43 protein-coding genes (2 of these 43 cut by a window edge) are annotated in these 57,671 nt (G+C 45.5%); 29 read left to right on the top strand and 14 right to left on the bottom strand.

Annotation, left to right across the window (positions count from 1 at the left end; genetic code table 11):
* The 7 genes from AB5903_RS01130 to AB5903_RS01100 form a co-directional block, all read right to left on the bottom strand.
* A protein-coding gene (locus AB5903_RS01130) for a DUF4458 domain-containing protein (protein ID WP_368117600.1) crosses the window boundary here: on the bottom strand, positions 1–2,489 show its 5' portion. 139 nt of this gene lie to the left of the window's left edge; the window shows 2,489 of its 2,628 coding nt (coding positions 1–2,489); its start codon is at positions 2,487–2,489; the stop codon falls past the left edge of the window.
* A 23-nt stretch (positions 2,490–2,512) separates the two neighbouring features.
* Complete coding sequence (locus tag AB5903_RS01125) at positions 2,513–4,468, bottom strand: BACON domain-containing carbohydrate-binding protein (protein ID WP_005655760.1); 1,956 nt, start codon at positions 4,466–4,468, stop codon at positions 2,513–2,515.
* An 11-nt stretch (positions 4,469–4,479) separates the two neighbouring features.
* A complete protein-coding gene (locus AB5903_RS01120) occupies positions 4,480–5,391 on the bottom strand; it encodes a DUF4984 domain-containing protein (RefSeq protein WP_162487333.1) in 912 nt (303 codons plus the stop codon).
* A gap of 22 nt (positions 5,392–5,413) precedes the next feature.
* On the bottom strand, positions 5,414–6,943 hold the full coding sequence (locus AB5903_RS01115; protein ID WP_040316032.1) for a RagB/SusD family nutrient uptake outer membrane protein: 1,530 nt from the start codon (positions 6,941–6,943) through the stop codon (positions 5,414–5,416).
* A 29-nt stretch (positions 6,944–6,972) separates the two neighbouring features.
* On the bottom strand, positions 6,973–9,921 hold the full coding sequence (locus tag AB5903_RS01110; protein WP_005655755.1) for a TonB-dependent receptor: 2,949 nt from the start codon (positions 9,919–9,921) through the stop codon (positions 6,973–6,975).
* 415 nt (positions 9,922–10,336) lie between these two features.
* Entirely contained in the window at positions 10,337–11,197 is an 861-nt protein-coding gene (locus tag AB5903_RS01105; RefSeq protein WP_022104196.1) for a DNA/RNA non-specific endonuclease, read from the bottom strand.
* Positions 11,198–11,252: 55 nt separating this feature from the next.
* The gene (locus AB5903_RS01100) at positions 11,253–12,932 is read right to left on the bottom strand and encodes a SulP family inorganic anion transporter (protein ID WP_060386051.1); all 1,680 of its coding nucleotides are present in this window, start codon (positions 12,930–12,932) and stop codon (positions 11,253–11,255) included.
* 417 nt (positions 12,933–13,349) lie between these two features.
* On the opposite strand from AB5903_RS01100, the gene rbr reads away from it, so the two are divergent.
* Positions 13,350–13,928, top strand: a complete 579-nt coding sequence (gene rbr, locus AB5903_RS01095) for a rubrerythrin (RefSeq protein ID WP_005655746.1) — start codon at positions 13,350–13,352, stop codon at positions 13,926–13,928.
* Between the two features lie 145 nt (positions 13,929–14,073).
* Here the strand turns inward: rbr and AB5903_RS01090 are convergent, their stop codons facing one another.
* The 4 genes from AB5903_RS01090 to nadB all read right to left on the bottom strand — a co-directional run bounded on the left by AB5903_RS01090 (position 14,074) and on the right by nadB (position 20,371).
* A complete protein-coding gene (locus tag AB5903_RS01090; protein WP_368117599.1) occupies positions 14,074–16,263 on the bottom strand; it encodes a DUF3857 domain-containing protein in 2,190 nt (729 codons plus the stop codon).
* Between the two features lie 14 nt (positions 16,264–16,277).
* Positions 16,278–17,987 carry a transglutaminase family protein gene (locus AB5903_RS01085; RefSeq protein ID WP_368117598.1) on the bottom strand — a complete coding sequence of 570 codons (1,710 nt, stop codon included), beginning with the start codon at positions 17,985–17,987 and terminating at the stop codon, positions 16,278–16,280.
* A 236-nt stretch (positions 17,988–18,223) separates the two neighbouring features.
* Positions 18,224–18,793, bottom strand: coding sequence for a Crp/Fnr family transcriptional regulator (locus AB5903_RS01080; protein WP_005655737.1), 570 nt, complete (start codon positions 18,791–18,793; stop codon positions 18,224–18,226).
* A gap of 6 nt (positions 18,794–18,799) precedes the next feature.
* Positions 18,800–20,371, bottom strand: coding sequence for an L-aspartate oxidase (gene nadB / locus AB5903_RS01075; RefSeq protein ID WP_005655736.1), 1,572 nt, complete (start codon positions 20,369–20,371; stop codon positions 18,800–18,802).
* 108 nt (positions 20,372–20,479) lie between these two features.
* On the opposite strand from nadB, the gene AB5903_RS01070 reads away from it, so the two are divergent.
* The 3 genes from AB5903_RS01070 to dacB all read left to right on the top strand — a co-directional run bounded on the left by AB5903_RS01070 (position 20,480) and on the right by dacB (position 23,885).
* The gene (locus tag AB5903_RS01070; protein WP_005655734.1) at positions 20,480–20,875 is read left to right on the top strand and encodes a PH domain-containing protein; all 396 of its coding nucleotides are present in this window, start codon (positions 20,480–20,482) and stop codon (positions 20,873–20,875) included.
* An 84-nt stretch (positions 20,876–20,959) separates the two neighbouring features.
* Positions 20,960–22,321 (top strand): dihydrolipoyl dehydrogenase, encoded by a 1,362-nt coding sequence (lpdA, locus tag AB5903_RS01065; protein WP_040316029.1) that lies wholly within the window; start codon positions 20,960–20,962, stop codon positions 22,319–22,321.
* Between the two features lie 133 nt (positions 22,322–22,454).
* Positions 22,455–23,885, top strand: a complete 1,431-nt coding sequence (dacB, locus tag AB5903_RS01060; RefSeq protein WP_368117597.1) for a D-alanyl-D-alanine carboxypeptidase/D-alanyl-D-alanine-endopeptidase — start codon at positions 22,455–22,457, stop codon at positions 23,883–23,885.
* Positions 23,886–24,032: 147 nt separating this feature from the next.
* Here dacB and AB5903_RS01055 read toward each other — a convergent pair whose 3' ends face one another.
* Together AB5903_RS01055 and AB5903_RS01050 are read right to left on the bottom strand one after the other, a co-directional pair.
* Entirely contained in the window at positions 24,033–25,529 is a 1,497-nt protein-coding gene (locus tag AB5903_RS01055) for an acetyl-CoA hydrolase/transferase family protein (RefSeq protein WP_005655726.1), read from the bottom strand.
* A 50-nt stretch (positions 25,530–25,579) separates the two neighbouring features.
* Entirely contained in the window at positions 25,580–25,960 is a 381-nt protein-coding gene (locus tag AB5903_RS01050) for a hypothetical protein (RefSeq protein ID WP_005655724.1), read from the bottom strand.
* 332 nt (positions 25,961–26,292) lie between these two features.
* Here AB5903_RS01050 and miaB point away from each other — a divergent pair, with 332 nt between their 5' ends.
* From miaB to AB5903_RS01020, 6 genes are all read left to right on the top strand, one after another.
* The gene (miaB, locus tag AB5903_RS01045; RefSeq protein WP_022103385.1) at positions 26,293–27,660 is read left to right on the top strand and encodes a tRNA (N6-isopentenyl adenosine(37)-C2)-methylthiotransferase MiaB; all 1,368 of its coding nucleotides are present in this window, start codon (positions 26,293–26,295) and stop codon (positions 27,658–27,660) included.
* Positions 27,661–28,339: 679 nt separating this feature from the next.
* Positions 28,340–29,977, top strand: coding sequence for a fimbrillin family protein (locus AB5903_RS01040; RefSeq protein WP_368117596.1), 1,638 nt, complete (start codon positions 28,340–28,342; stop codon positions 29,975–29,977).
* A gap of 67 nt (positions 29,978–30,044) precedes the next feature.
* Positions 30,045–31,976 carry a fimbrillin family protein gene (locus AB5903_RS01035; protein ID WP_272709635.1) on the top strand — a complete coding sequence of 644 codons (1,932 nt, stop codon included), beginning with the start codon at positions 30,045–30,047 and terminating at the stop codon, positions 31,974–31,976.
* 190 nt (positions 31,977–32,166) lie between these two features.
* On the top strand, positions 32,167–34,887 hold the full coding sequence (locus AB5903_RS01030; RefSeq protein ID WP_005655716.1) for a TonB-dependent receptor: 2,721 nt from the start codon (positions 32,167–32,169) through the stop codon (positions 34,885–34,887).
* Positions 34,888–34,920: 33 nt separating this feature from the next.
* The gene (locus AB5903_RS01025; protein ID WP_005655714.1) at positions 34,921–36,306 is read left to right on the top strand and encodes a DUF5689 domain-containing protein; all 1,386 of its coding nucleotides are present in this window, start codon (positions 34,921–34,923) and stop codon (positions 36,304–36,306) included.
* Between the two features lie 13 nt (positions 36,307–36,319).
* Complete coding sequence (locus AB5903_RS01020) at positions 36,320–37,354, top strand: hypothetical protein (protein WP_016660944.1); 1,035 nt, start codon at positions 36,320–36,322, stop codon at positions 37,352–37,354.
* Positions 37,355–37,432: 78 nt separating this feature from the next.
* Here AB5903_RS01020 and AB5903_RS01015 read toward each other — a convergent pair whose 3' ends face one another.
* Positions 37,433–37,888, bottom strand: coding sequence for a DUF3836 domain-containing protein (locus AB5903_RS01015; protein ID WP_005655710.1), 456 nt, complete (start codon positions 37,886–37,888; stop codon positions 37,433–37,435).
* Positions 37,889–38,317: 429 nt separating this feature from the next.
* On the opposite strand from AB5903_RS01015, the gene AB5903_RS01010 reads away from it, so the two are divergent.
* From AB5903_RS01010 to tyrS, 19 genes are all read left to right on the top strand, one after another.
* Positions 38,318–39,235 (top strand): class I SAM-dependent methyltransferase, encoded by a 918-nt coding sequence (locus AB5903_RS01010; protein ID WP_016660943.1) that lies wholly within the window; start codon positions 38,318–38,320, stop codon positions 39,233–39,235.
* 22 nt (positions 39,236–39,257) lie between these two features.
* On the top strand, positions 39,258–40,139 hold the full coding sequence (locus tag AB5903_RS01005; RefSeq protein WP_005655706.1) for an ABC transporter permease: 882 nt from the start codon (positions 39,258–39,260) through the stop codon (positions 40,137–40,139).
* 65 nt (positions 40,140–40,204) lie between these two features.
* Positions 40,205–40,447 (top strand): DUF3098 domain-containing protein, encoded by a 243-nt coding sequence (locus AB5903_RS01000; RefSeq protein WP_005655705.1) that lies wholly within the window; start codon positions 40,205–40,207, stop codon positions 40,445–40,447.
* 2 nt (positions 40,448–40,449) lie between these two features.
* Complete coding sequence (locus tag AB5903_RS00995; protein ID WP_005655703.1) at positions 40,450–41,304, top strand: undecaprenyl-diphosphate phosphatase; 855 nt, start codon at positions 40,450–40,452, stop codon at positions 41,302–41,304.
* Positions 41,304–42,014: a tRNA pseudouridine(55) synthase TruB gene (gene truB, locus AB5903_RS00990; protein WP_005655702.1), complete on the top strand. Its 711-nt coding sequence runs from the start codon at positions 41,304–41,306 to the stop codon at positions 42,012–42,014. Before AB5903_RS00995 ends, truB begins: the two co-directional genes overlap by 1 nt.
* A 101-nt stretch (positions 42,015–42,115) precedes the next feature.
* Entirely contained in the window at positions 42,116–43,174 is a 1,059-nt protein-coding gene (gene queA, locus AB5903_RS00985; protein WP_005655700.1) for a tRNA preQ1(34) S-adenosylmethionine ribosyltransferase-isomerase QueA, read from the top strand.
* A 119-nt stretch (positions 43,175–43,293) separates the two neighbouring features.
* Positions 43,294–43,743: a 2-amino-4-hydroxy-6-hydroxymethyldihydropteridine diphosphokinase gene (folK, locus tag AB5903_RS00980; RefSeq protein WP_034535821.1), complete on the top strand. Its 450-nt coding sequence runs from the start codon at positions 43,294–43,296 to the stop codon at positions 43,741–43,743.
* 40 nt (positions 43,744–43,783) lie between these two features.
* A complete protein-coding gene (locus AB5903_RS00975; RefSeq protein ID WP_005655697.1) occupies positions 43,784–45,400 on the top strand; it encodes a DUF6377 domain-containing protein in 1,617 nt (538 codons plus the stop codon).
* Positions 45,401–45,609: 209 nt separating this feature from the next.
* On the top strand, positions 45,610–48,585 hold the full coding sequence (locus AB5903_RS00970; RefSeq protein WP_016660939.1) for a TonB-dependent receptor: 2,976 nt from the start codon (positions 45,610–45,612) through the stop codon (positions 48,583–48,585).
* A gap of 19 nt (positions 48,586–48,604) precedes the next feature.
* Positions 48,605–50,302 (top strand): RagB/SusD family nutrient uptake outer membrane protein, encoded by a 1,698-nt coding sequence (locus AB5903_RS00965; RefSeq protein WP_005655694.1) that lies wholly within the window; start codon positions 48,605–48,607, stop codon positions 50,300–50,302.
* A 7-nt stretch (positions 50,303–50,309) separates the two neighbouring features.
* On the top strand, positions 50,310–51,581 hold the full coding sequence (locus AB5903_RS00960) for a histidine-type phosphatase (protein ID WP_175456002.1): 1,272 nt from the start codon (positions 50,310–50,312) through the stop codon (positions 51,579–51,581).
* Between the two features lie 329 nt (positions 51,582–51,910).
* Positions 51,911–53,203 (top strand): methionine adenosyltransferase, encoded by a 1,293-nt coding sequence (gene metK / locus AB5903_RS00955; RefSeq protein ID WP_186909968.1) that lies wholly within the window; start codon positions 51,911–51,913, stop codon positions 53,201–53,203.
* A 177-nt stretch (positions 53,204–53,380) separates the two neighbouring features.
* Positions 53,381–53,968 carry a TIGR00730 family Rossman fold protein gene (locus AB5903_RS00950; RefSeq protein ID WP_272709733.1) on the top strand — a complete coding sequence of 196 codons (588 nt, stop codon included), beginning with the start codon at positions 53,381–53,383 and terminating at the stop codon, positions 53,966–53,968.
* Complete coding sequence (locus AB5903_RS00945) at positions 53,965–54,696, top strand: DUF4271 domain-containing protein (protein WP_016660934.1); 732 nt, start codon at positions 53,965–53,967, stop codon at positions 54,694–54,696. The genes AB5903_RS00950 and AB5903_RS00945 overlap by 4 nt, the downstream gene beginning before the upstream one ends.
* 4 nt (positions 54,697–54,700) lie before the next feature.
* Positions 54,701–55,453: a uroporphyrinogen-III synthase gene (locus tag AB5903_RS00940; protein WP_005655679.1), complete on the top strand. Its 753-nt coding sequence runs from the start codon at positions 54,701–54,703 to the stop codon at positions 55,451–55,453.
* 164 nt (positions 55,454–55,617) lie between these two features.
* Positions 55,618–56,040 carry a ribonuclease P protein component gene (gene rnpA, locus AB5903_RS00935; protein WP_368117595.1) on the top strand — a complete coding sequence of 141 codons (423 nt, stop codon included), beginning with the start codon at positions 55,618–55,620 and terminating at the stop codon, positions 56,038–56,040.
* Positions 56,037–56,258 (top strand): membrane protein insertion efficiency factor YidD, encoded by a 222-nt coding sequence (gene yidD / locus AB5903_RS00930; RefSeq protein ID WP_005655675.1) that lies wholly within the window; start codon positions 56,037–56,039, stop codon positions 56,256–56,258. The genes rnpA and yidD overlap by 4 nt, the downstream gene beginning before the upstream one ends.
* The gene (locus AB5903_RS00925) at positions 56,255–56,902 is read left to right on the top strand and encodes a TatD family hydrolase (protein WP_005655674.1); all 648 of its coding nucleotides are present in this window, start codon (positions 56,255–56,257) and stop codon (positions 56,900–56,902) included. The genes yidD and AB5903_RS00925 overlap by 4 nt, the downstream gene beginning before the upstream one ends.
* 78 nt (positions 56,903–56,980) lie before the next feature.
* Positions 56,981–57,671 carry the 5' portion of a tyrosine--tRNA ligase gene (gene tyrS / locus AB5903_RS00920; protein WP_005655672.1) on the top strand. It continues 602 nt past the right edge of the window, so 691 of the gene's 1,293 nt are visible here — the first part of the coding sequence; the start codon lies at positions 56,981–56,983; the stop codon falls past the right edge of the window.

Genomic DNA, 57,671 nt, shown 5'->3' with positions numbered 1-57,671 from the left:
ACGTTAAATTCCATCAGTATGCCTGGGAAATCTTCTTCCGAAATTATCCGGATGTCATTGCCCGATACATCCAGAAAACGCAAACCGAATACCTGGTCCATACCGCTTGGGAATTCTTTCAGACAACGTGTGTTGCCATCTCTGTCGGTCTGGCTGGAGATATAAAGTTTGTACAGTCTTTGTACATTGAATACCTCTATCGGAAATTTAGAGAAGCAGTTTTGACTCAGATTCAAGCCAGTCAGGTACGGGAAAGTCTCTACATTGAATTTGTAAGGAATGTAGCGCAAATTGTTGCCCGAGAGGTCCCATGCCTGAAGATTCTTGAAGTACTGGAAACCGTCTGTATAAGTAATGGAGTCCAAATTACAGTTCATTGTTTCCAAGTTTTGGATGGATACGCGCTCGGGAGACTGGCCGTTTTCTGTAGCTTTGGCAAAAGCAGAAGGGAAGTAGCTTACTCCGTTTTTAACCTCGCCAATCGGATTCCAGCTCAATGAAAGCGTTTCAGTGCGGATACCCTTGAAGTCTTCCGGGAACTTGGAAATCCGGTTGTCTGTAAAATCAATGGTTTCAGCTGCATATTTGCCGTCTATTGCACCTTGATTAAACAATAACGGGAATTCTTCGATGTGGTTGCTGACAATTGAGAATTTTTCAATGTCATTGGTTCCGCAGAAAAACTGCTCTACTTTGGTAATCAAATTATTATCAAAGAATGCTTGTATAGGTGCAAACTTCGGAGCAAATTCAGCATTTTCTTTTTGGGGCAATTTAGTCAGTTTATTATCCGTCATGTCGAGCATAACAAGATTTTCTGCATCTAATATATCCATTGGGAATTCGGTCAGTCCGCATTCCTGTGCATAGAGTATCTGTAGGTTCTTAGAGCTATTGAACAGTGCATTCAAACCTTCCATCATCTGTTTACCGTCCGTATCACCTTCGATGGAAGTCGTACTGAGGTTCAATGCAATGATATTCTGCATCTTCTTCAATGCTTCGGGGAATTCTTCCAACTTACAGTTATAGAGTTCCATATCTGTCAGGTTGGGCAATTCTACCAATTCCTCAGGAAGATTGGTAATCCGGCCATTGGCGATATACAGAATTTCCAACTTTTGCAAGTTTTTGATAGTGGTAGGAATGCTTGTAATTCCGTTGAATATATCGCCCTTGTTCACATCGTATGTAGCATGCTCGGCATAAGTATAAGCCTGTTTCTTCTGGTTGCACATGGGAGATGCTTTGCGGCGAGGATGACGCAGAGCCAGTTCTTCGCGGGCAATGGACAAACGGTTTTTCCGTAAATCCACTCCTTTGTGATAAAGACTGTATTTACTTAATTTGTAAGAAACACTTTCGGTTTCATATAAGTCATCATCATGTTTTCCCAACCACAGGCTTTCCAGTTCGGTCAGTTTACCCAATGCCTCGGGAATGTCTCCTTTGGCATTGAACGAACCCAAGTCCAATGATTTCACACGGCCGTCAGCATTTACTTGTACACCCGGTTGATTACCCCATTCATCGATGGGACGACCATCGAATTTCCAGTTGGATTTGGCTACATAAGTTTCGCCCGCATAACTCCAATTTGGACCATCCATTGCTTTCCAAATTTCATAAAGAGCCATATAATCGGAAATGGCTTTCATGTTTTCAGGATAGGTTACATCAATGTCCTGTTTGTTAAGTACATTAGGAGCTACGGTAATCTCGATGTTCGGATTGGTAACGAGCAACAGATTCTGGCGCTTCTTGTCATAATACTTCACTTCCGTAACGGTATATTCACCTGCAACCAGTGAAAGTGTATCAGTGTGGAAATAATCCGCATCGGTTGCCAAGTATACTTTTGCTTGTGAGGTACGTGCCACTTGGCTACCCATTTTGTACGTAACGTCTACCTCGGCTATCTGGTCGTACTGGAACAGTGTCTCATCTTTTGCAGTTGCGCGTGTAGATGCGTTGTTCACCTTATCCATCTCTTCCTGATAATTGGAGAGGTCCTTTATCAGATTAAAGCTGATTTTACCTCGTAAGGTAGCTTCTACATTAACATCTATTTCTGTGAGATGTCCTTGTGCGACTTGGAAGTTTAAATCGCCCGGATAGCCGTATGCTAACTCTTCCGGTGTATCTTTGCCCGGTTTTACTGCACCGTAAATAGTGTAACTCATCAATTGATAGTCACCGGTCAGTAATTCTATTTTTTCTGTTATCAAGCCTGCACCTTCAGCTTCCGGTACGGAAGAAAGTCCTAAAGTTTGAACGACAGTCAGACCATCACAGTCCAACTCGAGTTCTATCTTTTTAGCATCTGCCATATCGTTTAAGGCACGTGTGGTACCCTCGGCAAACAGACGTAACTGCAAGTATCCTTTTCCTCCTGCAATTACAGCATCATCCTCATCGGAACATGCTGTAACTGCTAACAAGGAGAGGAAGGAAAAGAATAAGTAGGTTATATTTTTCCTTAAATTCATCGTTGTTTTTCTCTTATAAATCATTATTCTTTACCTTTTTGTGTAATAGTAAACTTACACAATAATTCATTTCCTGTATCTGCTACAAATCCGCAAGATCTCTCTGTGCGTGGTGATGGGCTTTCATTTTCAGTAATTGTCAAAGTGCTACTAACACTACCATCTTCATTACCCTTAATTGTAGCAGTAACGAATGAATCCGGGGCGTCTGGAGCATAAGAAGCTATACCGTCCCAACCTTCTTGATAAGGTTCGCCCGTTATTCGATAATAGAATCCTAAACCGTCAGTTTCCATATCGATATTATTTGCTTCGAGCACTACTTGGAATTCACCGCCTGTTGCGGGAACTGTAATATTACCATCTTTTAATTCATAGATGGTACCACCTAAAGAAAGTCCTTTAACAACAAATTCATAGTTTTTCTTCAATCCTTTTTGCTCGACTTTGATGAATTTGTCTTCGTATTCGGGAAGTAGTTCACCATCCTCGTCAAATAGATCTGCAAACGTTTCAACTGTATTCGGAACAACAAATAATGCCAAGTAACGTTTTTTAGATGCAGCGTTAGGATCCATAGGGCTCTCATATATGTAGCGATCTTTTAAAATCAAATCATACTCTTGGCTTTCTATTTTACTTCGGGTAGCAGGTTTAGGTCTAACCATTGCCCACCATTCATCTGCATTATCATCTTTCCCATTTATATACGTATTTGTAGGGCGGTTATTTACCATTTTAGCCAAATAACAGTTAGTATTGTCTCCTGCCTTTACACTAAAACTTTTAGAAATACCTTTGCCAAAATCATCTATTTCTGTATTTCCTTCAGCCTCAAAAGTATAATATCCGTTTTCAGTATTTTGCTGACCGAAACCTTCTGCATTAACCGAAATATAATCATTCCCGGCTCCATTAAATTTAACAGTCAATGGAGTAAATTCGATTTCTCCGGTTTTGTTTCCAGTAATTTTTAGCGATGCAGGCTCATATTTTTCTGTATCCAGATACTCGTCTTTTAATGAAAAGATAAGAGTTTGTTCAGATGTAAAGAAATCCGCTTCACCAAATGGAGCAATTCCCTCTTGGTCGGTTATACTCTCGCCTGTGATATTTTCGATAACCAGCCATTCGGGCAAGTCGGAGAATATTCCTTTAAAATTGGAAGTAACCGTTACTATTTTTTTAAAATTGTCATCTATGTCTCTTTCAAGACTAAACTCGCTTATTTCTTCATCATTAACAGTAAAGGTAACCGTGGGCACAATGTTTACTTTTACTTTATAAGACACAACTACGGGAGTTGCTTTGGTTGCACTTTTGTAAGTAAATGAAACGGATGCTTCTTCCGAAAAAGAAGAGAGTTTTTGGGGATCTGCGTAGAAGCTTATATTTTTGCTGACGCCATTGTCACCAGCTTCTGTAATTTCGTAGCTTAACCACTCTTCTGCGATTTCGACCGTCCAGTCATAATTGCTGACTACTTCTACAGTACCTGCGATGCTACCAGCTTCATTATTGATCTTCAGTTCCATACTATTGTCACTGTTACCGTCACCGTCGGGCGTGTTGAACACCAGTTCGGCATCAATTCCGTGTTGAACAACTGTTACTACAACAGGTTCTGCGTTATTATTGCCGGCAATGGTTATTTTTGCCTCACGGTTGGCGACTTCTTTGTTTTCTTTTACAGTGACGAGAATAGTATGTTCACCGGCCGTACCTCTTTTTTTGTCAAGAGATAACCAGCCGTGAGATGTTTTAGCTTTCCATTCTCCTGTAGCGGTAAACTTTATATCGAAGGTGATAGCTGTAGCGCCTTCGGCAGGTTTTGCCAACACAGCTTCACTCTCATTGGAGGACAGTTCTATCTTTGAAGATAAAGAACTCTTGTCGTCGTCATCACTACAAGCTGCAAATATTGCCAGTGTAAGGCATGCGGCAAACATTGCTTTTAAATAAAAAAATGTAGTTTTCATACTGTGTTATTTTAGTTTTCAGATAGTGCTCTGAGGCTCAAAATAGAACCTCCTGTATTGATTTCACCGTTGTCCATTTCCCAGGCTTCTTCTTTGGTGATGCATTTGAAGATGTATTGGTATACGCCAAAACTACCTACTTGCGGGATATACATTTCCAGATAAAGAATAAAGAAACGGTCGGGTACATTGAAGTACGAAGGATACATCTCTACAGAGCGTAAATAAATGGTACCGTAATTGCTGTCTTTAAACGCTTCCTGTTCAGGTACGTTAATGACATAATTCAGCGGGTCGCTGTCATCGAAAATGAGTCGGATGGGATACAGGTCGCTGAAAGCGTTCTTTAATTTGATTGTATGGTCATCCACCACTTCGGCATCCACACGTATCTGCTGCAATTGGTCACCGAACGGGAAAGAAGCGAGCATATATGTGTAAGCGCCCGGATACATGAAATTATCCATACTGAAAGGATAGCATTTCTGCATATCCACACGCGTTACATTACCGTACAGGTCGAGTTCTTCGTCTTTCGGTTCCAACAATCGCAGGCTAATAACCAGGCTGTCTTCACGAGCTACATTGGCGTATGTCGGTTTCAGTTTTACTATACCCACACGTTCACCGGCTTTGATAGTGATATTATTGGTGCCATCTACAAAATCGAAATGATAGCCGCGTATGGCTGTAGATTTCTCATTGATGATTTCTACAGCATAGTTGCGGTCATAGTCTGTGGCATTGGTAGCCGATACGGGTACTTCAAACACCTTGTCGTCTTCCAATACAGGCATGGTATAGACAGAGTCGGAGAACATTACGTAGTCTCCGCCGTTGTACACCACGTCTTCCGACTGGCAACCTACAGCCAGCAGTGCCGTTAAAGGCAATGCCCATAGAACTTTTAAAAGTTTCTTCATTTTTGCTAATCGGGTTTTATTGTTAATTATTACTTCCATTACTTCTATTGCCTTTTACCACTCCGTTGGTAGCCTCAATCTCATTTTTGGGGATAGGCCATGTAAAGAGCGGATGGTCTTTCGTACGTTTCAGTTCATTGTTGCTCGGTCCGTCCATTGTATAAAGCTGTTTTTTGCGTACCAAGTCAAGTCCCCAGCGCTTCATGTCCGAAAGACGGAAACCTTCCATGTATAATTCGCGTATGCGTTCGTTGCGGATTTCCTTAATGAGGTCTTCACCTTCAGCACTAAAGCTGCCGAACGACTGATAACGTTTGCGTTTCAGTGCTGTAAGGTCTTGGGAAGCTTCCGTAGCTTTTCCTAAATTGTAATAAGCTTCGGCGCGAATCAGATATACTTCCGAAAGGCGGAGAGGTTTCGGCATGTTGATGAAATTCTGCTGCAGACCACCATCCAAATTCGGGTTGCCCGGATATTTTACAATCATGTAAACAGTGTTTCCGGCCGAATTTTCCTGTTGCGCACAGAATACGCTCGTACGGAAGTCGTTGCTTTCATATAAATTCAGAATTTGCTCGGAGAAGATATATTGCGGGTTGTAAGTAGCTCCGTTATAGTTAAGGAACACATTGCCCAGGCTTCCTCCATAGCTGTCGGATGACATGGCTACTTTCCAGATGATTTCATCGGCTTCATCATATCTCCACATATATTGATATTCGGATATCTGAGTATCGCCTACAGTAGCATAGGGAGTAGTGGCATCGGCCAATGTATAGATTTTGCTTCCGATAACTTTGGTAGCTGCTTTCACGGCACCTTCATAGTCGAGCATATATAGGCAGACACGTGCACGGAGCGCATTAACGGCACCGATACTGAAGTAGGGAGAGTCGGCAACCGAACGTTCGGCCGGTATATATTTCTCGGCTTGTTCCAGGTCGTCCAGTACTTGTTTGTAAGATTCGTACAGTGTGGAACGCTTTACCTTGGGAACCGCTTCGGCATACGTCATCGGAAGTGAGATACCCATATCCGGAGTATCTTTGTTTTCTTCCGTATATGCCTCACAGAAAGTACGGATTAAATCGGCAAAAGCCAGCGCACGGGCAAAATATACATCACCCAAACGCTTTTCGAAAGTCTTTTTATCTTCTTCTTTCGTCAGTGTTTCATACACTTGGTCTTTGTAGTCCAGAAAGAAGTTGCAGCGGGCTACAATCTGGTAAAGTCCTGCATAAATGCTTTCCACGTCAGTATCGTTGGGTTTTATTTCCCAGCGGTAGGCAGCCGTATACTGTCCCATGTTGGTGGAAGAAGCATATGCCATATCTGCCTGAATATCGGGCAGGATAGTCAAAGGACCACTATAAAGCGCACCGTTTTTAAACGCGCTATAAATACCGGTCACAACTTCGCTGCAATCGTCCAATGTCTTCATGGCGTCTTTTTCCGGAATAGCCGAGTCCGGATAGCGGTCCAGAAAATCACTGCACGATGTCGCTCCCAAAGCAAACAGGAAGCAAAGCGATGCTATTTTTATTTTTTTCATATATATGCTGTTATATAATTTATTACACATTAAAAACCTATCTCAAGTCCTATGGAGAACTGGCGAGACATCGGATATTGCGCCGCATAGATGTTCATGCTCGATTCCGGGTCCATGCCCTGGAACTTCGTGAATGTAAGTAGATTTTGTCCTTGTGCATATACGCGGATATTCTCAACTACTTTCAACGGAGCAAGCAGGTTGGCGGGCAATGTATAAGAAACCATCAGGTTTTTCCAACGCAAGAAAGACGCGTCTTCCAAGAAACGGCTGTCCAACTGTGCGGCGATGCCGTAACGAGGAACTGTGGCTACGTCGCCCGGTTTCTTCCAGCGGTCGTAAAGCATTTTCTTCGACTGGTTATAGTTGACGAACGTACCGTTGCTTTCATTGAAATAGCGGTCGTTGTTCATCATCCAACGGTCGGCCACCCAACTGAACTGAGTAGATACGGTAAGTCCTTTCCAGGAAAGGGATGTACCGAAACCGCCCTGCCAGGGAGCGATATAGCTTTTACCTACCAGCACTTTGTCTTCGTCCAGACATTCGTTGGTGAGGTTACCGTTTTTGTCGTACCACAAAGCATCACCATTGGCGGGGTTGACTCCAGCGAAACGGTTGGTGTAGAACTCACCGAAAGAGTGTCCTTTTTTCAGGAACAGACCGGTGGTAGAGAGTTCGTATTCATCGCGACCCTCATAGAGTTCCTTGATTTCATTTTTGTTGTAAGATGCGTTGGCTGAAACAGTCCAAAGGAAATCTTTGAATTTCAGCACATTTACATTCAAGTCCAGGTCTACACCGCGGTTAACCATGGCACCCATGTTGCTCCAGCGGGTGGAGTATCCGCCTACTACGGAAACGGGAACAGCCATCAGCATGTCCGAGGTATATTTGTTATAGAATTCCGCAGTCAGGTTAAATCTGTTCAGGAATCCCAATTTCATGGTGATGTTCAGGATAGTGGTCTTTTCCCAAGTTAAGTCTTCGTTTCCTTTGGAGTAAGGAGCAAGACCCGGAAGAACCTGGCCTTCGAGTCCGTAGATAGGACCGCCTGCCACTAATGCCAGATGATCATAGTCGGGGATGGAAGAGTTACCGGATGTACCGATGCTGGCAAGTAGCTGTGCGTTGTCCAGCCAAGATACATTTTCCAAGAAGCTTTCGGCTTTTGCATTCCACATTGTACCTACCGACCAGAAGTTGGCCCAACGCGAATTGGTACCGAAACGTGAAGATGCATCCCGGCGTGCGCTGAGGTCAACGAAGTATTTACCTAAATAGTTATATTCCGCACGACCGAAGAAAGAGAGGTAAGTACTGCCGCTTCTTGAATCGGTAGGAATATCGGCACGGGTTGCAGCAGACAGGTTCACAAGATAAGAGTTTGTCTGTCCGCGGCCTATTACGGAGAAAGCGTCAGATTGGTTATCCACAGCTTCCTGTCCCAATAGCACATTGAAGTGATGATCGTCTTTGATGTCGAACAAATAAGAGATGGTATTGGTCCAGGTAAGGTTCGTTGCACGGGAGAAACCGCGGCCAATGGCACCTTCACCCTGGTTGCCGACAAAGTCGGGAGAAGTTTCGTTGTTGCTTCTCATATCCAGGAAGTCTATACCTCCCAATGTACGGAGCGTTAAACCGGGGAGCGGACGCAGTTCGGCAAAAGCCGTGGCAATGACTTTCCATTTGTTCGTATCGTTCCAGTTAGTTGTCTGCCACTCCATAGGGTTAACATTGGAACCAGTCCAACTTCCGTCGGCGGCAGAAGCCCAGCTTCCGTCTTCTTTATAAGGGTTCCAGTAGGGAAGCATCAGGCGTGACGCGGAAATAGGAGTAGAGGTTGTGTACTCTCCTTCCTGAGCTTCGCTTATTTTTTCGTATGCGAAAGTGGCGTTGCTTCCTACTTTGAACCAATTGTTGATTTTAGCTTCCAGGTTGGCACGGAAAGTATAACGGTCGTAGCTGGACCCAACGGCGATACCGTCTTGCGAAAATATATTTCCTGAGATGAAGTAGTTAAATCCGCCTTGCGTAGCTCCGCTTGTTTGGATTTCGGTGCTGTAGAAACTTGCAGCATCGTTATATACTACATCACGCCAGTCTATGTTTGTGCGTTCCAGCAGTTCACGGTCGTATGAACCCGCCTTACGCAATCCTATTTCTTCTTCATAGTTAAGTCGTTCGGTCGTATTCATTACGTCCCATTTGCCATAGGCAAGTGAAGATACACCGTATTGTGCACGTACTGCAATCTTACCGTTATCTCCTACACGTCCGCGTTTGGTGGTAATCACAATTACACCGTTGGCTGCACGTGCTCCATAGATGGAAGTGGAGGAGGCATCTTTCAATACCGATACGCTTTCTATATCACTGGGGTTGATAGCTGAAAAGTCTTCTGACGAAACGGCTACTCCGTCCAGGATAAATAAAGGTTCTGTACCAGCATTGATAGAGTTGATACCGCGGATTTTGAAATTAGCTACGGCACCGGGTTCACCGCTGCTGGACAAAACCTGTAATCCTGAAGCTTGTCCTTGCAGTGCCTGGTCGAAACTTGGAGTAGGAACAGCTTCCATGATTTTGTCTTTTACAACCGACATTGAACCTGTTGTTGTTCCTTTCTTACGCACACCGTAAGCCACAACTACCACTTCATCTACCATTTCCGCACTGGATTCCATCTTCAAATCAAAGCGGGTGGCAGCCGTAAACTCTTTTTCTACAGTTTTCATACCAATATAAGAAAACTGTAAACTCGTAGGTGATTTTGTCACCATAATACTATAATTACCGTCAACATCGGTAATTACACCATTTGTTGTACCTTTTTCTATAATGGACACACCAATAACCGGTTGATTGTCATCAGCCGAGATGATTTGTCCCGTCACCCGAAATCCATTTTGTGCAAGCACATAAGGAATCTCGAATAATGTTAAAAGTACAAACCAAAGAATTGATTTTCTCATCCTTGTCTTTAAATTATTATTGATTAAAATTGAATTGATAAATGCCTAATGTTGTAGAATTTCAGAAAGTAATTATCTAAAAATTAAGTGTCATCACGCTTTTTTATGTTTCTCCAAACAAAAATTCTTTTTGACACTGTATACAAATTCATTTTATTTTGTTAAAATTAAGCCTGTTATTATCGGGGCGCAAAGATATTAAATTAATAATAATAAGGTTTGAAAAAAAGAAAATAATAAGGTGATAAAATGTAAGTATATAGAAACGATATATTATATAAATATAAAGTAAAATATCGTTTAAACGCTTTTACTATTACATTTTGATAAATACAGAGGGAGTTGTATGTATAATATATGCTACATACAATGACATTATGTTGTTTAAATTTGCAAGCTTAAAAAAGGTTAACAGTTAGCGAAAGCTCCATAAATTTAAATCTTGCATGGCTTCAACCTTTTTCTCAACATCATCCGGCAGAGCAGGAAAAAAGTCAATGCCAGTGATGCGTTCCACTTCATCCACGCTGTTGACATAGTTTTTTAACGGATGATTTCCTGATAAATTTTTAAAGATAAAGCCAATGGCTTTAGGATGCCCGTTGCGGGTACTGAGTATGACTTTGAAGAAAGCTTCGGGCACGGTAACTTTGTGTTTCCTGCCTATGGTACGGTGTTTTTGCCGGTAAAGAATCGGACCGCATACGATGTATAGCTTTCCTTCTTTTTTTGTCCACAGGCGGCAGGCATCTTCCAGTTCTTTCCAGTCGCCCCGGTTCAGATTGTGGTTTTGGGGGCAGATGTTGGTCATGTAGAAACTTTCCTGCATGGCTTTCCAGTGCCAGCGGTTGTCGCCGGCAGGGCACATGTGTCCGCGGTCCATGCCGGAGCGTTTATAATCGTCGGTAGTCACAGCTTGGCTTTCGGGCAGGTCGGGGTCGGGCAGGAATTTGTCGGTACGGCTTTCCCGCTCTATCAGTTTTTCGGGTGTCAGTTCCCATGCCACCCAGTTGGGTATCTTATGTTCGCGGTTGTACGAAGTGGTATAGCCCTTGCGGTGCAATATCTGTTCGGGTACGTTTTTCAGGGGAGCGGGAAGCAGGGGGCTTCCGGTGATGGCGGGTGTTGCTTTTTGCGTTATCCTCTCTTTAATTACAGGAAGCTTGTCTTGCAGCGCACGGGCTATCGGTTCACGGCAGATGAGTGCCAGACATGCCAGCACTATCAGGTAAATCACTCCTTGAGATTGCTTCTTGCTGCTTTTTCTTTTTGCCATGACGATACGGTTTTCTTTTCCTGTTATTAAAGAGAGGCGGTTTGCAATTGCCGGGTCATTCAACCAGTTTGTGTGCCCGTTCCAGTGCCACGTTGATGTTGGGGCAGATATTCTCTTTGCCTAAAAGCGTGTAGAAATCCGCCTTTTCCAATACCTGATGTACCTTTGTGTTTACGCCGGAGAGCACGACGGTTATCTTTTCTTTCTGAGACATTTTGCAAAGGCTTTCTAGGTTATGGATACCCGTGGAGTCGATGAAAGGAACCTTGCGCATACGGATGATGCGTACTTTGGGGCGGTCGCCGAGCTGTGCCATCACTTCCTCGAACTTCGTTGCAATGCCGAAGAAGTAAGGGCCGTTGATTTCGTACACCTCTACGCCTTTCGGAATAATAAGATGCTCTTCGTTCGTTGTGATGTCCGTTTCGGCGTTCGGGTCTATTTCATCCTTGATAACCGAAATTTCGGTCGTCTCCATTACACGGCGCATGAAGAGCACGCAGGCGATGACCAGACCCACTTCGATGGCAACTGTAAGGTCGAAGATAACCGTCAGGAAGAAGGTTATCAGTAACACGGTAACGTCCGATTTCGGGTTCTTCAACAATGCCTTGAACACGCGCCAGCCACTCATATTATAGGACACAACCACCAGTACGCCTGCCAGGCAGCCCATCGGAATGTATTGCGCCAGCGGCATCAGCAGCAGAAGAATCAGGAGCAGCACCACTGCATGTACTATACCGGCCACGGGCGATTTGCCGCCGTTGTTGATATTCGCCATTGTGCGGGCAATGGCGCCCGTAGCGGGGATACCGCCGAAAAGGGGAGTAGCCATATTGGCAACGCCCTGGGCTATCAGTTCGGTATTGGAGTCGTGCTTGTCGCCGATAACACCATCGGCTACGGTGGCGGACAGCAAGGATTCTATCGCTCCCAGTACGGCAATCGTGATGGCAACGGGAAACAGATTCTTAATCGCTTCCCAGTTCAGCGCGGGCATTACGGCATCGGGCAGTTCGGCTTTGATGCTGAAACGGTCGCCGATAGTGTCGATGCAGTCGATGCCGCCATACATCTTCATCAGGTACACGGCTACGGTCACTACGATAATGGCGATGAGCGAGCCGGGAATCTTCTTCGAGAACTTCGGAGTGATGGCAATGATAACGATGCTGGCGATGCTGACAGCCGTATTCCACCAGTTGACGGTATCGAAATGACGGAAATAAACCAGCCATTTCCCGATGAAGTCTCCCGGAACTTTCTCTCCGCCGAAATTCAATCCGAATACATCCGCAATCTGGGTGGTGAAGATAGTAACGGCGATACCGCTTGTAAAGCCTACGATAATAGGATAGGGGATAAACTTAATGACTGCCCCCAGTTTGAATACTCCCAGAAGAATGAGGATGACACCCGCCATCAGTGTGGCGACAATCAGCCCGGCCTCTCCGTATTGCTGGATAATGCCGTAGATAATGACGATGAACGCACCGGTAGGGCCGCCGATCTGAACTTTACTTCCTCCTAACAGGGAGATGATAAAACCGGCGATGATTGCCGTGATAATACCTTTCTCGGGCGATACGCCTGATGCAATACCGAACGCAATGGCAAGCGGCAAGGCAACGATACCCACAATGATACCGGCCATCAGGTCTGCCATGAAGAGTTCTTTCGAGTAATTTTTTAAAGCCGTGTATAGCTTTGGCTTGAATTCGAACGCTTTCATTTTATTTTAGAAACTTTGTTTTACCTGTGAGGATGCACCGATCCGATTTCGATACGTTCTCTTTTTTTGAAAAGAGATTGCAAAATTAGGTAAAATAATGCAAACAGCTATAATTATTCCGCTCTTTTTGTTTTTATGCACCGTTTCGGGCACGATGACTGATTGTTTTTTGTGGGTGCTTGAACATAAACAAGGTGTTTCTTGTTATTAACATCAGACTGCTTGTTATTAATCAGAAATAAAAAATAGCTTCATTGGATTTATGGAACGAAATAGATTTTACCTATTAGGCGGTAGATAAATCCAATGAGGCAAAGTGGGGTTTTATTAAAACTAAATTCGTATTTTTGTCTTGTAAATAAAGGAAATACGAACAATCTATCTATACGTAATTACATTAACTAATAAAAAAGAATTATGAGCAAGAGTATCAAAGGAACTCAGACAGAAAAAAATCTGTTGACTTCATTCGCCGGTGAATCACAAGCAAGAATGCGCTACACTTATTTTGCAAGCGTGGCAAAGAAAGAGGGTTACGAGCAAATCTCCGCTATCTTTACCGAAACAGCCGATCAGGAGAAAGAACATGCGAAACGTATGTTTAAGTTTCTGGAAGGCGGTATGGTAGAAATCACCGCCTCTTATCCTGCAGGAGTTATCGGCACTACACTGGAGAATTTACAGGCTGCCGCTGCAGGCGAACATGAAGAGTGGGCGTTGGACTATCCTCACTTTGCCGATGTTGCCGAGCAGGAAGGCTTTCCTGAAATTGCCGCCATGTACCGTAATATTTCCATTGCAGAGAAAGGACACGAAGAACGCTACCGCGCTTTTGTACAGAACATTGAAAATGCTACTGTTTTCGCTAAGGAAGGCGAAGTAGTATGGCAGTGCCGTAACTGCGGTTTCATCTACACAGGCAAGGAAGCTCCTCAGGTATGTCCGGCTTGTTTGCATCCGCAGGCTTATTTCGAGGTGAAGAAGGAAAACTATTGATAGTCGGTACATCTGTCCGAATACTGGATTCAGGCGCGGATTATACGAAGGCATACAGAATATTTTGTCTGTTATATTCGTATAATCCGCGCCTTGATTCCGGTTCATTCGGCGACCGGTTTTCGGCCGCTTTTTATCTGTAATATTATTTCTTTAGTACTACGGAAAGCGCTTCATAGGCTTTGGAAGCATCTTGAATCTGAAGCAGTTTTTCCCAATTGGCAGCCGGTTCTATCTTATGATTATATCGTTTGAGGATATTCAATATAAGTTTGCCGTTTTCTGTAACAGCTTTTGCAATGAAAGCACCACATTCGTTTTCTACTTTTACATTTAACTTCTCTACTCCTTCGGGAGCCGCTTTGTACCCTTCCGGAAGATTTACAGTGATATTCCATTGGAAAGTGCGGGGAGCGGACATATAAATGTCGGCGGAGCGTTTACGTTCCTTACCTTCAATCTGCGTCTGTTCACCTATGAGTCTGCCTGCGGAAAGCACGTAATTAGGTCCTGCTTTTCGGATATAGCCATCCATTGTATAACGAACGTTATAAATAAAGGCTGCGCTGTCCGGACGATTACCCAAACATTGCATCTGATAGCCGAGCAACTCTTTGGCATTTTCGCCGTGGTAGAAGTCTATTTCCCATTTATAATCTTCCTTTTCCTGTTCGCGGCCCTTTCGGAATGCTTCTCGAAGATCATCCGCGTATTTCTTGCCTACTTCTTCGGCAAACTCCTTATCAATGCTAAGCAGGCGCCGATAGGCTGCATCCACATCTTCCAGCTTAACCAATGCAGACTGCATGTATTCTTTTTGTGTTCCGGTGCGGTATTCGTTCCGGCTGACGGTGAGCAGCGTATTGTCGATGTCGGCCTGTATGGTAGTGATGTTTTGGTTATCATCGGCTGTACCTGCCGGCAGATTGAAATGTTCCCGCTCGGCCTTTGTATTCAGCTTCTTGGCTTTCTTCTTATCCGGTTCCAGGATGGCCTGTCTGCCTTGATAGCGGGCAGGAATTTCATGGGGAATAAGGTAGGCTGTAGGCGGGAGATAGTATTTCTGACTTTCAGGAAGTGCAAGAAGCCAGGTGGTATTGCGGTAATTCGTCAGTTTGTCAAGCGGTTCTTTGTCTTCGTTGGTAACCATTCCAAACAGATTGGGAACATCCACCCAATCCAGCAATCCCTGAAAATAGATGATGAACAGCTCGTTGTTGCAATCACTTTTAATGTCCGATAACAATGCAAAACGATAGTAATTGTAGATGAAATCTGCTTTTTTTTCGTCTGTCCAGTCTTTTTTCTTTATTTGCTTTACGTTGCGGAGAAGCCGGATACCTTTCTTGGGGCTACTTAAACCGCCATATCCGCTATATTTTTGAGCTTGCTTTATAAATTCCCAGTCGTCTTCCTGTATGGCAGCCGCATCAGGATTGGGTTGTAGTCCTTTTTCTGTGGTGCTTTTTGGAATATAGGTGTATTTTTTCATCTTGCTATTGGTAATGTACATCAATGTCATTGGAGTTTGCTGCATAGGGTTATACCATAAGTCGGGTTCGGTTTGTTCTATATCCTTTACAGCCACATCAAGCAGGATGTTTCCGTTTTCGTCTTTGCTTTGTTTAAAGTCCGGTGCACCGTTCAGAGTACGGTACTGGGTAGTAAGTTTGTCATCTATCTCGCAATGTACTGTATAGGAAAGCATCGGGTGGCTTTGGCGAAACCGGAAGACGAATGGGTCGAGATTGTGGTTTTCCAATGAAGTGTAGTTGAAGAAGAAAATATCTATCTTATCACCGATTTCCAGTCCGGGTACGGCAAGTTTCTGAAGTTGTTCCTGGTCTTTCTTACCTTCGGTGGCTGTCATGTATTCGTCGGTGCTTACTTCGTTTACGGTACCGTCTGGTTTGATGATGCGTACGCCCAGTACTTGCTGGTAGTTTTCGTCGTACCGCCAGTCTTTTTTACGTATTTCCGCTTTATAATCAAATTCGGAGTACTCTTTCAAAGCGGCTTTATCGTTAATTTGCACAAGCATACGATATAAGTCGCGACAATTTACTTCACGGTCGATATAATGAAATCCTCCGAGGAAGGCGCCGACGTTGAAGCGGGTCTTTTTGGTGATTTCCAACCGGCTGTGTGCTGCCAGAATGACGGCTGACTCATCTTTATATTTATCGGGAACAGCCGTGTTGGTAAATTCGGGCAGTTTCAATGCCCAGACTTCTTTTCTCGTTTCCTCTGCAAAGAGTTTGTATTTCTCTTTGTCATCGGCATTGGCATTAGGGGTGGTTAATAAAAGTGCCAACACCCCCATCAGGAATAACATGTTCTATTTCATTATTATTGTTTTTTGAGGATGATTTGTTCGTGGGATGCATCAGCCCATTTCCGCAAGTGTGTATTCCAGATTGTAATTTCGTTGCGGGGAATACGTTTTTCGGTTATCTCCATTATTTTCCGGAAAATGATTTTGTTTCTTTCTGTTTTGTAAGAGCAACAGAGTATACCTTGCGGCGTATGGATTGAGATGCCTTTGGGGCAATAAGAAAGTACGTAGCCTGCGGGTATTTCCAGTTCTGTGTGGCGTACGATGCGGCAACGGAGCGGGAGCTCGTAATCATGGATGCGTTTGGCGGTGTCTATCGGTTGGTCAAACAGGTCATTGTGAAGGTCCAGCTCTATGTAAAACTCATTATCGGCTATTTGTACAGCACTGCTGTTTATTACTTCTCCGGTCAGAGCAGCCCATTCCTGTTGAGGTTCCTGCTGTATCCAACTGACCGAATTAATCTGATAATTGTGATTATCTCCGGTCAGGATACGGGGAAGATACTCTTTCCGACCGCTTTTATCGTTTTCATGGTAGGCTGTGAGGAAAAATTCTTTCATGTCTCCACTCCAGCTACGGGTTACATTGCCCTGCAATACTTTGTTCGTTTGCTTGTCGGATAGGCTACAGATATAGGACAAACTGTCTGTAGATGCACTGCTGTTCAGCATGGGCAATGTGTGCACGATACAGTTTTCTCCATTTTCTATTACAGCTTCCCTTCCTTGTATGCTTTCGGGTATGAATTCCGCGTTTATATATTCGTTGGTGGCATCCAGATAATAGGTCTTTCCCTGGTAGATAAGGCTGCATATCATGTGATTGACGGATGCAAGTGTAGCTATTTCGCTCATCCGGTAGGGGATGTCTACAGTGCCTATATCGGTAAGGCGGGCATCAAAACCTTGTGCTTTCAGCAATGTACGGAGCAAGATTGCCATTCCTTTGCAGTCGCCGTACCGTTTACGCAACACTTCTGCGGGAGTATCGGGTTTGTGTCCCAATATACCTGCTTCAAAAGCGATATAACGGATATTTTGTTGTACCCAGGCATATGTGTTACGTATTTTTTCCATGTTCGTACGGCAGCCTTCGGTGATTTCTGCTAATAGACTGTCGAGTTCGGGTATGTTGCAGTCTACTTGTGCCAGTCCGTTAGACCACCGGTACATATCGTGAACATCTTTAAATGAGCCGGTTATCAGTATGTGCGGGTATATTTTACCCGATGCCGGCATATGTTTTTCGTCTTTCATGGCCGGCATGTCCGTCACGGTATAAGTGAATAAGGAGTCTCCGGCACTGTTGATGCCGCGTTCACAGTGAATAGAAGGAGTAAAATTCCTTTCTGTCAACCGGAAATGGGAGAGGGATTGCGGAATGATGAATGTTATTTGCTTTGTTTTTATAAAATAATCCTCACCCAAATAGATTCGTGTAAAATAATGCAGGTCATGAAAAGTACGTTTAAACGTAACTTCCGTCTTTTTTCCTTTACGGTCAAGATTGATGTTGAAGAAGCAAACCTTGCTGTCGTCGAAGAAGACATTTTCCGGCGTGATGCTTTTATATTCTGCCTTTCCTCCGCCTTTGGCGGAAGCTCCGTCCAATGAAATGAATTCTCCGTAGTAGGTGTAGGGTTGCAATGCAGTTCCCATTCTTGTGGCTTCATAGGATGTTTCTTTTCTGTTGCGTACGGTAGGAATACCGTCTTCTTCCATAAAGATATAGGAGTCGCTGCATTGTGTAATGACAATGTTGTCATCAAGTGTTTGTCCGTGTAAGTTGCAAACGTACAAGCACAAAAGTATACATGTATAGATACAACTGCTTTTCATGTCAGTCTGCTATAAGATTAGATAATAGGTATTTACAAAGATAGCAGTTTGTAATATTTTGACAAAAATAAATATATTAAAATTGCAATTTCTTGCCTTGAAGCAAGAAATTAATCTTTTTATCCGAAAGTTATTTCCCGTCGGATGCGGCTTAAGGTATATGGAGAGATATTCAAGAAAGAAGCGATTTCCTTCAGACTTATCTGGTGAACGATGTCGGGACATCTTCTCAATAATTCTTGATAGCGTATTCTAGGAGAATTCGGATATAGACTCAATAGCCGGTGATAAGTCATACAGAACAGGTTTTCTGCAATCTTACGGCCTAATAACTGGTTTTGCTGGCTTGCTGCCCAAAATGCTTCCAATTGGTTATAAGATAATTGATAGACGGTACTCGCCTTGATTGCTTCCGTATAAACAATGGCGGGTGTCTGTTTTGTGAATGACTCATAGTCTACCACAAAATCCTTTTCAAAACTGTAGCCAATGATATGTTTGTCTTCTTCCGTATCAAGGTAGAAGTAACGGAAACCTCCTTGGGAGATATAGGCAATGTTATGGCACACTTCACTTGCCTGACAAAAGAACTCTCCTTTCTTGTAAAGACGTTTTTTCCCGTTTTGCAGGAAATGTTTAATCAAAGGAGAAAGTTCCAAAAAGTTCAGATACTCGTTGAAGTGTGCCATAACCGTTTATTTCTGCGGATGCGGATAGTCTATCGTATAGTGCAGTCCGCGGCTTTCCTTGCGCTCCATGGCCTGGCGGGTAATCAGGTATCCTACGTTAATCATGTTGCGCAGTTCGCAAAGCTCGCGGGTGGCCTTGCTGCTCTTGAACAGTTTTTCCGTCTCCTCGTAAAGAATATCCAGGCGGTTCCATGCGCGGGTCAGGCGGGTGTTGCTGCGGACGATGCCTACGTAGGATTCCATAATCTGGTTCACTTCCTTCATGCTTTGCGTAATGAGCACACGCTCTTCGTTGGAGATGGTGCCCTCGTCGTTCCATTCGGGGATGTCTTCGTTGAAATCATAACGTTCCAATACGCTCAACGCATGCTTGGCGGCTGCATCGGCATAAACTACCGCTTCAATCAATGAGTTGGAAGCCAGGCGGTTGCCTCCGTGAAGACCGGTGCAAGAGCATTCGCCGATGGCATACAGGCGGCGGATGCTGGACTGTCCGTCCAGGTCTACCTTGATACCGCCGCAGAGATAGTGTGCCGCAGGGGCTACCGGAATGTAGTCTTTCGTAATGTCGATGCCTATGCTGAGGCATTTCTTATAGATATTCGGGAAGTGTTTCTTGGTTTCTTCGGGGTCTTTGTGGGTGACATCCAGATACACATGCTCGTCGCCGCGCTGCTTCATCTCGTTGTCGATGGCACGTGCCACGATGTCGCGCGGGGCGAGTGAAAGACGCGGGTCGTACTTCTGCATGAATTCCTTGCCGTCCATGGTACGGAGCACGCCGCCGTAGCCGCGCATGGCTTCCGTTATCAGGAAGCAGGGGCGGTCGCCCGGATGATAGAGGGCGGTGGGGTGGAACTGGATAAACTCCATGTCCTTCACGGCGCCTTTGGCGCGGTAGACCATGGCGATGCCGTCGCCCGTGGCCACCAGCGGGTTGGTGGTGTTGCGGTATACAGCTTCGCAACCGCCCGTAGCCATGATGGTTACTTTGGAGAGGAACGTATCCACCTCTCCGGTATTTTCGTTCAGCACATAGGCGCCATAGCATTTGATGCCCGGAGTATAGCGGGTGACGATAATGCCCAAGTGGTGCTGCGTAATGATTTCCACCGCAAAGAAATTGGTAAATACGGTGATGTTGGGGTGCTGCTTCACGGCTTCAATCAGGCTTTCCTGTATCTCCGCACCCGTATTGTCCTTGTGGTGCAGGATGCGGAATTCCGAGTGTCCGCCTTCCTTGTGCAGGTCGAATTCTCCGTTATCTTTTTTGTCGAAATTCACTCCCCATTTAATGAGTTCACTGATTTGTCCTGGAGCATTGCGCACTACCTTTTCTACGGCTGCACGGTCGCTTATCCAGTCTCCGGCAATCATGGTGTCTTCGATATGCTTGTCGAAATTGTCTACCGCCAGGTTGGTGACGGAGGCTATCCCGCCTTGTGCGAAATAAGTGTTTGCCTCTTCCAGGCCGGCCTTGCAGATGAGGGCTACTGTTCCTTTATGCGCCACTTTCAGCGCAAAACTCATACCGGCAATTCCGGAGCCGATAACGAGGAAATCGAACTTTCTTACCATAGTTTCGTGTATTTAACACCGCAAAACTACAAAATAAGTACGTTCCTTGTCTCCCTTATGGGCATTAATTCGTAAAAATACCTACCTTAGCGGCAAAAACCGGATAAAATGAATCGAATTTTTCATGCGCGTATCGCTGCCGGACAGTATTTGTTTGTTGCTTTGGCAGGTGTAATAGCCGTTTACGGCCTTTGGGAAAAGCAAATTCTCATCGCTGTCCTTTTTATGCTTCTGCTGGTTGTCAGTATCGAGAAGTTGATTCATACTACCTATACCGTTACTGCCGACAATAAACTGTTGCTGTTTTTCGGCCGGTTTTCACGGGGGAAGGAAATCCTGCTGAAGGATATTACGTCGGTAGAGCGCGCTTCCTCCATGCAGATAGGCGGATTTGCCGTTATGCGCTATGTCCTGGTGAGGTATGGCGAGGGTAAGTGTGCAGCGCTTCTTCCCGTCAAAGAGGAAGAGTTTATCCGCCTGCTTGAGCAGCGTATGTCGCAATAAGATGATAATTATGTAAGGCATTACGCTTTTTTTTCTGAATTTCTTGTCGTATCTTGCATGCAGAAATCCATAAATGTAAGAACTATGAAATATCAAGTTGCCATTATCGGCGGCGGTCCTGCGGGATATACGGCTGCGGAAACAGCCGGAAAGGCCGGTTTGAGTGTTGTGCTTTTTGAAAAGCGGAATCTTGGCGGAGTGTGTCTGAACGAGGGGTGTATTCCTACCAAGACTTTATTGTACTCTGCAAAAACGTATGACAATGCATGCCACGCATCCAAATACGCGGTCAGCGTGTCGGAAGTTTCGTTTGATTTGTCCAAGATTATAGCACGCAAGCAGAAGGTTGTGCGGAAACTGGTGTTGGGTGTCAAAGGAAAACTGACTGCCGGCAATGTAACCATTGTGACCGGCGAGGCTTCCGTCATAGATAAGAATCATGTTCTGTGCGGTGACGAAACTTATGAATGCGATAATCTATTGCTCTGCACAGGTTCGGAAACATTTATTCCGCCCATTCCCGGAGTGGATACGGTGCCTTACTGGACGCATCGCGATGCGTTGGACAATAAGGAGCTTCCAAAGTCACTGGCCATTATCGGTGGTGGGGTAATCGGTATGGAGTTTGCCTCATTCTTCAACAGCCTGGGGGTAGAGGTCACTGTCATCGAGATGCTGGACGAGATATTGGGTGGAATGGACAAGGAGCTGTCGGCCATGCTTCGTGCGGAGTATGCCAAGCGCGGCATTAAATTCATGCTGGACACAAAGGTGGTGGCACTGTCCGAAGTTGCGTCCGGAAATGGAGACACGCAGCAGATACAGGTAAATTATGAAAATGCCGAAGGTGCGGGTTGTGTAATTGCGGAAAGATTATTGATGAGCGTCGGCCGCCGTCCCGTAACGAAAGGCTTCGGATTGGAGAACCTGAATTTAGATAAAACGGCGCGCGGAAATATACAGGTGGACGGACAGATGCAGACTTCCGTTCCGGGGGTATATGCCTGCGGGGATTTAACCGGATTTTCTTTGCTGGCCCATACCGCTGTGCGCGAGGCGGAAGTGGCGGTACATGCCGTACTGGGGAAGAAAGACTGTATGAGTTACAGGGCTATTCCCGGTGTAGTATATACCAATCCTGAGATTGCGGGTGTGGGAGATACGGAAGAGGCCTTGCAAAGAAAGGGTATTCCTTATCGTGCCGTCAAGCTGCCTATGGCTTATTCCGGTCGCTTTGTCGCGGAGAATGAGGGCATTAACGGTATGTGCAAGTTGTTGCTGGCGGAAGATAATACCGTTTTGGGAGCACATGTGCTGGGCAATCCGGCTTCGGAGATTATCACGCTGGCCGGTATGGCTGTCGAACTCAAACTGACGGCCTCGGAATGGAAAAAGATGGTATTCCCGCATCCTACGGTAGGCGAAATCTTTAAGGAAGCGCTTTGATAGACAAAATACGGGGTGTTATGAAAATCGTGAAGCTGATGACTTGCGATTCTGCGGCGGTTATCGTTTCTTTGTTGTCCGGTTGCCGGAAATAGCCGGATAACAGAGAAACTGAATGATAGCTTGTAAGAAGATGAGAAAATATTGTTTATTCCCGATTGTATTGATTTTGACGTTTATTCCCTGTGTATTGCCTGCACAGGGAATATCACCTGAAACAAACTCTTTGTCTTCGCAACTGGATACATTGATAAAGTATCAATTGCCCGCAGGCTCCAATGTATCTGTTTCAGCATACGACCTGACCGCCAATAAGGTTCTGTATGATTATCAGGCGGATAAACTTTCCCGTCCGGCCTCTACGATGAAGCTGCTGACTACGATTACGGCGCTTGCGCGTCCTGAGGCGGACGAGCCTTTCCGTACGGAAGTCTGGTATAAGGGAGTGATTGAGCGTGATACGCTGAAAGGGGATATATACGTTGTCGGCGGCTTCGACCCTGAGTTTGACGACGAGGCGCTGGATTCTTTGGTAGGCAGCGTGGCGCGGCTGCCTTTCTCTGTGGTTCAAGGCAGGATATATGGCGATGTTTCCATGAAAGACTCCCTGTATTGGGGAAGCGGCTGGCTGTGGGACGATACGCCCCATTCTTTTCAGCCGTACCTGTCGCCGCTGATGCTCGATAAAGGAGTGGTTACGGTGACCGCTTTTCCCGGTGCACAAGGTGATGCGGCACGTTTGGAATGTACGCCCGCTTCGTCTTATTACACGCTGGCCAATACAACGAAAACCCGTACTCCCTCTGCCGGACGTTTCCGCGTATCCCGCAACTGGCTGGAGAACGGCAATGAACTGGCGGTATCGGGTAATGTGGATGGGAGGCGTACCGGTACGGTGAATATCTACTCTTCTCAGGATTTCTTTATGCACACCTTCCTGGAGCGTTTACGGGCAAAAGGCATTCATTGTCTGTCGGATTATTCTTTCCGCGAGTTTCAAAAAGACAGTGTTTCAGTGCGAATGGCATCTTATAGCACTTCTGTACAGGCGGTAGTCAACCGGATAATGAAGGAGAGCGACAATCTGAATGCAGAAGCTTTGTTATGCCGTTTGGGTGCACAGTTTACGGGCGGCAGGCATGTTTCGGCTGCGGACGGGCTTTCGGCTGTCCGTCAGTTAATCGGAAAGCTGGGTTATCTCCCCGACCGCTATAATCTGGCAGACGGTTGCGGGCTTTCCAACTATAACTACATCTCCTCTGAACTTTTAGTCGCTTTCTTGAAATTCGCTTATTCACGCACGGATGTGTTTCAGAAACTGTATAAGGCGTTGCCTATCGGAGGAGTGGACGGAACACTGAAGAACCGTATGAGGAAAGGGACGCTTTCTTATAAGAATGTGCATGCCAAGACCGGTTCTTTTACGGCTATAAACTGCCTGGCTGGTTATTTGAAGGCGAATAACGGACACCACATTGCTTTTGCCATTATGAATCAGAATGTGCTTTCCGGCAGGGAGGCGCGTAAATTCCAGGATGCAGTCTGTGACATGCTTATCCGATGAATGGCCGGTTGGTGTGAACTTTATTTTTCAGGCACGGAATTACGCAGGTTGCACGGATTTTTTCAGTTTAATCCATGCTGCACTTTTCATCCGTGCAATCCGCGTAATCCCGTGCCTGAAAGGTCTTTTTAACGGAAGGAACTGTCTTTATTTATACTGTGCCCAGTCCACATTCTTCATATCCCCGCTTTTTGCCAGTTCGGCGTGCATAGCCAGAGCGGCACGCATGGAATGAGGAGTCTGCGCTTTGCCGTCGGTCAGTTTCAGATAATCCCACAGGATATTCTTGTAGTCCGGATGAACACAGTTCTCGATGATTGCCTGTGCACGTTCTTTCGGGCTCTTGCCGCGCAGGTCGGCAACACCTTGTTCGGTAACGATGATGTTGACATCATGCTCGCTGTGGTCCACATGGGATACCATCGGTACGATGGCGCTGATTTTGCCTTCTTTGGCTACGGACGGGCAGGTGAAGATGGAGATGTAGGCGTTGCGCGTAAAGTCGCCCGAACCGCCGATACCGTTCATCATCTTCGTACCGCCGATATGGGTGGAGTTTACGTTTCCGTAGAGGTCAGCTTCGATGGCCGTGTTGATGGAGATAATACCTAAACGGCGCACCACTTCGGGACTGTTGGATATTTCCGACGGGCGGAGAACCAGCTTGTCGCGGAAGAAGTCCATATCCTCGTATATACCGTTCAGGCAGTCGTTGGTTACGGTCAGTGAGCAGGCGCTGCCAAACTTCACGCGGCCTTCGCGAATCAGTCCGATAACGGAGTTCTGGATAACCTCTGTGTACATCTCGAATGCCGGAATCGTCTTGTCACGTCCCAAAGCACCTAATACTGCGTTGGCGATGTTGCCTACGCCCGACTGTAACGGGAGGAAGGTGGAAGGGATGATACCGCGTTTCATATCTGCGGCAAGGAAGTCGGCTACGTTCTGTCCGATTTTGTCGGTCAGCGGGTCGGCAGCGGCGAAAGAGCGGGCTTCGTCCGGCCAGTTGGTTTCCACGATGCCCACAATCTTTTTCGGGTCTACCTGGATGTAAGGCTGTCCGATACGGTCGCTCGGCTTGAAGATAGGTATTTCGCGGCGGTAAGGCGGGTCGAGCGGTTCGTAGACGTCGTGCAGGCCCATGGCGTTTTTGCTGTGTGCTGCATTCAGCTCTATGATAATCTGGTCGGCAAGGCAGCAGATAGTGGGAGCGATACCTCCGGCAGCAGTCAGGTAGATTTTACCGTCGGGAGTCACCTCGCAGGCTTCGATGATGGCGACATTTACTTTTCCCATGAAACCGTAGCGTACTTCTTGCGCCATTTGCGACAAATGGATATCATTGTAGGCAATCTCGCCGTTGTTCACCGCTTTGCGGAAATCGGGATTGGTTGTGTAAGGAGCACGGTAGCGGATGGCTTTGACGCGTGAGAGGACACCGTCACAGGAGTCGCCGGTTGAAGCTCCTGTAAAAATGCCTACCTGGAAAGGGTTTCCTTTGGCATGTTCCGCTTCTGCTATTTTTGCCAGTTCAGCCGTAACGGCTTTGGCTGTGCCTGCGGGAGTAAATCCGCTCAGGCCGATATTGTAGCCATGTTTAATCAGGCTTGCAGCTTCTGCTGCTGAAATGTAATTAAATGCCATAATGTTATAGTTATTTTTTCGTGTAAGGAATCAACTTATTTTCAATCGCATTAATACTTTCGTTGTAATATCTCTCCCCAGATGATGGCTTTGCGTGCCTCTTCTGCCGAGTGTATTTCAAATTGGGATGAGGCCTCGGTGGGTTCGGGAGACATATTGTCGGTGTTTGGACAGACGGGAGGTTGTTTGGGAGCGGACTTATGTTTCTTTGCGGCTTTCTTTCGCGGCGCGCTTACTTCCGGTCCGGGGTTTTCGGGGTTATATCCGTCATAGGGTACGCCGTTCCAATTTTCCGGAAAAGGACTTTCTGCATCAGGCATAGGCATGGCGGGACCGTTGCCGGTACTGGTTTTCGCTTCTTTCCTGGCCTGTCTTACGAAGCCGATAGCAATGATGCCTATCACGAACAGAAATTTGAAGATGTCTTCCATAAGTCTTTCTTTGTTTTTTACATCGCCAAAGGTAATTATTTAATCTGATTGTAACCAATAAATTGGCATTAAAAAAGGGCAGCTTCACAGCTCCCCTTATTTTTTTTAACCTAAACCTTAACTATGAAAAAATCTAATGTTTCTTTCATTTCACAAAAATGGAAATTTATTCTAATAATGCCAAATTAACACTCGGAAAATGTTTAGTCACTTAACATTAATTAGTAGAAATCTGTCAATTAGAGGAAGTTAAGTGTTATTTTTCCACAGTTTCACTGCTTTATTGAACGTGAAGATGTATCTTTGCGGCGAAACTAAAAAAATAAGAAACAATGGAAAATATGACGGGAGCAGACTTTAAATCTGCAACTGCTGATGACAACAGAAAGTTGTTCATCGAGACGTACGGCTGCCAGATGAATGTGGCAGACAGTGAAGTGATAGCCTCTGTGATGCAGATGGCGGGGTATTCGGTAGCCGATACACTGGAAGAGGCGGATGCGGTATTCATGAATACCTGTTCTATCCGCGACAATGCCGAACAGAAAATTTTAAACCGGCTGGAGTTTTTTCATTCGCTCAAGAAGAAAAAGAAGAATCTGATTGTCGGTGTGTTGGGATGTATGGCGGAACGTGTCAAGGACGACCTGATTACAAACCACCATGTCGACTTGGTGGTGGGGCCGGATGCTTATCTCAGCCTGCCCGATTTGATTGCGGCTGTGGAAGCCGGTGAGAAAGCCATTAACGTGGAGCTGTCCACAACGGAGACCTACCGCGATGTGATACCTTCGCGTATCTGCGGCAACCACATCTCCGGCTTTGTCTCCATCATGCGCGGTTGCAATAACTTCTGTACCTACTGCATCGTCCCCTATACGCGCGGACGGGAACGCAGCCGTGATGTGGAAAGTATCTTGAATGAAGTGGCGGATTTGGTGGCTAAAGGCTATAAGGAAGTGACCCTGCTGGGGCAGAATGTCAACTCGTACCGTTTTGAGAAGGCGGACGGGGAGGTTGTCACTTTCCCTATGCTGTTGCGCACCGTAGCAGAGTCTGCACCGGGCGTACGCATCCGCTTCACTACTTCGCACCCCAAGGATATGAGCGATGAAACCCTGCAGGTTATTGCGGAAGTGCCCAATGTGTGCAAGCATATCCACCTGCCCGTGCAGAGCGGAAGCAGCCGTATCCTGAAACTGATGAACCGTAAGTATACCCGTGAATGGTATCTGGAGCGTGTAGATGCTATCCGCCGTATCATTCCCGACTGCGGTTTGTCTACGGATATATTTTCCGGTTTCCATTCCGAGACGGAAGAAGACCACCGGCTTTCTCTTTCCCTGATGGAAGAATGCGGTTATGATGCCGCCTTTATGTTCAAGTATTCCGAGCGTCCGGGTACGTATGCCAGCAAGCATTTGCCGGATGATGTGCCGGAAGAGGTGAAGATCCGCCGTCTGAATGAAATTATCGCTTTGCAGAACCGCCTTTCTGCCGAAGCCAACGCCCGCTGCGTGGGTAAAACCTACGAAGTATTGGTGGAGGGAGTGTCCAAGCGTTCGCGCGACCAGCTCTTCGGACGTACCGAGCAGAACCGGGTAGTGGTTTTCGATAGGGGTACGCATCGCGTGGGCGATTTTGTGAATGTGAAAATCACGGAAAGCAGTTCGGCTACGCTGAAAGGAAAAGAAGTGTGATTTTGCGGTAATATTGCCGGTAATTTTACCGGTAATATTACCGCAAGTGATATATATAATATATATATAAATATAATAATACCAGTCAGTATAAATACTGATCGGTTTGAAGCGTAAAAAACGCAATTTTACTATCCTGCAAGGTCCGTTTCCGGAATGCCGCGGGTTTGCTTCCGAAATACCGTGAGTTTACTCCCGAAATGCCGTGTGTTTGTCATGAAAACGCCCGGCATTTGTGTTTGAAATGCCTGGCATTTCAGGAGCAAACTCACGGCATTTTCTTTTTAAATAATTCACTTTTCAAAAACAAACTACAGGTTATTCATTTTTAGATATTTCGATTGACGCTATCTTTATTGTTAAATGGATTTTTTATTATTGATGCTCTGTTTTTTTACTTGATATTTCTAACCTGTATAGTTGTTGTTTTTATCCTATTCTTTTTATTTTCTTGTTTATTTCCCGTTGGGTCTATAATGGGAAGGGTTTATATTTGACATTATATTTTCATATTATTGTCATATTTTTGGTAAAAAAGGACTTTTTTACTGTATGCTATGCAGATTTTGTTCCGGGTCTTTATTTATGTGTATTTTATTTTATAATTTTATGCACTTATTTTAAAAAAACAGAAAACAGTTCAATAAAAACAATTGTAAGATATTTAATATTTTTCAGTATGACAATTAAAAGTGCAATCGGATTTCTATCCTTGTTTATCGTTCTTCAGGCTTGTGAAAGTAAATTTGCTGAATTGCCGCAGGGTAATCAGGCTGCGGAAGCCACATTTACATCTGTCATAGATGACAGGGTGATGTCGAGAGCGGTCAATGCTTCGTGGGAAGCGAATGATGTGATCGGTCTTTTTATGCTCGACAATGCCGATAAAAAGGTCCTTAAAGCCAATGCAGCGTATGTCACCGCACGGGGTGACGGCAATTTCGTGGGAAAAGCGGGCAATGCCGTTTATTATCCGGAAGACGGAACGGCGGTGGATTTCATTGCTTATTATCCGTATGATGAGCAAGTGACGGACCATACCCAGTATGTCCTTGACGTGACAGACCAGAGCCGTCAGCAGGATATAGACCTGATGGCAGCTGTTAACCTGACAGGCAGAACTGCGACCTCCCCTACCGGCAATCTTCAATTCCGCCATTTGCTGGCAAAACTGGTGCTGAATCTGAGCAGTGCCGACGGCAGTTCGCTAACGGGCATCAAAGCAACGGTGCAGCCACTGATAAGCAAGGCTACCATAGACCTTTCGAAAGAGAGTGATAACATTGAATTGGGAAATGAAAAAAAAGCTGTTTCCATGTGCGTCAATAAAGAGTGTACGCAGGCGGATGCTGTGCTGATACCGCAATCCTTTGAAGGAAAACTGAAAATTACATTATCCGTCAACGGGAAAGATAAGGAGATTGAAACAAATATAGCGGGAAATATTGAGGCAGGAGCAAGGTATACGCTTAATTTGAGAATCAGTAATACAGGGGGAAATACAACGGTAGACCCTGAAGCGCCTAAGTATGCCAAGTGGTTTGAGACACCGGTTATAACGAAAGCACAGATGGAAAATCATGATTTGATGTATGTTACTCATAATACGGAGCAAAAATATAAGGGTACTGCCCGACCGGATATGGAAGGACAGATGATACGTAATTATAGTATGCTGTATGATAAAAAGATGAAGATGGCACATTGGGTGGCTTATCCTTTGCATCGGTGCTATACCGAGAAAAATGTAGACCGAAAGGATAACTGGGTTTCTGATCCTCTTGTGGGGGAGAATGAATTTCAAGCTGTGGTTTCAAAATCCTATGGTGGGAAGATTTATAGAAGAGGACATCAAATACCGAGTAATGACCGTGTAGCTACCATGGAGATGAATAATCAGACATTTTATTTTACCAATCAGACTCCGCAAAGACAAGACAAATTTAACGGAGCTATTTGGATGAATTTGGAACATAGAATTAATAGTTGGTCTACGGCTTCGGATACAGTTTATGTTGTGACCGGTGCAGTACCGCCTTCAGATGATGCTACTTGGATAAAAGAAAAATCTATAAAGGATAATGATGGCAAGGATATTCCTATTCCGTCCTATTATTTTAAGGCTGTGGCGCGTAAGATAGGCGGCAAGTATCATACGATTGCTTTCTGGATGCAACATAGGGACTATACAGATTCTCAATCCTATATGAAATATGCGGTTTCCGTCAGTGACTTGGAAAAGAACACCGGGTTTGAGTTCTTCCCGGGACTTGATGAGAGCACAAAGAGCCAATTGGATTTATCCAAATGGCAATAATCCTACTGTACAAAGGTACTCAATTAAGACAACATAAAAACAAAACCAATCTCAAAAACAAATCATTATGAGAGTCAGTAATTTATTGATTATGGGCGCATTGTCAGCCCTTGTTTTTACGGGATGTACTAACAATGATGACAATAGTGAATGGTTGGACAGTAACAGCGTTACTTTCAATTCCCGCATTGACGGCCTGCAGACCAAAGCTTCCAAAGACGTTTGGAGCAATGGTGATGAGGTAGGTATCTTTATGACGACGCAAACTGCTGAATTTGCCAACAAGAAATATGTTGCATCGGACGGCGGTACGCTTACGGCTGCTCCGGGACAGACATTGAGGTATCCGGAAGAAGGAACGGCAAATTTCATTGCTTATTATCCTTATTCCGCATCTTTAAACGGTAAGACTTTAGCCGTGTCTGTAGATAATCAGGCAGACCCTGCCAAAGTAGACTTGCTTTATTCTGATAATGCCAAGGCAATTGCTGCCGGAGAGGCTGTAGACCTGGCTTTCAAACATAAACTGAGTCAGATTGTGATTGCTGTCGGTAGCGATGAGACCTTTCCCGATATAAGCGGATTGAAAATCTCTCTTTCCGGAATGAATACACAAGCCGATTTTAATCTGGCTGACGGTACGCTGGCAGCTAAAGAGAGTAAAGCCAATATCGAGATGAATGTCAGTGCCGATGGCACTACTGCTGAGGCGATTATCCTGCCTACCACTACACTGGATGGCGTCAAGATGACATTCGTGCTGGACGGTAAGACTTTCGAATGGCCTGTTTCCGTAAATGGTGGTGCCGGTTTTGAGGCCGGATATAAGTACACGTACACTGCTACTTTGTCCACGGAAAACGGTAAACCTGCCGTTACTATGGGCGGAGCAAGCATTGAATCGTGGACAGACCAGCCTGGTGGCGATATTAATGTGGACTTTGGTGAAGGTGGCGGTGAGCAGCCGGAAGGAGTGGTATTTATTGAAACTTTTGGTACACCGGAAAAAAATGGTAACCAATGGCCATTGGTAAAAGATTATACAGGGTTTGATAATCCTAAAGAAATGTTTGAGGATGCTACGGGAAAACTTAGTGTGCGTACTACTGGTACTGATAAAAAAACTAATGTTTGGTTCTCCACAAATGTAGAGCATTCATTGAAGATAAAGAACATTGATATGAAAGGAGCTACTACTGCGACTTTGGAATATGAAGTTGGGGCAAATGTTTATGATCCGGGTGCCAGCCAGGACTTGGCTACTTTAAAGGTTCGTTGTAACGGTGTAGACCTTGCCGTACCGAGTAAAGTGGTAAGTAAAGAGAATAACGAAGCTAATCTTCCGTTCAAATTAGTTATTGAGAATGTTGCAGTAAGTGATAAAACTACATTGGAATTCTATTGTACATCAACTGATAATACTTGTGGTTTACGTTTATTTAGTGTTAAATTATCTTCAGGAGAAGGTGGAGGCACTGTTGAACCGGAGCCGGAACCGGAACCAACGCCGGGTAATAATCTTTTAATTAACCCTGGATTTGAAGAATGGGGAGAACAACTTCCTATCAAATGGGATAATAGTAAATATAATACAGGTAAGATTGTAAAGGAGGCAACCATAAAACATAGTGGAGATTATTCTTTGAGACAAACATCAGGTAGTGGGACAAATAAAATACAGCAGGAAGCTGAGATTTTGGGCGGAAAGAAATATCGCTTGTCCTATTGGTTCTTAGATAATGATGCCAAAGCCAGCAGTCGTTATTGGTTTGCTTTGGTTGATGCTAATGGGAAAACTGTTAATGATTTGAATGCCGAAATACAGCAAGAGGAATATTCTGTCGACAATCCTGATTGGCAACAAGTAAAAATTGAGATTACAATGCCTGAAAATGTGGTTAAAGTACGTTTTGAGGCAAGAACTTATAGAAATACGGATACAAATGAAGCAGGCGGCTATATCTATTATGATGATATGGAGTTAATCCAGCTTGATTAATCCAACCTTTTTCTTCTTTGTATTTTGCATAGTGTGTCAAAATCTTCTTATCATAGACTATACAGGTAAATATAGATATGGATGGTAATCAATTCCTTAATCTTGTGTTTATCTGTGTACCTATAGTAGATTTTGACACATTATTATCAGAATAGTTTTTAACCCCTCATTATTATACCCCAATTAACGTATGAAACTAAAATTACTGTTCTTCATTACATTCTTCTTCCCCTGTCTCGCCTTTGCTCAAAGTGCAGGTACGGTGAAAGGCAGTGTAGTCGGAGCAGTGAGCAATGAGCCTGTACCCGGAGTCATCGTCACTCTGACCGGGCAGGACAGACAGGTTACTACCGATGCAAACGGTAATTTCATTCTCCGTAATTTGCAGCCGGGAAGCCATGTCATACAGCTCAACTCCGTATTGATTACTCCGAAGAGTGTAACCATTGAAGTGGAAAAACTGGGCGTTACAGAACTTGAGCCCATTAAGGTGACCGAGCTGAATGCCACCGAAGACATCTCCATGATTGGCGTGATAGACGCAGGCATGGTGGATGACGATGTGGAGAACGCTTCGCAGGATGTGAGCTCCACCGTAATCCTCTCTAACGATGTCTTTCTGAACCGCGCCGCCTACCAGTTGTCGCCCGCCCGTTTCTCGCCGCGCGGCTATACCGGTTCGCAGGAACTGAAATACATCAACGGCGTGGAGTTTAATGACCAGAACCGCGGAGTGTTTAATTATGCCTCTGTTGGAGCATTGAATGACATGACCCGCAACGGTGACGTAACCAACTTCACCGCACCCTCTACCTTTACTTTCGGAGCACTGGGCGGTGCCGAAAATATAAATATGCGTGCATCGTCCTATACTCCCGGCGGCAAGGCTACCGTGAGCTATACCAACCGTAACTACTACCTGCGGGGCATGTTTACCTATTCCACCGGACTCAACGAAAAAGGATGGGCGTTTACCGCATCGGCAGGTGGCCGCTATTCGCACGAGGGAAACATAGACGGTACGTTTTACAACAACCTGGCTCTTGCTTTCTCTGCCGAGAAGCAGTGGCAGGGCGGCAAGCACAGCCTTTCGATGACCGCTTTCGTATCGCCCGTACAGCGCGGACAGCAAGGTAACTCATACCGTGAGGTCTACGAGCTGACCGACAACTACCTTTACAATCCTAATTGGGGATACCAGAATGGCAAGAAACGCAATGCGAAAGTAGTGACCGCATTCGACCCGACCGCCGTTATCTCGCATATCTGGAAGATAGACGATACTACAACGCTCACCACTGGTGTGGGTGCGCATTATGCACGCTATGGCAATACGGCGCTGAACTGGTATAACGCTCCCGACCCGCGTCCCGACTACTATCGCTACCTGCCCTCTTATTTTGAAGACGAGGATATGCAGATGCAGTACCGTGACTTATGGCGTAGCGGACGTCCCGATTTCACCCAGATAAACTGGGACAACCTTTATCTGGCCAATGCCAATAACCTGCGTGCCGGTAACGGTGCTGCCGTATATATGGTGGAAGAGCGCCGCAGCGACCTGTTGGAGACCTCGTTCAACTCCACACTGAACAAGCAGTTTAACCGTCATCTGGGTTTGACGGCGGGAGTAGGGGCGCGCTTTACGCAGTCGCGCCAGTTCAAGACGGTAGACGACCTGCTGGGCAGCAACTATGTACTGGATATCGACAAGTTTGCCGAACGCGATTTTTCGGGCGACCACGACAAGTTGCAGAACGACTTGAACCGTCCGGACCGTAAAGTGTATAAGGACGGTATCTTCGGTTACAATTTCAATCTGAACATCTACTCGGCAAATGCCTGGGCGGTGAACCGCTATACTTCGCGGCACTGGGACTACTACTATGGAGCCAAGCTGACTTATACCAATTTCCGCCGCGACGGAAAGATGCGCAACGGACGCTATCCGGACAGTTCCTATGGCAAGGGTATCCGTCATCAGTTTACCGATATTACCGTAAAGGGCGGTCTCACTTATAAGTTTAACGGGCGCCATATGCTGACCGCCAACATCAGTTACGGCAGCGAAGCGCCGCTGCCCAATGAGGCGTATATCTCACCCCGTATCACCGACCGCACAATCGACAACATGAAGAGCGGACGCATCTTCAGCGCCGACCTCAACTATGTATTCTCCATGCCCCAACTGGCTGGACGTATCGGTGTTTTCCAAACCAATTTCTACGACCAGATGGAGCGTAACAGTTATTACGACGGCATAGAGGGCACATTCATCAATCACGTGTTGTACGGTGTAAACCGCATTCACCGCGGACTGGAACTGGGGGCTACCTACAAGTTGGACGACCATTGGAGCTTCGACCTTGCAGGAACCATTTCCGAATATTATTACAGCAATAACCCCGACGGTGTGAAGCACTCCGAAAACGGTAAGATAACGGATCAGGAAAAGGTGTACATGAAAGATGTTTATGTGGGTGGAATGCCGCAGTTTGCCGGCACTTTCGGTGTGCGTTACTTTGTGAACTACTGGTTCCTGGGAGCCAATGTCAACGGTTTTGCCCGCAATTATATCGAGGTTGCACCGTTGCGCCGCCTGTCGTCCAACTATGCTTCCGTCAATCCCTACAATCCGGAACAGATGGAGGCCTACCGTACACTGACTACGCAGGAACGTTTTCCGGCAGCTTATACGGTGGACATTTCGGTGGGTAAGATATTCTATCTGCCCGGACGCCAGTCTGTCAACTTCAACCTTTCGGTAAACAACCTGCTGAACAAGAAAGATATATGTACGGGCGGCTATGAACAGGGCCGTTCCGACCTGAGCTATCCTACGCGTTTTGGTGGCAAGTATTACTATATGCAGGGACTGAATTGTTTCCTCAACGTAAGTTATCGTTTTTAACCAATCCTATATAATCAGAAAAATTATAAGAATATGAAACTTTTCAATAGAATCAGCTTATTGCTTATCTCTTCTCTTGTGTTCGCAGCCTGCGAGCGCGATTATGATGCGCCGCCTTTGAACGAGCCCAAGTATGATGGTCCGGCAGCCAATACCACGATAGAGGAACTGCGTGCTATGGGGGCAACAGTAGGGGAGGATGCTCCCTATACCATTGGCGAGGAAAAAGTGATGAAAGCCGTTATCACTGCCAATGACGAGTCGGGAAATATCTTCAAGAAGATTTATTTGCAGGACGAAACCGGCGCCATCGAAATGGAAGTGGACCAGAACAGCGTGTATAATTACTATCCCGTAGGGCAGACGGTTTATATCGACCTGAAAGGATTGAGCCTTTCCATGTATGGCGATGAGTTGCAACTGGGACACCCCGACGGGTATCTTTACCGTACACCGTGGGAAGAGTTTCAGGCACACGTGAAGAAAGACAGTTGGGCAAATCCGGAGAATGTGACTCCGCTTGTAATAGATGATATCAGCAAGGTGAATGCCGATGTGAACGGCTATAAGTTCAAATTGGTGAAATTTACCGGCGTAACATTCCAAAATGGCGGAAAAGGCACTTTTGCTCCGGAGGATGACTATGGGGAAGAGAACATAGAGGACAGTCACGGGAATGTCATTATGATACGCACCAGCTCGTATGCCAACTTTGCAGCCAATCAGCTGCCGAAAGGAAAAGGAAGCGTAACCGGTATCCTGGGACGTTTCAAAGGAGGCTGGCAACTTACGGTAAGAAGTGCGGATGATGTGGCGGACTTTACGGAAACTCCGGGGGGAGATGAGACGCCGGAACAGCCGGAGGAGATGGTGACAATCCTTGAAGAGTCTTTTGGCAAGGAGAGCGGGCAAGGTGCATTTACCATAGAGGATGTCCAGCTTCCGCAGGGAAGTGATTATGTGTGGAAAGCGTCTAACTATAATGAAACTTATTATATGATGGCAAGCGCCTATGTTAATGGCGCTAATCAAGCCTCTGAAAGCCGTCTTGTTTCTCCTGTACTTGATTTGACAGGCAAAAATAGTGTAATCTTGACTTTCGACCACACCTTTAAAACATTTGCTGCCGATACGCATTTGGAAGATTTGAAACTGGAAGTAAGAGAAGAAGGGGGAGACGTATGGACAGAAGTCGGCATTCCTACCTATTCTACAGGAACAGATAATAAGTTCGTTGCTTCCGGTGATATTAAATTGGATACTTATACAGGTAAGAAAATTCAATTTGCGTTCCATTATAAGAGTTCGACGGCTAATGCTTTGAGGTGGCAGATACAAAAAGTAAAAGTAACAGCGGTTACCGGTGGCAATACCGGTAACGGCGGAACAGTTATCGAACCTACTCCTACCGGTAATTAAAAAATTGCGCTTTATGAACAGACGACTCATATTGTCAGCTTTTTTGGTATTATGCCTGTCCACCGGCTTGCTCGCACAGGGCAAGCTGCGTGTATATGCTGCCGCCTTTTATAATCTGGAGAATCTGTGGGATACGGAAGACAATCCGGATAATCCGGGCGATGATGACTTTACTCCGGGCGGTAAGTACGAATGGACACAGGTCAAATACGAACAGAAATTGCAGAATGTTGCCAAGGTGATTTCACAATTGGCGCGTGACTATTGTCCTGCCGGACCTGCCATTATCGGCATCTCCGAAGTAGAAAACAAAAAAGTCCTGGAGGACCTCGTAAAGACAGAGCCTATCGCCTCATTGGGCTACCGGATAGTGCATTTCGAGAGTCCCGACCACCGTGGCATCGATGTGGCTGCCCTTTACAATCCGCGACTGTTTACTTTTGTGTCTGCACGTACTTATCCGTTTGCCAAGCCCGACATGCCGGGCTATAAAACACGCGACCAGCTTTTGGTGAGCGGTATACTGGCAGGAGAGCCTTTTCACATGATTGTAAACCATTGGCCGTCACGCTATGGTGGTTCCAAATCATCACCCTTGCGCGAGTTTGCAGCCGGCATCACTCGCCATATAGCCGACTCGCTGCATGCCGATAACCCGCAGGCAAAGGTGATAATTGTAGGCGACATGAATGACGACCCCGATAACAAGAGTTGCAGCCAAGTGCTGGGAGCTGTGAAGAGCATCAGGGAAGTGAAGCCCGGCGGTTATTATAATGCTACCTGGAAGCTCTTTGAGCAAGGCATCGGTTCGCTCTGTTACCAGAATCGGTGGAACTTGTTCGACCAGCAGATTGTTTCGGGTAATCTGATAGGAAAGGACCGCAGTACATTGAAGTTTTGGAAATCGGAAGTCTTTAACCGTCCGTTCCTTATCCAGCAGGAAGGAAAGTATAAAGGCTATCCGTTGCGCACTTTCTCCGGAACTACTTTCCAGAACGGATACAGTGACCATTTGCCTACTTTGACTTATTTTGTAAAAGAACTCTGAGTAAGGTACAAAGACGGGGAGTACGAACCTCACGGACCGTACTCCCCTTATTAATGTATTGTTAACTTTAATTTTTCATTATTCTGCCATTGTCAGTAGGTTTACCGTGTGGTATATGCGGTTGCTTTTGTAGGCTACCGGCATATTCTCCGCATTCATTTCGTACACGCTCTTTCTCACATCTTTATCATAAGACTGATGCTTTTCGTTCCAGCGGGCGTAGGATAAGGTGATTTCATTGTCGGCATACTGATAGGACATCCTGAAATAAGGCATCCATTTTTCTTTGACGCTGTCCCATTTGGAGGCGGTTTTATTTGTCAGGCGGTTTTCGTCATCGTATGTAAATTCATAACGCATGTGGTTGTAGAGGTAAGTTCCGCTTTGTCTGAAGATGGTTTTTGCCACTATCAGGTCATTCTGTACTTCCTCATTGGTAATGAATCTGTCCTGGGCTTTGACTTCTGAGTTCATGATACTTACGATAATCATTGCTACGAATGCGACTGCTTTGAATAAATTTGTAGTTTTCATAATCTTTATTTTTTTATTGTTACTATTCCTGTTTTACCGTTAGACGTGACTGCCGATATAAAAAGTTGCTTTTTCCGTCTTTTTTTCTCGAACGTCTTCGCATTATAAAAGTCAATAACCGTGCCAATAGATTAACTGTTTGATTAACAGTGTATTTCTTGTTTTTATCTCTGTTCATTATCGGACAGTTGTCCGCCTAAGAACGGACACAAAGGTGATAACCGGTCCGTTTTGTGAAGAAAACCTGAGTTGGGATTTCTCTGTCTTTTCAATATCGGGTTGCAGTAGGGCGGACTTTTATTTCATGTTAATATTAAATCTCCTTAATGAAAGCCTTGTAAATCACTTTTTATTTGTTATTTTGCACCAAATTTAGGATTAATGCGGTCTGTCCGTTTCAGGCTGCATTTCCTTATCGGTAAACGTTCGATGAATAAACTCACTATAAAAGCTTGTCCGGTATGTGGAGGAACGCATTTGGAGCGTACCTTGACCTGCATAGACCATTATGCTTCGGGCGAGGCATTCCATTTGTGCCGTTGCCGGGATTGCGGTTTTATCTTTACTCAGGATTTTCCTGTGGAAGCGGAAATCGGACGCTATTACGAAACTCCCGATTATATTTCCCACTCGGATACGAAAAAAGGAGCGATGAACTCCGTATACCACCGTGTACGCAGTTATATGCTGAAGCGGAAAGCGCGTCTGGTAGCGCATGAAGCGCATCGCAAGACGGGGCGTCTGCTGGATATAGGTACGGGTACCGGTTACTTTGCCGATACGATGAACCGTGCCGGCTGGCAGGTGGAAGCCGTTGAAAAGAATGCCGGAGCGCGTGTGTTTGCCAAAGAACATTTCGGATTGGAAGTGAAGCCGGATACTGCGTTGAAGGATTTTGAGCCGGGGAGCTTCGATGTCATCACGTTGTGGCATGTAATGGAGCATCTTGAAGCATTGAACGGGACTTGGGAAACCTTGAATTCGTTGCTGACGGACAAAGGTGTGCTGATAGTGGCCGTACCCAACTGTTCTTCATATGATGCCAGAAAGTACGGTGCATATTGGGCTGCCTACGATGTTCCCCGTCATTTGTGGCATTTCACTCCCGCTACTATCCAGAAATTAGGCTCCAGACACGGCTTTATTCTGGCAGAGCGGCATCCCATGCCGTTTGACGCGTTTTACGTGTCTATGTTGACGGAGAAGAACATGCGTCGTTCGTGCCCGTTTCTGCGCGGCATGGTTGTCGGTACGCTGGCATGGTTCCATGCGTTGGTAAGGAAAGAACGCAGCAGCTCCATGATTTACGTATTCCGTAAGAAAAAGAGCGAAAAAACGGTAGAGTGATAAATGTGAGAAGGGATTGAAAATGAATAAGAAAGCTAAAAACAAGTCTGTGCCCTGTTTTGATATGCAGTTCATCACATCCAGCATAAGCACTACGTTGGTGTTGCTGCTGCTGGGGCTGGTGGTGTTCTTTGTATTGGGCGCTCACAACCTTTCCGTATACGTAAAGGAGAATATCAACTTCTCCATTCTCATCAGCGACGACATGAAGGAGAGCGATATACTGAAGTTGCAGAAAAAACTGGATAAAGAACCGTTTGTGAAGGAAACGGAGTATATCTCCAAAAAGCAGGCGCTCCGCGAGCAGACCGAGGCAATGGGAACAGACCCGCAGGAGTTTCTCGGCTATAACCCTTTTACGGCGTCCATTGAAATTAAACTGCATTCCGGTTACGCCAATTCGGACAGCATCGCCAAGATAGAGAAGAAAATCAGGAAGAATACGGATATACAGGAGGTGCTTTATCAGAAAGACCTGATTGATGCGGTGAATGAGAACATCCGCAATATCAGTCTGATGTTGCTGGGGCTGGCAGTCATTCTGACTTTCATCTCTTTTGCCTTGATAAACAATACAATCCGCCTGACCATTTACTCCAAAAGGTTCCTTATCCATACGATGAAGCTGGTGGGGGCAAGCTGGGGCTTCATCAGGCGTCCGTTCCTGCGGCGCAACTTCCGGATAGGCGTATTGTCGGCTGTCATTGCCGATGCCATTTTGTGGGGAGCCGCCTATTGGCTGGTTTCTTACGAACCGGAACTGATCAGGGTTATCACTCCGGAGGTGATGCTGCTGGTGTCTGTTTCCGTACTGGTGTTCGGAGTGCTTATTACCTGGTTGTGTGCATTGCTTTCCATCAACAAATATCTGAAAATGAAGGCAAGCACCCTGTATTACATATAACACTGCTTTCCGAAAAGCAAAGTTTCAGATAGTAAATAGTAAATCGTTAAATAGTAAATAAACAGATGAGTAAACAGAAGTTCGCTTTCGACAAGACCAATTTTATTTTGCTTGCTGTCGGCATGGCGGTAGTGATACTTGGTTTTATCTTAATGACCGGTCCCGTATCCACACCGACACACTTTGAGCCGGATATCTTTAGTGTAAGACGCATTAAAGTGGCGCCGCTGGTATGCCTGCTGGGGTTTGTCTTTATGATATATGCAGTATTACGTAAACCGAAAACAGAAGATAAAACAGAAGAATAACTATGGGAGATTTGAGTACGCTTGAAGTGATTATTATCGCTATTGTAGAGGGACTGACGGAATTTTTGCCGGTTTCTTCTACGGGACACATGATTATTACACAAAATCTGTTGGGCATAGAGAGTACGGAATTTGTGAAAGCCTTTACGGTAATCATACAGTTCGGTGCAATCCTTTCGGTGGTCTGGCTGTATTGGAAACGTTTCTTCCGTCTGAACCATACTCCGGTTCCGGCAGATACTTCCGCGCTGAAACGCTTCCTGCATAAGTTTGATTTTTACTGGAAACTGCTGGTGGCGTTCGTTCCGGCGGCTGTGCTGGGATTTCTGTTCAGCGACAAGGTCGACGAAATGCTGGAGAGCGTGACCGTAGTGGCTGTGATGCTCGTGATTGGCGGTGTGTTCATGCTGTTCTGTGACAAGATATTCTCGAAAAACAGTGAGGATACCGTTCTGACGGAGAAGAAAGCCTTTAATATCGGTCTGTTCCAGTGTATTGCGATGATACCGGGTGTGTCCCGTTCCATGGCAACGATTGTCGGCGGTATGGCACAGAAGATGACGCGTAAGGCTGCGGCCGAGTTCTCTTTCTTCCTGGCTGTTCCCACGATGTTTGCAGCTACGGTATATAAGATGCTGAAACTCTTTCTGGACGGAGGAACGGAGATTATCATGAATAATCTGCCGGCGCTGATAATAGGCAATGTGGTGGCATTTGTGGTGGCTTTGCTTGCTATCAAGTTCTTCATCAGCTTTGTAACGAAATATGGTTTCAAGGCATTCGGATGGTATCGTATCATCGTCGGAGGAATCATCCTTCTGCTGTTGCTTACGGGACACAATTTAGAGGTGGTGTGATGATGGATTTTAAAGAGGGAGAAGTTCTGTATTTCAATAAACCGCTGGGGTGGACATCGTTCAAGGTCGTAGGGCATGCGCGTTACCACATTTGCCGGCGGATGAAGGTAAAGAAGTTGAAAGTAGGCCATGCCGGTACACTCGACCCGCTTGCCACGGGCGTGATGATAGTATGTACGGGCAAGGCGACAAAGCGGATTGAGGAGTTCCAGTATCATACCAAGGAGTATATCGCCACCATTCGGTTGGGCGCTACCACCCCTTCCTATGATTTGGAGCACGAGATAGACGCTACCTATCCTACGGAGCATATCACGCGGGAGCTGGTGGAGGAGACATTGAAGAAGTTCACAGGCGAGATACAGCAGGTGCCGCCTGCTTTTTCGGCTTGTATGGTGAACGGCAAGCGCGCCTACGACCTTGCCCGCAAAGGTGAGGAGGTAGAGCTGAAACCCAAGTTGCTGGTGATTGACGAGATTGAACTGCTGGAATGCAACCTGCCGGAAATAAAAGTCCGAGTAGTATGCAGCAAAGGCACTTACATCCGCGCCTTGGCACGCGACATCGGTGAAGCGCTGCATAGCGGCGCTCATCTCACGGCCCTGGAACGTACCCGTGTGGGGGATGTCCGCATAGAAGACTGTCTGAATCCGCTTGATTTCAAAGAGTGGATAGACGGGCAGGATTTAGTTATGAGTGATGGGTTATAAGTTATTGCTACGAAGGAGTATACTGCTGGATAACTCATGCCATTTATGACTAAAAAATATACTGAAATAAACAATAAATAACTTATAACTCATAACTGATTATGAAACTGTCGCAATTTAAGTTTAAACTTCCTGAAGAGAAGATTGCCTTACATCCTACAAGGTATAGAGATGAGTCGCGCCTGATGGTACTGCACAGAAAGACGGGCGAAATCGAACACCGTATGTTCAAGGATATTTTGGATTATTTCGATGATAAGGATGTATTTATCTTTAATGATACGAAGGTGTTTCCTGCCCGGCTGTACGGCAACAAGGAAAAGACCGGTGCACGTATCGAGGTATTTCTGTTGCGTGAGTTGAATGAGGAGTTGCGCTTGTGGGACGTGCTGGTAGACCCTGCCCGCAAAATCCGTATCGGCAACAAACTCTATTTCGGTGAAGATGACTCTATGGTAGCCGAGGTGATTGACAATACCACTTCGCGCGGACGTACCCTTCGTTTTCTGTATGACGGGCCGCACGACGAGTTCAAGAAGGCATTGTACGCTTTGGGCGAGACGCCGCTGCCGCACAGCATCATCAACCGTCCCGTGGAACCGGAGGATTCGGAACGTTTCCAGTCTATCTTTGCCCGCAACGAAGGTGCTGTAACGGCTCCTACGGCAAGCCTGCATTTCAGCCGCGAGCTGATGAAGCGCATGGAGATTAAGGGAATTGACTTTGCCTATATTACATTGCATGCCGGTTTGGGCAACTTCCGCGACATCGATGTAGAGGACCTTACCAAGCATAAGACGGATTCCGAGCAGATGATTGTTACGGAAGAAGCCGTAAAGGTTGTAAACCGTGCCAAGGATTTGAACAGGCAGGTGTGTGCCGTAGGTACTACGGTGATGCGTGCAATAGAGAGTACCGTCAGCACAGATGGCCATTTGAAGGAATATGAAGGCTGGACGAATAAGTTCATCTTCCCGCCGTATGACTTTACGGTGGCCAATGCGATGGTATCCAATTTCCACATGCCGCTTTCCACGCTGCTGATGATTGTTGCCGCTTTCGGCGGTTACGAGCAGGTGATGGAAGCCTATAACGTGGCATTGAAAGAGGATTACCGTTTCGGTACTTATGGAGATGCGATGTTGATAACAGACAGGTAAAATAGCGGTTAGGGATTAGCGGTTAGTGTTTAGTGATTAGCACTATGCGGGCATGTTGCGTTATTACGCCGTAGGGCACTAATCGCTAATCACTGAACACTAATCACTAAACTTAAATGATGTACGTTTACTTTAGCTTAGGAACTAATCTCGGCGACAAGGAGCACAATCTCCGCCTCGCTGTCCGGAAAATAGAAGAGCGGGTAGGGAAAGTCGTTTCCCTGTCCGCTTTTTATGCTACTGCTCCGTGGGGCTTTTCTTCGGAGCATACGTTTCTGAATGCGGCGGCCTGCGTGGAAACGCTTCTTCCGCCTTTGTCCGTGCTTCATCTCACCCAGGAAATAGAACGCGAGATAGGGCGTACGCATAAGTCTGTAGGCGGAGTCTATAGCGATCGGGTGATTGATATCGACCTGCTTTTATACGATGATCGGGTGCTGGATACTCCCGAATTGAAGCTGCCTCACCCGCTGATGCACGAACGCCGCTTTGTGATGGAACCGTTGGCGGAGATTGCACCGGACCTGGTGCATCCGATATTAAAGAAAAAGATGCGGGAGTTGTTGTGAAAAATAGTATCTTTGTTTCCGTGCATAAATAAGTTTGTTCATGTTCAGATATTCGGCTTTCATACTGTTCCTTTTTTGTTTTTATTCCGGTTTGGCGGCCGCGGATAAGACTGATGACGATGCCTTGCTGTTGCAGCTGGATAAGATGATTGAGCAACGGGAGGTCTATCAGGAGAAGGTGGAAAAGGAGATTACAGAGCTCCGCAAGATGCTGGATTATGTGGGAGACGATAAAGCTAAGTTTGATATTCTGGGCGATTTGTTTGTTATGTACCGCTCCTTTAAAGTCGATACGGCGCTGATTGTAGCGGAGCAAAGGCTGCAATTGGCAGACAGGTTGGGTGAAGAGTATGTTAATCAAGGATTAATGAACCTGGCCGACGCTTTGAATAAGATAGGAAAACATGAAAATGCGTTGAATGTTCTTGACAGGGTGAAAAGAACCGGGGCGGTACGGAAGGATACTTACTTTTATTATCTGTATCATACTACCTATCTGTCCTGCTATAATGATGAAACGGAGGCTTCCAGGAAGCGGCTGTTTATGCGGCAGATAAAGGCTTATAAAGATACTTTGATAGCTATCAGCGACCCTAATACGGCCAGTTATGTGACCAATCAGTGCGGTCGCCTGGGTTTGCAGGGAAAATGGGATGAGGCTATCCGGATACTGACCGGATATTATGAACACTGTACGGATACGAACCCCGACAAGGCGAGGGTGGAATATCTGTTGGCGGAATTATATTTGGGCAAACGTGACATACAGCAGGCAAAGCACTTCCTTATCCGGGCTTCCATTACCGACATAGCGAATGCCAAGAAAGTATATATGTCTTTGCAGCAATTGGCAATCCTGCTTTTTCAGGAAGGAGACATTGCAAGAGCCTATAATTATATCTCCTGTTCACTGGAAGATGTGAGCTTCGGGAAAGCCCGTTACCGCATAATAGATATTGCCGAATATCTTCCTATTATCAAAGCGGCTAATGACAGCCGCATCAAGGCTGATAGAGACAGGGTCTTGTTTTTTCTTTTGGCTTTATCCGTACTTGTTATTGCATTGGTAATCGTTTTCTTTTTCCTTCGTAAGAAAAATCATAATCTGCTGAAGGTAAAGAAGTCGTTGGCCGAACAGAACCAACGCTTACAGGAAGTGACCGGAAATCTGACCCGGATGAATGAAGAGATTAAAGAATCCAACCATATTAAGGAAGAGTATATCGGTTTGTTATTCAATATCTGTTCCGAATATATTTATAAGCAGGAGAATAACCGCAAGAGTTTACTGAAAATCGTCAATACCGGTTCTATGGCGGATATTTCCAAAATGCTTCATAATCAGTCTTCGACAACGGAAGATTTCAAACTGTTCATCAGTAAGTTCGATACTATCTTCCTATCTATATTTCCGGATTTTGTGGAATCGTTCAATGCTCTTTTGAAAGAGGATGAACGTATACAGGTGAAAGAAGGCGAGTTGCTAACTCCCGAATTACGTATCTATGCACTTATCCGTTTAGGTATCAACGATAATTCCAAAATTGCCAACTTCCTTCACTATTCGCTTCAAACCGTATATAACTATCGTTTGAAAATGCGGAATAAAGCGATTGTTCCCGGAAAAGACCTGGCTGTTCAGGTACAAAAGCTTTAAAAAACACTTCCTCCGGACTTACTTTTACAACATATAGTGTGTTTGGTATGTCGTTGTAAATAAATGTATTATCCTATATAATACTTTCCTTTCACTTACTTTTTCATTCAGTGTCTTTGTTCGGCGAATTTGTAATATCTACTTTCGCTCACAATCTAATTCATACCGGATTTTCGGTATACTTTGTTACACTTTAATTTAAAAACATTATGAAAGGCAAGAAAAATCCAGAGACTTTTGGAGGAAAGTGGCGGTATCTGTTTATGATACTCGCTTTGGTTTTCAGTGTAGGGGTTTCTGCACAAAAGACAGTTGTGAAAGGCAATATCCTTGACAGGGACAATCTACCCGTTATCGGAGCCAATATTTTGGAAAAAGGGACGACAAATGGAACAATCAGTGATGTAGATGGTAACTTCACAATCACTGTAAGCAGCCCCAAAGCTGTTTTACTCATTAAATACATCGGCTATAAAGATGTGGAAAAGGCGGTTTCTCCAATGATGAAAATTGTGATGGAGGAAGATAGTGAGATGCTCGAAGACGTAGTCGTTATAGGTTATGGAAGTGTGAAGAAGTCTGATGCGACAGGGTCGGTAACCGCTATCAAGCCGGATGATTTCAATAAGGGACTGCGAACTACCGCCCAGGATGCATTGGTAGGTAAAGTGCCGGGCGTAAATGTTGTTGCAAGCTCCGGCGCTCCGGGAGCGGGTGCTACTATCCGCATCAGAAGCGGTGCATCGCTTTCCGCATCCAATGATCCGCTAATCGTTGTTGACGGTGTACCGGTGGATAACTCCACTATCGAAGGTGGTGGAAACGTAATCGGCGGTATCAACCCGAACGATATCGAGACATTTACCGTATTGAAAGATGCTTCGGCAACTGCTATCTACGGTTCCCGGGCATCTAATGGCGTGATTGTGATTACTACTAAGAAAGGGTCCGATTCCAATCTGCGTTTCAACTATTCCACTAACCTTTCTGTAAGTACCATTACGGAAAAATTGGATGTGCTTTCTGCCGATGAATTCCGTGAATTTGTTCCTACGGTATCGGGTGTCCCGGGTTCTGTAACTTTAGGGACGGCTTCCACGGATTGGCAGGATGAGATTTACCGTACGGCATTCGGACAAGAGCACAACTTTTCCGTTTCCGGCAAGGTGAAGAAAAATGCACCTTATCGTCTGTCGGTAGGCTATAATAACCAGAACGGTGTGGTGAAAACAAACAACTACGAACGCTTTACTTTTAATGGCGGTATATCACCCAAATTCTTTGATAACCATCTTACCGTTGATTTGAATGTTAAGGTTTCGTATGAAGACAATCAGAAAGTAGATGAGAGTGTCGTTAATAATGCATTGCGATATGACCCTACCCGTCCTGTTATGACCGGAAGTGCAACGGGTGCTGATGAACCGGGACTGGGTTATTTCATCTGGATGAATGGAAACTCCCCCATGGCTATCCAAACCGATAATCCTGTGGCACAGCTTGAATTGCAGGATTTGCATAATAAAGTGACCCGCTCCATCGGTAATGCTGCTATCAATTATAAGGTACATCGTTTGGAGGATTTGCAGTTGAATGCGAATTTGGGTTATGATGTGCTGAAAAGCAAATATACCAAGAATGTGCCCGATATGGCCGGTATGATGTATACATCTAACATGAAAGACGGTACAGGGCTTGTGTATGATTCTAAACAGAACAAGCGTAACTACTTGCTGGACTTATATGCCAACTATGCTCATGTATTCAATGAAAAACATAATTTCAGCGCAATGGCGGGATACGGTTGGCAGCATTTCTGGAAGAAATTCGATGCAACCACTCTTTCTCCGGAAGGAAAAGAACTGTTTTCGCCCAATCATTATGAGTCTGAATATTACCTGCTCTCTTTTTACGGACGTCTGAATTACTCGTATGACAACCGCTATATGATTACCGCCACTTTACGTTCGGATGCGTCTTCGCGTTTTGCCAAAGATAACCGCTGGGGATTATTCCCTTCCGTAGCGTTGGGATGGAAAATCAGTCAGGAAGCATTCTTGCGCGACTCGGAAGTGTTGTCAGACTTGAAACTGCGTTTGAGCTACGGTCAGACCGGACAGCAGGATATTCTGAATGACTATCCGTATATGACTACCTTTACGGTATCTTATCCGGAATCTTGTTATCAATTCGGAGACAAATGGTATTATACCTATCGTCCGAACGGTTATGACTCGGATATTAAATGGGAGACTACCGAAACCTACAATATCGGTTTGGATTACGGTTTTCTGAACAACCGCATTTACGGTTCTGTCGATTATTACCAACGCCATACGAAAGACTTGCTGAATACTATCAATGTAATTTCAGGAACCAACTATTCTTCCGTCATCACAACAAATATCGGCGAGATGGATAATAAAGGTGTGGAATTTGCCATCAATGCAGTGCCGGTACATACAAAAAACTGGAAATGGACAGTAGGCATGAATTATACGTGGAATGATTCTGAAATCACGAAGCTGAATGTTATCGATTCGGATGCCAATTTTGTGCAGACAGGAGCCATTTCCGGTACGGGCAAGACAGTTCAGGTGTTTATGGTAGGTCAGCGTCCTTATACTTTCTACCTGGCAAAGCAGGCCTATGACGATGATGGCAAACCTATGGAAGGGCAGTATGTGCAGCCGGATGGTTCCATCTCTGCCACGGAAACCAAATATGCTACGGACAAAAGCGCATTGCCTACTTCCTATCTGGGATTCAATACCCAGCTTACTTATAAGAATTGGGATTTTGCCATCAGCGGACACGGGGCATTCGGCAACTATGTATACAATTATGTGGCTGCCGACCAGTATGTACAATCCGTGTACAGCGATCAGGGCAACTTCTCCAACATATTGCGCAGAACCAAAGATTCCGGTTTCCAGAACCAGCAGCTTTATTCGGATTATTTCCTGGAAAAGGGCAACTTCTTCCGTATTGACAATATTTCTTTGGGATATACGTTCCAGAAGTTATGGAATAGCTCCAGCTCTTTACGCCTGACGTTCGGTGTACAGAATGTTGCTACCTTTACAAGCTATTCCGGTATCGACCCGGAGATTTACAGCGGCATCGATAAAGAGGTATATCCCCGTCCGCGCGTATTCTCATTAAGTGCTAATTTAAATTTCTAACGGCTTAAAACTATACAATATGAAAAATATAATTGCTTATTCGTTTATTTTGTTCTTCGCGGGCATAAGTCTGGTTTCTTGCTTGGGCGACCTGGACACGATGCCTTTGGATGATAACCAGCTGGTAAGTGAAAAGGTATACCAGACAAAAGACGGCTACACCGGTGTTTTGGCAAAGTGTTATGCATCACTGGTTCTGACAGGGCAGAAAGGTGGTGACGGAGGTGACGGCGACCTCGAAGGTGCTAATGAGGGCTATTCCGGTTATGTGCGCCTGTTGTTTTATTTGCAGGAGTTGAGTACGGATAATTTTTTGATGCCTTCCTCTTCCAACGGTTTGCGTAAATGTTTGAATTTGCAGTGGGATGCTTCCAATGCTTCGGTCATTACATGGACTTACCAGAGACTTTATATGAGTATTGCCTATTGTAACGAGCTTTTGCGTGAATGTACGGAAGGCAAGTTGCAGAGCAGAGGACTTTGGGAAGAGATGAAAGATGATTATGTGAGCTATCGCGCAGAAGCCCGCTTCATACGTGCTTATTGCTATTCGATGCTTTGCGATTTGTTTGGTGCGGTTCCTTATGTGGATGAAAATACGGGTGTGAAAGAAATTCCGGTTCAATATACGCGTAAGCAGATTTTTGAGTTTGCAGAAAGTGAATTGCTGGCTATCGAAAACGAACTGAAAGCTCCGGGAAGCAATGAGTACGGACGTGTTGACCGGGTAGCCGGCTGGTTCCTGCTGGCCCGAATGTATCTGAATGCACAGACTTGGATTAATGAGAATAAATACCAGGAAGCATATGCTTATGCGGTAAAAGTCATTGCCGACGGGCATTATCCATTGGCTTCCGATTATCGTGAAATCTTTTTAGCGGATAATAATACCTGTAAGGAGATTATCTGGCCGCTGGTACAGGACGGCTTGCGTGCACAGAGTTCTGCCGGAACGAATTTCTATGTGAAAGCTTTTGTAAACGGTCCTATGGATGAACTTTATAAGACCGGTGTCGGCTCCAGAGGCTGGGGTAATGTCCGCGCTAAAGTATCATTGGTGGATGCGTTCGATGCGGATGATGTCATGTTCGACGGCAATGATACTTGGGGAAATAATAAGAAAGATAAGAGAGCACAGTTCATGACCGCTCTTCCTAATCAGGTGAAAGACACATGGGATGTAAATATGGATATGACCAGTACGTTTACATGCGGATACGGTTATATCAAGTGGAGAAACGTTACGAAAGAGGATGAACTTTGTCCTTCGGGAGATGCCTATACTTCCATTGATTTTCCGCTGTTCCGCACAGCAGATGCCTATTTGATGGCTGCTGAGGCCATTTTGCGCGGAGCGAACGGTACGCAAAGTGAAGCGTTGGGGTATGTCAATGAGGTCAGAACAAGGGCTTATATGTCCGGTAAATATGCGAAAAACGGCGTACGTTCCGATGTGTCCGGTGAAATTACGGCCAATGAACTTAATCTGGACTTTCTGTTGGTTGAACGTCAGAAAGAACTGGCTTCTGAATTGACAAGGCGCACCGATTTGATTCGGTTCGGCAAATATACGAAAGGGAATAACTGGGATTGGAAAAACGGTGTGCGCTTAGGGGCGGATGTGGACGATAAATACAATTTGTTCCCGATTCCGGAAAGTGAACTGACGAACAATCCTACTCTGGTGCAAAACGATGGCTATAAAGTAATAAAGTAAAAATATGATGAAACTGAAACAAATTCTGTTATGTGGTTTGATGGTGCTGTGCTGTGCTCCGCTTGGGGCACAGACATCCAAAGAAGAGATGTTTGCTACTCCTGAGAAGACGGGAGGAGTCTATTGGGCATATCCGTTGGATTTCGCGCCACAGACTAAAGCGCCTAAGGGATATAAGCCTTTTTATATCAGTCATTACGGACGGCATGGTTCCCGTTATCTGATTGGCGACCGTGATTATAAATGGCTGGTAGACCTGTTTGAAGAGGCGCATCGTGCACATGCGCTTACCGGTTTGGGTGAAGATACCTACCGGCGTTTGCTCAAGGTATGGGAAGAGGCGGAAGGACATGGCGGGGATTTGACTCCATTGGGAGTCAGGCAGCATCGCGGCATTGCTGAAAGAATGTATGCTTCGTTTCCGGAGGTATTCAAAGGCAATCCCTTTATATCTGCCCGTTCTACCGTTGTATTGCGTTGTGCTATGAGTATGGTGGCTTTTGGTGACCGTTTGAAAGAGCTGAATCCGGATTTGCGGATTTCTTATGAGGCAAGTGAGAAATATATGGATTATCTGAATTATCACACCGACGAATCCAACCGTTTTACTTCTTCCCAGGACGGTCCTTGGGCCGAGGAATACAGGAAATTTGAGGAAGCCCATACCAATCCGGAGCGTTTGGTCGTATCCTTGTTCAAGGATAAACATTTTGTCGTAAAGAAAGTAAATCCTAAGGAATTGATGTGGGGAATGTACTGGGTAGCCAGTGACATGCAGAATGCTGAAACAAAAGTTTCTTTCTATGATTTGTTCGAAGCACAGGAATTATTTGATTTGTGGCAGTGTGTCAATTACCGTTTTTATGTGGGGAATGCCAATCATGCCGATGGAAAAGGTATTGTAGTGGCCAATGCCAAATCTCTGTTAAGAAATATTCTGGACAGTGCTGACGAGGCTATCCGGAAAGGGGGAATTGCCGCTACTCTCCGCTTCGGGCACGATGGTAATGTGATTCCTTTGGTTGCGTTGATGCAGATAGAGAATTGTAATGTTGTAGTTAGCGATCCGTATGAAGTTTATAAGGTATGGAGTGATTTCAAGGTGGTTCCTATGGCTGCTAATGTACAGATTATCTTTTTCCGGAACGAGAAGTCCGGGGATATTCTGGTAAAGGTTATGCACAATGAGAATGAAGTGCATATTCCGGTAGAGACTGATATGTTTCCTTATTATAAATGGGAGGATGTCGAGAGGTTTTATCGAAATTTGTTGAATTGAGTTTTTTGAAGTTAACAATATAGAAACGATTATGGGAGTGCGGCGATGGGATATCGGCGCACTTTTTTTGCAAAAATAGATATTTTGCAGTAATAAGCGTGTTTTTTAGTTAATACTTTGCCCGTTGTGTACCATATTCCCATAAAACCTTTATCTTTGCAGCCGAAAACGATATGTGGAAAGATTTGGGTAGCTTGCAACCACGGAAAAAAATGCTAAAACACATCCTTTTCTGACGGTACTCCGGTGTACCGGGATTTGCATACCTACTCATTAATGACGCTTTCCTCATCTCCTTTTTAATTATTCATTTTTAATTTCTAATTGAAATGGGATACTTATTCACATCCGAATCGGTGTCGGAAGGACACCCCGACAAAGTGGCCGATCAAATATCGGACGCTGTGCTTGACAAACTGTTGGCGTATGACCCCAGTTCGAAAGTAGCTTGCGAAACTCTGGTTACTACCGGACAGGTAGTGCTGGCTGGAGAAGTGAAAACCAAAGCGTATGTTGACCTTCAACTTATCGCGCGTGAAGTAATCAAGAAAATCGGCTATACCAAAGGCGAGTATATGTTCGAGAGCAATTCGTGTGGCGTGCTTTCCGCCATTCACGAGCAGAGCCCCGACATCAACCGTGGTGTGGAGCGCCAGGATCCTATGGAACAAGGTGCGGGCGACCAGGGCATGATGTTCGGTTATGCCACTAACGAAACGGAAAACTATATGCCGCTCTCCCTGGATCTTGCCCACCGTATCCTGCAAGTGCTGGCGGATATCCGTCGCGAAGGAGAGGTGATGACGTATCTGCGTCCGGACTCCAAGAGCCAGGTAACCATTGAATATGATGATAACGGCAATCCTGTCCGTATCGATACGATTGTAGTTTCCACCCAACACGATGATTTCATTCAGCCTGCCGACGACAGCGAAACTGCACAGTTGAAGGCGGACGAGGAGATGTTGGGCATTATCCGTAACGACGTCGTTAATATCCTGATGCCCCGTGTCATTGCGTCTATCCATCACGAGAAAGTATTGTCGCTGTTTAACGATAATATCAAGTATCATGTGAATCCTACCGGCAAATTCGTAATCGGCGGTCCTCATGGGGATACCGGTTTGACCGGACGTAAGATTATTGTGGATACTTACGGCGGTAAAGGTGCACACGGCGGTGGCGCTTTCTCCGGTAAGGACCCCAGCAAGGTAGACCGCAGTGCCGCATACGCTGCACGTCACATTGCCAAGAACCTGGTAGCTGCCGGTGTGGCGGATGAAATGCTGGTACAGGTATCTTACGCCATCGGTGTGGCGCGTCCTATCAATATATATGTAAATACCTACGGGCGCAGCCATGTAAATATGAGCGACGGCGAGATAGCCAGAAAGATCGATGAGCTTTTCGACCTTCGTCCGAAAGCCATTGAAGACCGTTTGAAGCTGCGTAACCCTATCTATCAGGAAACAGCCGCTTACGGTCATATGGGACGTGAGCCGCAGGTTGTCACCAAACACTTCAAGTCTCGCTATGAAGGCGATAAAGACGTGACTGTAGAACTGTTCACCTGGGAGAAACTGGATTACGTTGATAAGGTAAAAGCGGCTTTCGGCCTCTAATTCTCCGTTCTTCGTTAAAGAAAACAGTAATCAGCATAGCTTTACAGCTATTTGTTATAGAAAGCTGCCTTTCTGCCTTCGGAATATTCCGGGGCAGAATGAGCAGCTTCTTTTTTCAAATCTCCTTAAAATCATATACCTTTGCAACAAGGTAATAATTGATATAGCTGAAAGATGATGAATAAGATAACCTCCGTATGTGTATACAGTGCTTCGAGCACTAAAATAGACCCCGTTTTTTTTAATGCCGCCCGTGAACTGGGAACGTTGCTGGGGCAGCGGCATATCCGTTTGGTGAACGGTGCTGGTAATATGGGACTTATGGCTGCAGTGGCGGATGCCACACTTGCGGCAGGCGGTGAGGTGACCGGAGTGATACCCCGTTTTATGATTGAGCAGGGGTGGCATCATACAGGACTGACCAAGCTTGTAGAGGTGGAAAATATGCATGAACGCAAGCAACTGATGGCGGATTTGAGCGATGCTGTGATTGCATTGCCCGGCGGTTGCGGTACTTTGGAAGAATTGCTCGAAGTCATTACCTGGAAACAATTGGGACTGTATCTGAATCCGATAGTCATATTGAATATCAAGGGGTATTTCGACCCGTTGCTGGCTATGTTGCAGAAGGCTGTAGACGAAAACTTCATGCGTGCGCAGCACAGTACCATCTGGCATGTAGCCGCGACAGCCGGGGAAGCGGTTGAACTGGTACATACCGTACCTTTGTGGGATGCCTCTATCCGTAAGTTTGCAGCGATATGATGAGTTGGTTGGCGGCATGGATACCCGGTGGAGCGGACGGTGTGCCTATTCCCTATTCTCCGAGAATGGACGACGGCATCACCATTGTGCTGCTATGTTGTTTTTTTCTGTCGGCCTATGTGCTTTCCCGTAGCCGCAGGTTTCTGTTGCAGCTGGTAAAGGATTTTCTGTTGCATCGTGAGCGTACCAGCATATTTGCAACCTCAACGGCGGGTGATATGCGCTACCTGCTATTGTTGATTTTGCAGACTTGCATACTCTCCGGGGTCTGCATTTTTAATTACTGCAATGATATTCAGCCAGAATTGGTGCATCATGTTCCGCCTTTTGCGCTATTGGGGCTTTATATCGGGATAAGTCTTTTGTATTTATTTCTGAAATGGATTTTATACTCTGTATTAGGTTGGATTTTTTTTGACGAAAGTACTACGACTCTTTGGCTTGAGTCATATTCTACCCTGCTTTATTATCTTGGTTTCACTCTTTTCCCGTTTGTACTGTTTATTGTTTATTTCGATTTAAGTCTGCAACTTACAGTAATAATTGGATTGATTTTAGCCTTTTTTACTAAAATATTGATGTTCTATAAGTGGTTCAAGCTTTTTTGTAGCAATTTACATGGCAGTTTCCTTTTAATTTTGTACTTTTGTGCCCTTGAAATCATGCCTTGTTTTATGCTATACCAAGGAGTGATACAACTAAACGATTATTTGATAATAAAATTTTAGGACGTTGAAAATTAAGAAAGTACTTGTGTCGCAGCCGAAACCGGCATCAGAGAAATCTCCTTACTACGACATTGCCGAGAAGTACGGTGTGAAAATCGATTTTCGCCCGTTTATCAAAGTAGAGAGCCTTTCAGCAAAAGAGTTCAGACAGCAGAAGGTCTCTATATTGGATCATACCGCCGTTATTTTCACTTCGCGTCATGCAATCGATCACTTTTTTCATCTTTGTACGGAATTGCGCGTAACAATCCCTGAGACCATGAAATATTTCTGTGTGACGGAGGCGATTGCTTTGTATATTCAGAAATATGTACAATACCGCAAGCGTAAGATTTTCTTTGGAAATACCGGAAAGTTTGATGACCTGTTGTCTTCCATTATAAAGCATAAGACTGAAAAGTATTTGGTGCCGATGTCGGATGTACATACAGACGATATTAAGAATCTGTTGGACAAGAGTAAAATCCAGCATACGGAAGTAGTCATGTATCGTACGGTAAGTAATGATTTTACTCCGGATGAAAAGTTTGACTATGACATGCTGGTATTCTTCAGCCCTGCCGGTGTGTCTTCTTTGAAGAAGAATTTCCCGGATTTCGAGCAGAAAGAGATTAAAATCGGAACATTCGGCTCTACAACAGCACAGGCTGTCCGTGATGCCGGACTCCGTTTGGATTTGGAAGCTCCCAGTGTGCAGGCGCCCTCTATGACGGCAGCGCTTGATATGTTCATAAAGGAGAACAACAAGGGAAAGTGAAAAGAAGTATAAGTTATGAATTATAAGTTATAAGCCTGTCGGATACATTTATAATCGTAACGAAGCAATAACGGGCGGCGGGCAGACTGCGGAATCTTAGCAGCACTACCTGTAGCCCGTTTTTTCATATCCCCCTCTATATTTTACATTATACCTTATACTTCATGGCGAATACCTTACATAAAGTCGAAAGGCTGAATAAAAAAAAGATAATAGAGAAGATGTTTGCGGGCGGTTCGCGTTCGTTTTCGGTCTTCCCGTTGCGTGTGGTGTATTTGCCGGTAGAGGAGCTGGAGGCGGATGCTTCCATTCTTATCAGTGTTTCGAAGCGCCGCTTCAAACGTGCGGTGAAGCGCAACCGCGTAAAGCGTCAGATACGCGAGGCTTACCGTGTAAACAAACATGAACTGTTGAACGCTTTGGCAGAAAAGAAGTGCCGGTTGGCCATTGCCTTTATTTACCTTTCCGACCAGCTGACGGAATCTTCCGTAATAGAAGAGAGGGTGAAGACTGCTTTGGCGCGTATTGTTGAGAAAGTTACCGTATCGGATGCGAATATGGCAGCCGTAGCGCCTATGAAGCCATGAAACGCCTGCTTTCATATCTGCTGTTGCTTCCTATTTATTTTTACCGGAAGTGCATTTCGCCCATGACTTCCCCTTCGTGCAGATTTACTCCTACCTGTTCTCAATATGCAGTTGAGGCTATTAAGAAACATGGCCCTTTCAAAGGCCTTTATCTGGCGGTAAAACGTATATTGCGTTGCCATCCCTGGGGTGGTTCCGGATATGATCCTGTTCCATGAAATTTCCTGTCGATATACATACGCATCGCTTGCCGCCTGTGCCCGGAACGGCTATTGCGAACCGTTATCCCGATACTTTTGTTCCGGAAGAGGGGGCGTGGTATTCGGTAGGCATACATCCCTGGCATATCCCGGCAACCGTTACTCCGGTTGTTCGGAATGAAATGAATGTTTTGGCTTCTTTAGCCGGGCATCCGCAGGTTCTTGCCATAGGGGAAGCCGGACTGGATAAATTGGCCGATGCTCCGATGGTTGTGCAGATAAAGGTTTTTGAATATCAGGCACGGTTGTCTGTGGAGCTTGACAAGCCTTTGGTCATTCATTTGGTAAAGGCTATGAGTGAGTTGCTGAAGTTGAAACAGCAGATAAAGCCGGCCAACCCCTGGATTATTCATGGTTTTCGCGGGAAAGCGGCTCTGGCGGAGGAATGTCTGAGGCATGGGTTTTATCTCTCTTTCGGGGAGAAATATCAGGAAGAGGCGCTGCGGATAACTCCTGCCGACCGTCTGTTCCTGGAAACTGACGAAAGCTCCGTGCCGGTTGCGGATTTATACAGCCGGGCAGCCGAAGTCCGTCGCGTATCTTTGGCGGAACTCACGGAAGCGATACGGGAAAATATCGCCAAAGTCTTTTTTAAACAATAAGAGTTGTTTGTTCGGATAAAGAGTCGTACTTTTGTCGCAGACAAAGTATAAATCAAATAATTAATAGTTAATCATTCGATGAATTTTGTAGAAGAATTAAAATGGCGTGGCATGCTCCACGATATGATGCCGGGTACGGAAGAACTGCTGGCAAAGGAACAGGTGACTGCATATATCGGTTTCGACCCTACGGCAGACTCCCTGCACATCGGACACCTTTGCAGTGTGATGATATTGCGTCACTTCCAGCGTTGCGGCCATAAGCCGTTGGCACTGATAGGCGGTGCTACGGGTATGATTGGCGACCCTTCCGGTAAGTCGGCGGAACGCAATCTGCTCACTGAAGAAACATTGCAGCGCAATATGGCAGGCATGAAGAAGCAGTTGAGCAAGTTTTTGGATTTTGATTCGGATGCCCCTAACCGTGCGGAGTTGGTGAACAACTACGATTGGATGAAGGACTTCAGTTTCCTTGATTTTGCCCGTGAAGTAGGCAAGCATATCACCGTAAACTATATGATGGCTAAGGATTCGGTGAAGAAGCGTCTGAACGGTGAAGCCCGCGACGGTCTTTCTTTCACAGAATTCACTTATCAGTTGCTGCAAGGCTACGATTTCCTGCATCTGTACGAAACCAAAGGTTGCAAGCTGCAAATGGGCGGCTCGGACCAGTGGGGTAACATCACCACGGGAGCCGAACTGATTCGCCGTACCAATGGCGGTGAGGTATTTGCCCTGACAAGCCCTCTGATTACAAAGGCGGACGGCG

Source organism: Bacteroides sp. 2201st1_D9_2201SCRN_220225 (assembly GCF_040928965.1).
Classification (GTDB): domain Bacteria; phylum Bacteroidota; class Bacteroidia; order Bacteroidales; family Bacteroidaceae; genus Bacteroides; species Bacteroides stercoris.
This window is presented reverse-complemented; position numbering and strand designations above follow the sequence as displayed.

What these genes read in the sequence shown, in the direction of transcription:
- dacB (WP_368117597.1), top strand. Translation starts at nt 22,455, where the DNA reads ATGAGAAAATATTGTTTATTCCCGATTGTATTGATTTTGACGTTTATT.
- AB5903_RS01080 (WP_005655737.1), bottom strand. Translation starts at nt 18,793, where the DNA reads ATGGCACACTTCAACGAGTATCTGAACTTTTTGGAACTTTCTCCTTTG.
- yidD (WP_005655675.1), top strand. Translation starts at nt 56,037, where the DNA reads ATGAAACGCCTGCTTTCATATCTGCTGTTGCTTCCTATTTATTTTTAC.
- queA (WP_005655700.1), top strand. Translation starts at nt 42,116, where the DNA reads ATGAAACTGTCGCAATTTAAGTTTAAACTTCCTGAAGAGAAGATTGCC.
- AB5903_RS01110 (WP_005655755.1), bottom strand. Translation starts at nt 9,921, where the DNA reads ATGAGAAAATCAATTCTTTGGTTTGTACTTTTAACATTATTCGAGATT.
- AB5903_RS01050 (WP_005655724.1), bottom strand. Translation starts at nt 25,960, where the DNA reads ATGGAAGACATCTTCAAATTTCTGTTCGTGATAGGCATCATTGCTATC.
- AB5903_RS01015 (WP_005655710.1), bottom strand. Translation starts at nt 37,888, where the DNA reads ATGAAAACTACAAATTTATTCAAAGCAGTCGCATTCGTAGCAATGATT.
- AB5903_RS01090 (WP_368117599.1), bottom strand. Translation starts at nt 16,263, where the DNA reads ATGTTATTCCTGATGGGGGTGTTGGCACTTTTATTAACCACCCCTAAT.
- AB5903_RS00995 (WP_005655703.1), top strand. Translation starts at nt 40,450, where the DNA reads ATGGGAGATTTGAGTACGCTTGAAGTGATTATTATCGCTATTGTAGAG.
- AB5903_RS01025 (WP_005655714.1), top strand. Translation starts at nt 34,921, where the DNA reads ATGAAACTTTTCAATAGAATCAGCTTATTGCTTATCTCTTCTCTTGTG.
- AB5903_RS01055 (WP_005655726.1), bottom strand. Translation starts at nt 25,529, where the DNA reads ATGGCATTTAATTACATTTCAGCAGCAGAAGCTGCAAGCCTGATTAAA.
- AB5903_RS01020 (WP_016660944.1), top strand. Translation starts at nt 36,320, where the DNA reads ATGAACAGACGACTCATATTGTCAGCTTTTTTGGTATTATGCCTGTCC.
- AB5903_RS01100 (WP_060386051.1), bottom strand. Translation starts at nt 12,932, where the DNA reads ATGAAAGCGTTCGAATTCAAGCCAAAGCTATACACGGCTTTAAAAAAT.
- AB5903_RS01000 (WP_005655705.1), top strand. Translation starts at nt 40,205, where the DNA reads ATGAGTAAACAGAAGTTCGCTTTCGACAAGACCAATTTTATTTTGCTT.
- AB5903_RS01125 (WP_005655760.1), bottom strand. Translation starts at nt 4,468, where the DNA reads ATGAAAACTACATTTTTTTATTTAAAAGCAATGTTTGCCGCATGCCTT.
- rbr (WP_005655746.1), top strand. Translation starts at nt 13,350, where the DNA reads ATGAGCAAGAGTATCAAAGGAACTCAGACAGAAAAAAATCTGTTGACT.
- AB5903_RS00975 (WP_005655697.1), top strand. Translation starts at nt 43,784, where the DNA reads ATGTTCAGATATTCGGCTTTCATACTGTTCCTTTTTTGTTTTTATTCC.
- AB5903_RS01010 (WP_016660943.1), top strand. Translation starts at nt 38,318, where the DNA reads ATGAATAAACTCACTATAAAAGCTTGTCCGGTATGTGGAGGAACGCAT.
- AB5903_RS00925 (WP_005655674.1), top strand. Translation starts at nt 56,255, where the DNA reads ATGAAATTTCCTGTCGATATACATACGCATCGCTTGCCGCCTGTGCCC.
- AB5903_RS00945 (WP_016660934.1), top strand. Translation starts at nt 53,965, where the DNA reads ATGATGAGTTGGTTGGCGGCATGGATACCCGGTGGAGCGGACGGTGTG.
- AB5903_RS01120 (WP_162487333.1), bottom strand. Translation starts at nt 5,391, where the DNA reads ATGAAGAAACTTTTAAAAGTTCTATGGGCATTGCCTTTAACGGCACTG.
- lpdA (WP_040316029.1), top strand. Translation starts at nt 20,960, where the DNA reads ATGAAATATCAAGTTGCCATTATCGGCGGCGGTCCTGCGGGATATACG.
- nadB (WP_005655736.1), bottom strand. Translation starts at nt 20,371, where the DNA reads ATGGTAAGAAAGTTCGATTTCCTCGTTATCGGCTCCGGAATTGCCGGT.
- AB5903_RS01005 (WP_005655706.1), top strand. Translation starts at nt 39,258, where the DNA reads ATGAATAAGAAAGCTAAAAACAAGTCTGTGCCCTGTTTTGATATGCAG.
- rnpA (WP_368117595.1), top strand. Translation starts at nt 55,618, where the DNA reads ATGGCGAATACCTTACATAAAGTCGAAAGGCTGAATAAAAAAAAGATA.
- AB5903_RS01070 (WP_005655734.1), top strand. Translation starts at nt 20,480, where the DNA reads ATGAATCGAATTTTTCATGCGCGTATCGCTGCCGGACAGTATTTGTTT.
- miaB (WP_022103385.1), top strand. Translation starts at nt 26,293, where the DNA reads ATGGAAAATATGACGGGAGCAGACTTTAAATCTGCAACTGCTGATGAC.
- AB5903_RS01115 (WP_040316032.1), bottom strand. Translation starts at nt 6,943, where the DNA reads ATGAAAAAAATAAAAATAGCATCGCTTTGCTTCCTGTTTGCTTTGGGA.
- AB5903_RS01035 (WP_272709635.1), top strand. Translation starts at nt 30,045, where the DNA reads ATGAGAGTCAGTAATTTATTGATTATGGGCGCATTGTCAGCCCTTGTT.
- metK (WP_186909968.1), top strand. Translation starts at nt 51,911, where the DNA reads ATGGGATACTTATTCACATCCGAATCGGTGTCGGAAGGACACCCCGAC.
- AB5903_RS01040 (WP_368117596.1), top strand. Translation starts at nt 28,340, where the DNA reads ATGACAATTAAAAGTGCAATCGGATTTCTATCCTTGTTTATCGTTCTT.
- AB5903_RS01105 (WP_022104196.1), bottom strand. Translation starts at nt 11,197, where the DNA reads ATGGCAAAAAGAAAAAGCAGCAAGAAGCAATCTCAAGGAGTGATTTAC.
- AB5903_RS00960 (WP_175456002.1), top strand. Translation starts at nt 50,310, where the DNA reads ATGAAACTGAAACAAATTCTGTTATGTGGTTTGATGGTGCTGTGCTGT.
- AB5903_RS00950 (WP_272709733.1), top strand. Translation starts at nt 53,381, where the DNA reads ATGAATAAGATAACCTCCGTATGTGTATACAGTGCTTCGAGCACTAAA.
- truB (WP_005655702.1), top strand. Translation starts at nt 41,304, where the DNA reads ATGATGGATTTTAAAGAGGGAGAAGTTCTGTATTTCAATAAACCGCTG.
- AB5903_RS00970 (WP_016660939.1), top strand. Translation starts at nt 45,610, where the DNA reads ATGAAAGGCAAGAAAAATCCAGAGACTTTTGGAGGAAAGTGGCGGTAT.
- AB5903_RS01030 (WP_005655716.1), top strand. Translation starts at nt 32,167, where the DNA reads ATGAAACTAAAATTACTGTTCTTCATTACATTCTTCTTCCCCTGTCTC.
- AB5903_RS01085 (WP_368117598.1), bottom strand. Translation starts at nt 17,987, where the DNA reads ATGGAAGAAGACGGTATTCCTACCGTACGCAACAGAAAAGAAACATCC.
- folK (WP_034535821.1), top strand. Translation starts at nt 43,294, where the DNA reads ATGTACGTTTACTTTAGCTTAGGAACTAATCTCGGCGACAAGGAGCAC.
- AB5903_RS00965 (WP_005655694.1), top strand. Translation starts at nt 48,605, where the DNA reads ATGAAAAATATAATTGCTTATTCGTTTATTTTGTTCTTCGCGGGCATA.